At 69.2% G+C, this 56266-nt stretch carries 54 protein-coding genes and 6 pseudogenes (1 of these 60 cut by a window edge); 19 read left to right on the top strand and 41 right to left on the bottom strand.

The features are described 5' to 3' along the window. Positions 1 to 405: the 3' end of a Helicase associated domain protein gene (locus tag ACGFMM_RS34565; RefSeq protein ID WP_393650471.1), read on the top strand. Its footprint begins 1980 nt before the window's first position; 405 of the gene's 2385 nt are visible here — the last part of the coding sequence; its start codon lies off the left edge, out of view; it ends in the stop codon at positions 403 to 405. 39 nt (positions 406 to 444) lie between these two features. On the opposite strand, the gene ACGFMM_RS34560 is transcribed toward ACGFMM_RS34565, so the two are convergent. From ACGFMM_RS34560 to ACGFMM_RS34525, 8 genes are all read right to left on the bottom strand, one after another. Continuing rightward, the gene (locus ACGFMM_RS34560) at positions 445 to 1911 is read right to left on the bottom strand and encodes a serine/threonine-protein kinase (protein WP_393650474.1); all 1467 of its coding nucleotides are present in this window, start codon (positions 1909 to 1911) and stop codon (positions 445 to 447) included. 118 nt (positions 1912 to 2029) lie between these two features. Continuing rightward, a complete protein-coding gene (locus ACGFMM_RS34555; RefSeq protein ID WP_393650470.1) occupies positions 2030 to 2611 on the bottom strand; it encodes a hypothetical protein in 582 nt (193 codons plus the stop codon). 337 nt (positions 2612 to 2948) lie between these two features. After that, the gene (locus ACGFMM_RS34550; RefSeq protein WP_393650469.1) at positions 2949 to 3788 is read right to left on the bottom strand and encodes a hypothetical protein; all 840 of its coding nucleotides are present in this window, start codon (positions 3786 to 3788) and stop codon (positions 2949 to 2951) included. Between the two features lie 95 nt (positions 3789 to 3883). Beyond that, the gene (locus ACGFMM_RS34545; protein ID WP_393650468.1) at positions 3884 to 4267 is read right to left on the bottom strand and encodes a DUF6233 domain-containing protein; all 384 of its coding nucleotides are present in this window, start codon (positions 4265 to 4267) and stop codon (positions 3884 to 3886) included. Between the two features lie 14 nt (positions 4268 to 4281). Beyond that, positions 4282 to 4644 carry a hypothetical protein gene (locus ACGFMM_RS34540; protein WP_393650467.1) on the bottom strand — a complete coding sequence of 121 codons (363 nt, stop codon included), beginning with the start codon at positions 4642 to 4644 and terminating at the stop codon, positions 4282 to 4284. A 61-nt stretch (positions 4645 to 4705) separates the two neighbouring features. Beyond that, positions 4706 to 5041 carry a hypothetical protein gene (locus ACGFMM_RS34535; protein WP_393650466.1) on the bottom strand — a complete coding sequence of 112 codons (336 nt, stop codon included), beginning with the start codon at positions 5039 to 5041 and terminating at the stop codon, positions 4706 to 4708. 97 nt (positions 5042 to 5138) lie between these two features. After that, a complete protein-coding gene (locus ACGFMM_RS34530; RefSeq protein ID WP_393650465.1) occupies positions 5139 to 5390 on the bottom strand; it encodes a C40 family peptidase in 252 nt (83 codons plus the stop codon). Beyond that, positions 5387 to 5722 carry a LysM peptidoglycan-binding domain-containing protein gene (locus ACGFMM_RS34525; protein ID WP_393650464.1) on the bottom strand — a complete coding sequence of 112 codons (336 nt, stop codon included), beginning with the start codon at positions 5720 to 5722 and terminating at the stop codon, positions 5387 to 5389. Before ACGFMM_RS34525 ends, ACGFMM_RS34530 begins: the two co-directional genes overlap by 4 nt. Positions 5723 to 6509: 787 nt before the next feature. On the opposite strand from ACGFMM_RS34525, the gene ACGFMM_RS34520 reads away from it, so the two are divergent. Next, positions 6510 to 7079, top strand: coding sequence for a hypothetical protein (locus tag ACGFMM_RS34520; protein WP_393650463.1), 570 nt, complete (start codon positions 6510 to 6512; stop codon positions 7077 to 7079). 255 nt (positions 7080 to 7334) lie between these two features. On the opposite strand, the gene ACGFMM_RS34515 is transcribed toward ACGFMM_RS34520, so the two are convergent. After that, the gene (locus tag ACGFMM_RS34515; protein WP_393650473.1) at positions 7335 to 7760 is read right to left on the bottom strand and encodes a lamin tail domain-containing protein; all 426 of its coding nucleotides are present in this window, start codon (positions 7758 to 7760) and stop codon (positions 7335 to 7337) included. Positions 7761 to 8428: 668 nt separating this feature from the next. On the opposite strand from ACGFMM_RS34515, the gene ACGFMM_RS34510 reads away from it, so the two are divergent. Continuing rightward, entirely contained in the window at positions 8429 to 9958 is a 1530-nt protein-coding gene (locus ACGFMM_RS34510) for a phospholipase A2 (RefSeq protein ID WP_393650462.1), read from the top strand. A 280-nt stretch (positions 9959 to 10238) separates the two neighbouring features. On the opposite strand, the gene ACGFMM_RS34505 is transcribed toward ACGFMM_RS34510, so the two are convergent. Beyond that, the gene (locus tag ACGFMM_RS34505; RefSeq protein WP_393650461.1) at positions 10239 to 12434 is read right to left on the bottom strand and encodes a hypothetical protein; all 2196 of its coding nucleotides are present in this window, start codon (positions 12432 to 12434) and stop codon (positions 10239 to 10241) included. 248 nt (positions 12435 to 12682) lie between these two features. Between ACGFMM_RS34505 and ACGFMM_RS34500 the strand changes: the two genes are divergently transcribed. Beyond that, positions 12683 to 14233 (top strand): hypothetical protein, encoded by a 1551-nt coding sequence (locus ACGFMM_RS34500; protein WP_393650460.1) that lies wholly within the window; start codon positions 12683 to 12685, stop codon positions 14231 to 14233. A 186-nt stretch (positions 14234 to 14419) separates the two neighbouring features. Here the strand turns inward: ACGFMM_RS34500 and ACGFMM_RS34495 are convergent, their stop codons facing one another. The 3 genes from ACGFMM_RS34495 to ACGFMM_RS34485 all read right to left on the bottom strand — a co-directional run bounded on the left by ACGFMM_RS34495 (position 14420) and on the right by ACGFMM_RS34485 (position 18287). Beyond that, positions 14420 to 14737: a hypothetical protein gene (locus tag ACGFMM_RS34495; RefSeq protein WP_393650459.1), complete on the bottom strand. Its 318-nt coding sequence runs from the start codon at positions 14735 to 14737 to the stop codon at positions 14420 to 14422. 336 nt (positions 14738 to 15073) lie between these two features. Continuing rightward, positions 15074 to 16297, bottom strand: coding sequence for a helix-turn-helix domain-containing protein (locus ACGFMM_RS34490; RefSeq protein WP_393650458.1), 1224 nt, complete (start codon positions 16295 to 16297; stop codon positions 15074 to 15076). Positions 16298 to 16490: 193 nt separating this feature from the next. Beyond that, positions 16491 to 18287, bottom strand: coding sequence for a hypothetical protein (locus tag ACGFMM_RS34485; protein WP_393650457.1), 1797 nt, complete (start codon positions 18285 to 18287; stop codon positions 16491 to 16493). A gap of 545 nt (positions 18288 to 18832) precedes the next feature. Here ACGFMM_RS34485 and ACGFMM_RS34480 point away from each other — a divergent pair. Further along, positions 18833 to 19969 carry a helix-turn-helix domain-containing protein gene (locus ACGFMM_RS34480; protein ID WP_393650456.1) on the top strand — a complete coding sequence of 379 codons (1137 nt, stop codon included), beginning with the start codon at positions 18833 to 18835 and terminating at the stop codon, positions 19967 to 19969. 913 nt (positions 19970 to 20882) lie between these two features. Here ACGFMM_RS34480 and ACGFMM_RS34475 read toward each other — a convergent pair. The 3 genes and pseudogenes from ACGFMM_RS34475 to ACGFMM_RS34465 all read right to left on the bottom strand — a co-directional run bounded on the left by ACGFMM_RS34475 (position 20883) and on the right by ACGFMM_RS34465 (position 22502). After that, positions 20883 to 21410: a hypothetical protein gene (locus tag ACGFMM_RS34475; RefSeq protein ID WP_393650455.1), complete on the bottom strand. Its 528-nt coding sequence runs from the start codon at positions 21408 to 21410 to the stop codon at positions 20883 to 20885. 42 nt (positions 21411 to 21452) lie between these two features. Beyond that, positions 21453 to 21536: pseudogene (locus tag ACGFMM_RS34470) on the bottom strand (peptidoglycan-binding protein); the annotation flags it as partial. A 117-nt stretch (positions 21537 to 21653) separates the two neighbouring features. Beyond that, entirely contained in the window at positions 21654 to 22502 is an 849-nt protein-coding gene (locus ACGFMM_RS34465) for a hypothetical protein (RefSeq protein ID WP_393650454.1), read from the bottom strand. Positions 22503 to 22713: 211 nt separating this feature from the next. Here ACGFMM_RS34465 and ACGFMM_RS34460 point away from each other — a divergent pair, with 211 nt between their 5' ends. Continuing rightward, on the top strand, positions 22714 to 22935 hold the full coding sequence (locus tag ACGFMM_RS34460) for a hypothetical protein (protein ID WP_393650453.1): 222 nt from the start codon (positions 22714 to 22716) through the stop codon (positions 22933 to 22935). Positions 22936 to 22960: 25 nt separating this feature from the next. Here ACGFMM_RS34460 and ACGFMM_RS34455 read toward each other — a convergent pair whose 3' ends face one another. The 3 genes and pseudogenes from ACGFMM_RS34455 to ACGFMM_RS34445 all read right to left on the bottom strand — a co-directional run bounded on the left by ACGFMM_RS34455 (position 22961) and on the right by ACGFMM_RS34445 (position 25258). Further along, on the bottom strand, positions 22961 to 23251 hold the full coding sequence (locus tag ACGFMM_RS34455) for a hypothetical protein (protein ID WP_393650452.1): 291 nt from the start codon (positions 23249 to 23251) through the stop codon (positions 22961 to 22963). A 537-nt stretch (positions 23252 to 23788) separates the two neighbouring features. Continuing rightward, a pseudogene (locus ACGFMM_RS34450) lies at positions 23789 to 24888 on the bottom strand (DUF4037 domain-containing protein). A 145-nt stretch (positions 24889 to 25033) separates the two neighbouring features. Then, a complete protein-coding gene (locus ACGFMM_RS34445) occupies positions 25034 to 25258 on the bottom strand; it encodes a PadR family transcriptional regulator (RefSeq protein ID WP_393650472.1) in 225 nt (74 codons plus the stop codon). Positions 25259 to 25357: 99 nt separating this feature from the next. Here ACGFMM_RS34445 and ACGFMM_RS34440 point away from each other — a divergent pair. After that, a pseudogene (locus tag ACGFMM_RS34440) lies at positions 25358 to 26141 on the top strand (IS3 family transposase); the annotation flags it as partial. Between the two features lie 93 nt (positions 26142 to 26234). Here ACGFMM_RS34440 and ACGFMM_RS34435 read toward each other — a convergent pair. After that, positions 26235 to 27098 (bottom strand): alpha/beta hydrolase, encoded by an 864-nt coding sequence (locus ACGFMM_RS34435; protein WP_393650451.1) that lies wholly within the window; start codon positions 27096 to 27098, stop codon positions 26235 to 26237. A gap of 633 nt (positions 27099 to 27731) precedes the next feature. Continuing rightward, positions 27732 to 28550: a DUF427 domain-containing protein gene (locus ACGFMM_RS34430; protein ID WP_393650450.1), complete on the bottom strand. Its 819-nt coding sequence runs from the start codon at positions 28548 to 28550 to the stop codon at positions 27732 to 27734. A gap of 897 nt (positions 28551 to 29447) precedes the next feature. On the opposite strand from ACGFMM_RS34430, the gene ACGFMM_RS34425 reads away from it, so the two are divergent. Next, complete coding sequence (locus tag ACGFMM_RS34425; protein WP_393650449.1) at positions 29448 to 29786, top strand: thioredoxin family protein; 339 nt, start codon at positions 29448 to 29450, stop codon at positions 29784 to 29786. Between the two features lie 797 nt (positions 29787 to 30583). On the opposite strand, the gene ACGFMM_RS34420 is transcribed toward ACGFMM_RS34425, so the two are convergent. Continuing rightward, the gene (locus tag ACGFMM_RS34420; RefSeq protein WP_393650448.1) at positions 30584 to 31702 is read right to left on the bottom strand and encodes a fatty acid desaturase family protein; all 1119 of its coding nucleotides are present in this window, start codon (positions 31700 to 31702) and stop codon (positions 30584 to 30586) included. Between the two features lie 7 nt (positions 31703 to 31709). Beyond that, complete coding sequence (locus tag ACGFMM_RS34415) at positions 31710 to 32765, bottom strand: ferredoxin reductase (protein ID WP_393650447.1); 1056 nt, start codon at positions 32763 to 32765, stop codon at positions 31710 to 31712. Positions 32766 to 32852: 87 nt separating this feature from the next. Here ACGFMM_RS34415 and ACGFMM_RS34410 point away from each other — a divergent pair, with 87 nt between their 5' ends. The 3 genes and pseudogenes from ACGFMM_RS34410 to ACGFMM_RS34400 all read left to right on the top strand — a co-directional run bounded on the left by ACGFMM_RS34410 (position 32853) and on the right by ACGFMM_RS34400 (position 36213). After that, the gene (locus ACGFMM_RS34410; protein WP_393650446.1) at positions 32853 to 33992 is read left to right on the top strand and encodes a PucR family transcriptional regulator; all 1140 of its coding nucleotides are present in this window, start codon (positions 32853 to 32855) and stop codon (positions 33990 to 33992) included. A 336-nt stretch (positions 33993 to 34328) separates the two neighbouring features. Further along, positions 34329 to 35136: pseudogene (locus ACGFMM_RS34405) on the top strand (IS5 family transposase). 48 nt (positions 35137 to 35184) lie between these two features. Next, complete coding sequence (locus ACGFMM_RS34400) at positions 35185 to 36213, top strand: IS481 family transposase (RefSeq protein ID WP_393650445.1); 1029 nt, start codon at positions 35185 to 35187, stop codon at positions 36211 to 36213. A 209-nt stretch (positions 36214 to 36422) separates the two neighbouring features. Here ACGFMM_RS34400 and ACGFMM_RS34395 read toward each other — a convergent pair whose 3' ends face one another. The 4 genes from ACGFMM_RS34395 to ACGFMM_RS34380 all read right to left on the bottom strand — a co-directional run bounded on the left by ACGFMM_RS34395 (position 36423) and on the right by ACGFMM_RS34380 (position 38942). Next, positions 36423 to 36617, bottom strand: a complete 195-nt coding sequence (locus tag ACGFMM_RS34395; RefSeq protein WP_393650444.1) for a hypothetical protein — start codon at positions 36615 to 36617, stop codon at positions 36423 to 36425. Between the two features lie 493 nt (positions 36618 to 37110). Beyond that, positions 37111 to 37809 carry a Clp protease N-terminal domain-containing protein gene (locus tag ACGFMM_RS34390; protein WP_393650443.1) on the bottom strand — a complete coding sequence of 233 codons (699 nt, stop codon included), beginning with the start codon at positions 37807 to 37809 and terminating at the stop codon, positions 37111 to 37113. 230 nt (positions 37810 to 38039) lie between these two features. Then, complete coding sequence (locus ACGFMM_RS34385; RefSeq protein ID WP_393650442.1) at positions 38040 to 38375, bottom strand: hypothetical protein; 336 nt, start codon at positions 38373 to 38375, stop codon at positions 38040 to 38042. A 51-nt stretch (positions 38376 to 38426) separates the two neighbouring features. Continuing rightward, complete coding sequence (locus ACGFMM_RS34380) at positions 38427 to 38942, bottom strand: hypothetical protein (RefSeq protein ID WP_393650441.1); 516 nt, start codon at positions 38940 to 38942, stop codon at positions 38427 to 38429. Positions 38943 to 39587: 645 nt separating this feature from the next. On the opposite strand from ACGFMM_RS34380, the gene ACGFMM_RS34375 reads away from it, so the two are divergent. After that, a complete protein-coding gene (locus tag ACGFMM_RS34375) occupies positions 39588 to 39968 on the top strand; it encodes a YrdB family protein (RefSeq protein ID WP_393650440.1) in 381 nt (126 codons plus the stop codon). A 32-nt stretch (positions 39969 to 40000) separates the two neighbouring features. Here ACGFMM_RS34375 and ACGFMM_RS34370 read toward each other — a convergent pair whose 3' ends face one another. Together ACGFMM_RS34370 and ACGFMM_RS34365 are read right to left on the bottom strand one after the other, a co-directional pair. Further along, a complete protein-coding gene (locus ACGFMM_RS34370; protein ID WP_393650439.1) occupies positions 40001 to 40984 on the bottom strand; it encodes a hypothetical protein in 984 nt (327 codons plus the stop codon). Between the two features lie 429 nt (positions 40985 to 41413). Further along, entirely contained in the window at positions 41414 to 42268 is an 855-nt protein-coding gene (locus ACGFMM_RS34365; protein ID WP_393650438.1) for a hypothetical protein, read from the bottom strand. Positions 42269 to 42983: 715 nt separating this feature from the next. Here ACGFMM_RS34365 and ACGFMM_RS34360 point away from each other — a divergent pair. From ACGFMM_RS34360 to ACGFMM_RS34350, 3 genes are all read left to right on the top strand, one after another. Next, a complete protein-coding gene (locus ACGFMM_RS34360; protein WP_393650437.1) occupies positions 42984 to 43178 on the top strand; it encodes a hypothetical protein in 195 nt (64 codons plus the stop codon). Further along, positions 43175 to 43738: a hypothetical protein gene (locus ACGFMM_RS34355; protein ID WP_393650436.1), complete on the top strand. Its 564-nt coding sequence runs from the start codon at positions 43175 to 43177 to the stop codon at positions 43736 to 43738. Before ACGFMM_RS34360 ends, ACGFMM_RS34355 begins: the two co-directional genes overlap by 4 nt. Positions 43739 to 44058: 320 nt before the next feature. Continuing rightward, positions 44059 to 44331: a hypothetical protein gene (locus ACGFMM_RS34350; RefSeq protein ID WP_393650435.1), complete on the top strand. Its 273-nt coding sequence runs from the start codon at positions 44059 to 44061 to the stop codon at positions 44329 to 44331. 131 nt (positions 44332 to 44462) lie between these two features. Here the strand turns inward: ACGFMM_RS34350 and ACGFMM_RS34345 are convergent, their stop codons facing one another. From ACGFMM_RS34345 to ACGFMM_RS34310, 8 genes and pseudogenes are all read right to left on the bottom strand, one after another. Next, positions 44463 to 44657 carry a hypothetical protein gene (locus tag ACGFMM_RS34345; RefSeq protein WP_393650434.1) on the bottom strand — a complete coding sequence of 65 codons (195 nt, stop codon included), beginning with the start codon at positions 44655 to 44657 and terminating at the stop codon, positions 44463 to 44465. Beyond that, on the bottom strand, positions 44654 to 45004 hold the full coding sequence (locus ACGFMM_RS34340; RefSeq protein WP_393650433.1) for a DUF397 domain-containing protein: 351 nt from the start codon (positions 45002 to 45004) through the stop codon (positions 44654 to 44656). Before ACGFMM_RS34340 ends, ACGFMM_RS34345 begins: the two co-directional genes overlap by 4 nt. A gap of 706 nt (positions 45005 to 45710) precedes the next feature. After that, positions 45711 to 46571, bottom strand: coding sequence for a DUF5753 domain-containing protein (locus ACGFMM_RS34335; protein WP_393650432.1), 861 nt, complete (start codon positions 46569 to 46571; stop codon positions 45711 to 45713). Continuing rightward, complete coding sequence (locus tag ACGFMM_RS34330) at positions 46568 to 47104, bottom strand: DUF6879 family protein (protein WP_393650431.1); 537 nt, start codon at positions 47102 to 47104, stop codon at positions 46568 to 46570. The genes ACGFMM_RS34335 and ACGFMM_RS34330 overlap by 4 nt, the downstream gene beginning before the upstream one ends. 1 nt (position 47105) lies before the next feature. Further along, the gene (locus ACGFMM_RS34325; protein ID WP_393650430.1) at positions 47106 to 47306 is read right to left on the bottom strand and encodes a hypothetical protein; all 201 of its coding nucleotides are present in this window, start codon (positions 47304 to 47306) and stop codon (positions 47106 to 47108) included. Between the two features lie 128 nt (positions 47307 to 47434). Then, a pseudogene (locus ACGFMM_RS34320) lies at positions 47435 to 47734 on the bottom strand (HNH endonuclease); the annotation flags it as partial. A gap of 6 nt (positions 47735 to 47740) precedes the next feature. Further along, on the bottom strand, positions 47741 to 48160 hold the full coding sequence (locus tag ACGFMM_RS34315; RefSeq protein WP_393650429.1) for a hypothetical protein: 420 nt from the start codon (positions 48158 to 48160) through the stop codon (positions 47741 to 47743). An 11-nt stretch (positions 48161 to 48171) separates the two neighbouring features. Next, positions 48172 to 48633 carry a MarR family winged helix-turn-helix transcriptional regulator gene (locus tag ACGFMM_RS34310; protein ID WP_393650428.1) on the bottom strand — a complete coding sequence of 154 codons (462 nt, stop codon included), beginning with the start codon at positions 48631 to 48633 and terminating at the stop codon, positions 48172 to 48174. A 695-nt stretch (positions 48634 to 49328) separates the two neighbouring features. On the opposite strand from ACGFMM_RS34310, the gene ACGFMM_RS34305 reads away from it, so the two are divergent. Continuing rightward, positions 49329 to 49553 carry a hypothetical protein gene (locus tag ACGFMM_RS34305; RefSeq protein WP_393650427.1) on the top strand — a complete coding sequence of 75 codons (225 nt, stop codon included), beginning with the start codon at positions 49329 to 49331 and terminating at the stop codon, positions 49551 to 49553. A gap of 997 nt (positions 49554 to 50550) precedes the next feature. Continuing rightward, positions 50551 to 51240: an alpha/beta fold hydrolase gene (locus tag ACGFMM_RS34300; RefSeq protein WP_393650426.1), complete on the top strand. Its 690-nt coding sequence runs from the start codon at positions 50551 to 50553 to the stop codon at positions 51238 to 51240. A 118-nt stretch (positions 51241 to 51358) separates the two neighbouring features. On the opposite strand, the gene ACGFMM_RS34295 is transcribed toward ACGFMM_RS34300, so the two are convergent. The 3 genes and pseudogenes from ACGFMM_RS34295 to ACGFMM_RS34285 all read right to left on the bottom strand — a co-directional run. Further along, positions 51359 to 51880, bottom strand: a complete 522-nt coding sequence (locus tag ACGFMM_RS34295; RefSeq protein WP_393650425.1) for a hypothetical protein — start codon at positions 51878 to 51880, stop codon at positions 51359 to 51361. Positions 51881 to 52307: 427 nt separating this feature from the next. Beyond that, positions 52308 to 52775, bottom strand: coding sequence for a hypothetical protein (locus ACGFMM_RS34290; RefSeq protein ID WP_393650424.1), 468 nt, complete (start codon positions 52773 to 52775; stop codon positions 52308 to 52310). Positions 52776 to 53181: 406 nt separating this feature from the next. Further along, positions 53182 to 53670: pseudogene (locus ACGFMM_RS34285) on the bottom strand (transposase); the annotation flags it as partial. Between the two features lie 269 nt (positions 53671 to 53939). Between ACGFMM_RS34285 and ACGFMM_RS34280 the strand changes: the two are divergent. Further along, complete coding sequence (locus ACGFMM_RS34280; RefSeq protein ID WP_393650423.1) at positions 53940 to 54563, top strand: hypothetical protein; 624 nt, start codon at positions 53940 to 53942, stop codon at positions 54561 to 54563. Beyond that, positions 54560 to 55036: a hypothetical protein gene (locus ACGFMM_RS34275; RefSeq protein ID WP_393650422.1), complete on the top strand. Its 477-nt coding sequence runs from the start codon at positions 54560 to 54562 to the stop codon at positions 55034 to 55036. Before ACGFMM_RS34280 ends, ACGFMM_RS34275 begins: the two co-directional genes overlap by 4 nt. Before the next feature lie 227 nt (positions 55037 to 55263). On the opposite strand, the gene ACGFMM_RS34270 is transcribed toward ACGFMM_RS34275, so the two are convergent. Beyond that, entirely contained in the window at positions 55264 to 55461 is a 198-nt protein-coding gene (locus tag ACGFMM_RS34270) for a hypothetical protein (protein ID WP_393650421.1), read from the bottom strand. Between the last annotated feature and the right edge of the window lie 805 nt (positions 55462 to 56266).

The following is a 56266-nucleotide window of genomic DNA, read 5'->3' as shown; positions in this document are numbered from 1 at the left end:
GAAGAGACGATCCTCGCGTACGTCGAACCCGGCGTCACCGTGCACGGCATGGACATCGGCAAGTGGCTCACCCGGCAACGCAAGCCCGAGGTCTGGGCGGCGCTGGCGGAGGGTCAGCGTGGGCGTCTGGAGGCCATCGGCGTCCTCCCCCACGCCCCGGAGCCCGGGGCGCCCGCGGAGCCGTCCACAGCCCCTTCGAGCGCCTTCAAGCGAGGCATTACGGCCCTGGCGCAGTACAAGGCCCGCACGGGCACACTGACCGTCCCCAGGACCCACGTCGAACGGCTCGACGACGGCACCGAGGTCAAACTCGGCGTGTTCCTGAGCAACAGCAAGACCCGGCGGGCCAAGCTCAGCCCCGACAAGCTCGCCACCTTGGCTGGCCTCGGACTCGACTGGGCCTGACCTCGAGAACGACGGAGCCCGCCCCGAGCAGGCGGGAGCTCATGCCTTCCTCCAGGATCCTTGAGGGTCTCGCTCAGGCATGTTGCTGGGGAGTCCCAGCTTCCCGCTGGCTGCCATGGCCAGCCAGTTCGCCCATCGGTCGATGAACTCGTCCAGTTCACCAATCGCAAGGGGCGTGAAGGGCCAGGCCGCCTGGTGCGTGAGCGGGCGAGGGCCGAGCGCGTCGCGGGCTTCATAGTGGGGGTTGAGAGCGAACGGGTCCATCGCTGACATCACTGAGCTCTGCGGCTTAAAGAAAGCGGTCTCGAACCACTGGTACTGCTCGGTCGTCTTGGCGTCGGCGTACCAAAGGGAGTGGCTACGCCCCTCGTAGCCGATCGAGTTCGGCGGGATCTTGAGTCGGATGACCGCGTGAGCGATCACGTCGAACGGTTGCGTCCTCCCGGTGTTCCAGACGCTGGGGTCGGTCTCCTTGACGCCGGTGAAGGTGAGCTGGGCGTTGGCCAGCCGGACGGTCCAGCCTCCCTGGTTGCCCATGCGTACCTGGGCTGTGGAGACGATGTTCGTGATCGTCGTCAGGAGCTGTTCCGAGATGAGGCTGAGCGATGTGCGGGCGGCTTCCAGGAGGTCCCGGCGCCGCTCGGCTTCGGTGGCTTCCGCTGACGCCTGGCGGTCGGCTTCGGCGCGGCGTGCGGCTTCGGCCCGGTTCGCCTCGGCCAATGCGGCCAGCCCACCCGACAAGGACGCGGTAGGGATGCGGCTCAGTCGCTCCAGCACGTTGCCAGCCGCGGGGCGGCCTTGAGGAGCACGGTAGAGGCATTCGGTGATCAGCGCGGCCAGGAGAGCCGGTGCGGTGGTCAGCGGTGGTGGGGTTCCGTGCAGGTGCTGGTCCCGGTAGTCGTGCTCATACGGTCCGGTGAAGGGCGTGGTGGCCTCCAAGAGTTCGTAGGCGAGGACACCCAGGGCGTAAATGTCGCTCGCACTTGTGGCCCGATCGTTCTTCCAGCGCTCCGGTGCCATGTAGGCAAGGGTGCCGGCGAACTTGTAGGTCTGCTGGGCGGTGGCTGCTTCGGCGTAGCGGGCGATGCCGAAGTCGGCCAGGCACCAGCGGCCGTCAAGGAGCAGGACGTTCTCCGGCTTGAGGTCACGGTGCACGACCTGGCCGTCGAGGTCGGTCAGGCTCTCGGCGATGTCCGTCAGGACGCGTACGGCCTCGGCCAGGGGGAGGGTTCCGTGCTGCTGCAGGTGTGCCCGTAGGGACTTCTCCGCGCGTGGCATGACGAGTACCCAGTGGTCCTCGTGCTCGCCGTTGTCGAGGATCGGAACCACGTTGCGCACGCCGTCGAGTTTGGTGAACAGCAGCTCCCGTTCGGCACCGGGCCGCTTCGGAATGAGCTTCACGGCGGCGGGCGAGCCGTCGGCGTCCCGCGCCGCGTAGACGGCACCGAAGCCACCCTCACCGATGGGCTCGCCGACGATCCACTCACGGCCCGATTCCAGTCGCATCAGCACGCACCTCGCCATCTTCAACCGCTATGTCTGGATCATCATGCCGGAGCACTCCGGCACCCAATCCGAGTTCACTCCGTCCTGGAAGCGCCGTCCTGCTCCCAGAGACCGGTGATCAGGCAGCAGCATTCACAGCGGCGTTCTGCTGGTCCGCCTCGGCAGCGATCTCCCCGACGATCGCCTCCAACTGCTGACTCGCTCGAGCCATGCGCAGGGGGTTGCTCTGCCAGCCTCGCGAGCCGAAGACCTCCCATACGGGCGTGGTGAGTTCCGTCAGGCGCTGCGCCTTCCTGTCGTCCGACCGCTCGGAAATCATGACCGCACGGGCGTGGGACACGTACAGGGCGATGAGTCCGCGCAGGTGCTCCGTGGGCCAGGTCGGCGCGTAGGTCTCCAGGTTGTCGACCATCCACGCCGTCCCTTCGTCGAGCTGATTCACCCATCGGGCTCGCTCAGCCGTGATCCGCTCGCGCATCACAGCAGTGCACGCCGGGTCGCTGGCGGCCGGCTCCGCGAACGCCTGCAATCGGGCTGCGGCCGAGACGATCCTGAGCATCGTCGCCAGGAACTTGTCCCGGGCCTGGTGGGCGTCCATGATCCGGCGCTTCCTCGCTTCCAGCCGGGGCATCACCAGCCACCCCGTTCCCACCGTGGTGACCAACGCCGTGGCCAGCGCGATCAGGATCGTCTCCAGCACCCCAGGTCCCGTAGGCACTGATCCTCCGCTCTTCCCGCGCCCCATCAGCGCACCGTGCAGCATGGCAGGGTGCGGGCACCGAGGCGCTACGTATTGCTGGCCCCCGGTTCGGTCGACCGGCCGGCGTCGTCGACCGGTACCGGGACGCCCTGGTCGAGGTGATCGAAGCTAAGTCCGAACACCGCGTCCTGATGCCCGCCGCCGAGGCTCCCAAGGCGGGCGGCCGTGTCGTCGACCCCATGGCGGCGCTGGAACAGTCCGTACAGGCCGCACGCGAGCGCCGCGGCGAGACGGCCGGCGACGCGACACTCCCGGAACGCGATCTGCTGCTCTCGTTCTACTTCAAGGCCATCCAGGCAATGACCGCTGTGAGGGTCGTGGCGATGGTGCCTCCGGCGGTCCAGAGCACGGAAGTTCGGTGCCAGAAGGGCTGCGGCGTCACAGGCTGCGCAGGCGGGACGGGATCATTGATGTTCGCGCTCGCCGTTCCGCCGTTGTCCGCGAGTGCTTTGGGTGCGTTGATGTTCACGGTGGCGTTGTCGCCTGCAGTGATATTGAAAGCTCTCTCGGCAGCATCGCCGATCTGGGAGGGGTTGGGGTCCTGCTGGCCAGGGGGCATAGCGGCTCTCACTTCCGCGACGAATTGGGTGAGTCGTGTTCTGACGTGGTCGAGGACGCCTTCGATGCTGGCAACGGCCACGTTCCAGTGCAGCGCCTTGATCTGCGTACCAGAGTTGCCAGCCTTGAGCTGCTCCGCAGTCATCAGCAAGGCGTACTCGGCTGACCCGGGCGGCGCGAGGTGCACGCGCTTGTCCGAGTGGGCGACGAGGGCCTCCAGTTCCTTGACGCCGTACGTGATCGGGGCACTCTCACCGATCCCACGGTCCCGGGCGTGCTGGGGGAGCATGATGTGGCTGATCCGCTGGACGTCGTTCCTCAAGAGGCCGCCGCCCATGTGGTGGTCGAGGATCACTTCGAGGGCGGCAGGGACCTTTCGGTAGTCCGGCACGTCAGTGTCCGCGTACCCCACTAGTTCTTTAAGGGCCCAGGTCCGCAGCTCCTCGTGGTGAGCGTAGCCGCCGAGCATGAGGCAGCGCCGGAGTGCCGACGCGAGCGAGGCGTTGTCGTCCAGGACTGCGCCTTCGAGCTGCTCCAGCCCGCGAACATCAGGAGTCACGGCGCATAGTGTGCCGGTCGGGAGAGGCGCTCCGTCACCCATTTCACGTGGCAGGCGGCCAAGCACCGCCGCCCAAAGACGCCCAGGCGGTCGGCCTAGGCCGGCTCGTACGGGTCCGCAGCCGCCCGCGTGCCCGGGAGCGGCTTGTCGATGCCGAGGCTCCCCCACGGCCGGCAGACGTCGCACATCTCCAGGTCGGGGCTGTCCTGGAACGCGGCGGCGACGCCCTCGCGGTCCAGGAGGCTGTAGCCGGCGCGGTAGACCTCGCACGCCCCGCGGTGCAGGACCGGGTGCCCCTCCACCGCGCGGGCCGGCTGGATCGTGAAGGACGTCTCCGTGCGGGCCACCTCCCGGCGCCGCTTCTCCTCGGCTTCCTGAGCCTCCAGGTCGCGGATCGTCCGGTCGGCGAGGGCGAGCTGGTAGGCGAGCCACTCGCGCAGCACGCGGTGCCTGGCCAGACGCTCGGATGTCGACAGCACGACAACCGCCCCCGCTACGCGGCCTCGCCGGCCGCGCGTACGGCGTCGGGATGCTGCTTCAGTGCCATCCGGGCCGCCACGAGCGCCTCGCCCTGCCGGGTGCTCCAGAACGGGTGCGTGGACACCTCGATCGACAGCTCCCGCACCAGCGCCCACAGCCGCTGTTCCTGCGCGGCCTGCTCCTCGGTGTAGCCGGTGCTGTCCTCGCGCCCGCCGGTGACGATGCCGGTGTGCGGGTGCTCCTCGCCGGGCCACCCGGGCAGCGGCTCCACCGACCACGGCAGCGTCCGGCACAACGCCGAGTGCTCCGCCCTGGCGATGTGCAGACGGAGCTGCGCGTCGATCAGGTCAGCGGGGAAAGAGGGTGTCTCGCTCACGAACAGAATCATACTTCTGTTCGAATACGGCAGGGAGGGAGGCGCGCCACGCCGCGCCGTCTCAGTCGTCGTGGCAGGCGACGTCCTCGGGGATGCAGGTGCGGACGTCCTCGGCCTCGGTGTGCACCAGGTCGTCCCGGACCCAGCCCGTCTTGCCCTTCGCTCGGCCGCTGGTCACGGTGAGCTTGGTCCAGCCGCGGGCCCAGTCCTTCTCCGCGCACCAGGCGCCGCGGTAGGCGACGCCGAGCGCCGCGGAATCGGCGGCCGGTCCGGACCGGATCGTGGCGGAGGAAACTGTGACGTAGCAGCCTCCGGCGGCCTGCGCCGGGCCGACGAAGACGCCCGACCCGATATCCAGAAGGACGCCGACGACGGCGAGCGAAAGCAATCTGCGCATGAACCGCCCAACCCCGTCGCCCATCCACAGACACGGCCCCCTACCGGCAGATCCCCCGGACGAGCACGCTGAGGCCGCGGGGGCGGCGAGACCGGCCCTATGCGGTGATGTGGCGGTAGCCAACCACGTCGGAGGGAGCGGCGAGCGGTGCGACGGTGATGGTGAGGCCGGTACGCGGGGCGTGGATGACCTTGCCGTCGCCGATGTAGAGCTGGACGTGGCCACCGCCGCGGGTGATCACCAGATCGCCGGGAGCCAGGTCGCCGCGCGTGGTGGCCGTACCCGCCTCGATCTGGCCCCAGGTGGTGCGCGGCAGCAGCACCCCGGCCTTCTGCCACGCGCGCGTCACCAGGCCCGAGCAGTCGAACCCGCGCGGCCCGTGCCGCCCCGGACGTAGGGCTTGCCCAGCTGCGCCCGGGCGAAAGCGACCGCCGCCGCGCCGCCCTTCGCCGGCCGCTTCGTGCCCGACGTGCCGGGCTTCTTGGGCGCGGGCCGGTCCAAGGCAGCGGCCCGGGCGTCGCGGGCTGTGCTTGGCGCTGACGGCACGCGCAGCGTGTCGCCGGCGTAGATGAGGGTCGAGGCGCCCAGGCGGTTCAGCCTCTGGAGGGTTTCGATGGTCGTGCCGTGACGTCCCGCCAGGGCGTAGAGGGTGTCGCCCGGCCGCAGAGGAACCGTCTTCACTCCGGTCGGCCTAGCCGTGTCCCGGCCGGGTCGGGGCGCGGACGGCGTCACCGGTTTCTTCACCGGCTGCCCCGGGGGCGCGGGCCGGACCTGAGACGGCTGGGGGCTCGCGGGACGCCGGGGCACGAGCCGCGCCGGCGACGCAGCGGAAGGCGGGGGCTCGTCCGCTCCCTTCACAGTCAGGCCGGCGCCGAGAAGGACGAACAGCGCGAACAGCACCGTCAGGAACGGAAGAGCCCACCACACCCCCTCACCGCCCGGCCGAAAGGTCCGGGCCCGCGGGCGCCTGTGGGAGACCGAAGCTCCCGACCACCCCGGCACACGGGCCTTCCGGCCGGACCTCGCCAGCGCGTGCTGTGCCATCACAACCTCCTTCGCCGGCCGCGTAGTTCACGGCTCGAGAAGGAAGCTCATCCGGCATGAAGGTGTCTGGCCAGGCCTGCAGAAGTCCGGGACAGTCCGGGGCCGTCCGCCGCTGAAACGCCCCTCGGCGACGGCAGTCGACAATGCGCTGACACCGCCACTGACCAGCACAGACAGCCCCGGACTGTCCCGTCCGCCGCAAAGCGTTGCCCAGTCCCCCACGGCCGGGCGACGCTTCATCCGCCGCCCCGCACCGACCGACGGCGCCCCCGTCGAAGGCGCCGCCACTCGCTGCCGGGCCGGCCCCGCCGCCCGGTGGTGTCGACGACCGCGGGCAAGCGCGCCGAACACCGGACCCCTCGCTCATCCGGTCCGGTTCACAAGGCGCTCCCCGTACATTCCCTCAACAAGCAGGAGCATCGGCATGCACCTCACACGAGCCCGAGCGTCCCGGCCCCTGGTGGTCGCCGCAGCCCTCGCGACCACGCTCGGCGTGGCCACGGGAGTGAGCGTGTTCAACGGCGCGGACAGCGGTCCGGGCCGGAGCACCGCCGTGGCGAACGCCGCCAGCGAGTCCCGCCTCGACACGACGGCACAGAACAAGAGCAGCGAGTCCCGCCCCAGCACGACGGCGCGGAAGAAGAGCGCGGCCACCACCAAGTACGACTGCCCCTTCACGGTGGAACGGCCCTTCGTGCAGAACGGACGCCTCTACGCGCGCACCACCGTCACCTGCAAGAAGCGGCACACCATCGTCCTGACCGTCACACTGCGCCGGCCCACGTGGCTCGGCGGCAGCACCTACATCGCCGACGGCAAGGTGCAGCTGAACAACTGGAAGGGCACCAAGTCCCTCACCACCTCCATCTCCTGCAACGAGGTCAGTCCCCGGACCACCTACACGGCCGGGGCGAGGCTGCTCGACGTGCGCTTCCTCGGGTACCCCATCGAGGTCGACGACAAGAAGAGCCCCGGCGGCTCCAAGGGCTGCTGACCCACGCCACACCCAAGGCGACGTGACGCAGACGGCGGCCAAGGAGCAGCGGTTGCAAGAACCGCGCAGCGCGACCGCCACAGCCGCCGTCTCAGTGGTTCACCTCCGGGCCCTGACCCGCATTCCCTGAGCTGCCGCACCCGGCCCGTCGGCGGACGCCGCCGACGGGCCGGGTGCGCGGGTCACGCGGATCTCAGGAGGTGGCGGCCCGGCCTGCTGTCCGCCGAGGAGTTGATGGCAGGGCCGGCGTTGCGGTCAGTGGTGGTCGCGGTGGTGGCGGTGGCGGTTGCCCCAGGACTCGGTGTCGACGACCCGGCCGCGGTCGTCGCGCAGAGTGGCCTTGTCGCGGTCGTTGTCCCAGACGTAGTTACGCCGGTCCTGGAACAGGTCGTGGCGGGTGTCGCGGCCCTCGCCGGTGTGGATCCGGACGGTGGCACGGCCGGCGAGCCGGTAGTCGTCGAAGCGGTAGCGGTGGCCGTCGTCGTCGCGCAGGGTCCAGCCCCGCAGGTTGACCGCGTGGCGGGAGTTGTTGGTGATCTCGACCCACTCGGCGTTCAGCGACCGGTTCGAACGGGTGTCACGCCCGGGGCTGTCCGCCTGGACGCGGCTGATCTCCACCCGCGGGTGCCGGTGGCGGTCGCCGTCGTGGGCAGAGGCCGGCAGAGCGACGATCGAGACCATGGCGCCGGCCGCGAGGACGGTGGCGGCGAGACGGCGGGCGGTCGAAGAAGCAGACAAGTGATGTCTCCTCAAGAGCAGTGCCCCACCAGCCGGTTCCGGCTGGTGAGAGCGGTGCGGGTCCCGGTCCGGTGCGGGCCGAGGACCCAAACTCTGCAGCCTCGCCCGGCCGCGTCGACACGCCCGCCGAGCCGCGTTACCAGGTGCGGACATTTCCGTAACTGTCGGGTTCATAAGGCACGCATATGCGACAGGCGTGGCCCTGACATCCACTGACAGCTACACCCACCCGTTCAATGATCAACAGCAAGCCCTTACGAGCTCCGGCGCACCACCCGGGGCGCCGCCCGGCGCACTCCGCCAATCGCCTGACCAGGCCACGTAACAGCCGTTCTGCACGTTTCTTCGCACGACCAACTCGATGCCGCACACAGAGACGATGAAACCCATCCAGGAAGGGCCGGCAGCGCGCCGCCTCAAGACACGTGCCTGCTCATTCCTCCTTCGTGTCCGCGGACAAGTGGGCTTGTCCACTCGGTGGCCTGCTGTTTCTGGCTGCCGGACGCCGGACATCTCCGGTTCTGGCAAGTGTGTTCTCCAGTCGGTTCGTCTCGATTGGAGGCACGGAGATGAAGTTGAGGTGGAGGCGCCGTCGTAGCGGTGCGCGTCGTGTGACGGCCCACGTGGTGGGGCTGTCACTCGTCGCTGCGGCTGCTGTCGGCGGCCTGGCGTGGGCGGGGTCCGGGGGAAAGAAGGCGGAGAACCCGCTCAACGTCTCCAAGACCGACACGGTGGCGGCGGCCAGTGCGACAGGCTCGGCCGGCAAGACCGGGCAGCTGGTCGTGACAGGGTCGTCGGCGTACGCACTGTCCGAGGATCGCTCTGCGGTGTACGAGTGGACCCGGGGCGGCTGGCTGAAGATCGGCGGGCCGACGACCGTCCTCTACTCCGGCATCGACTGCTACTCGAGCCTGGGTCAGAACCCGGAAGCGGACCGCAGCCAGATCTTCAAGGACGGCGAGCAGGACAAGGCCGACTCGTCCACCGACAACTGCAACCTGGCGGCCCGGATCGTAAACCGGGACACCGTCATGGCCGTCTCCGCGGCGGACGGCCAGCTCTACCGCTACGAGGGCACGGTCAACCGCGCCGCTCCGGGCAACTGGTCGCCCATGGGCGACCCGGGGGCACAGGTCGTCACGAGCAGGGGCAACGTCTACCGGCTGTCGGCCGACCGCTCCACCGTGAGCGTCTGGACGGGCCGGGGCACGGACTGGACGCCGATCGGCGGGCCCTGGCAGACCCTGTACGCCGGAGGCGCGGGACTGTTCGCGACCTCGCAGAGCGACGGCAGCATCCACCAGTACGACCAGCAGACCGGCCAGTGGAAGCGCGTCGGCGATCCGGGCGCCGAGTTCGCCGTGGGGACGCAGGAGCTGTACGGGCTGGCCCCGGACCGCTCCGCGGTCTGGGCGCTGACCGTCAAGCTGCCCGCCGGCGCCCAGACATGGCCGAAGGCCAAGGTCGGTGAATGGCGGCCTGTCGGCGGTCCCGCTCAGCGCATCCTCGCCGGCCGGGCGGGGCTGTTCCGGATCGACCCCGGCACGGGAGACATCTCCAGGCACAGCGGTCTGTCCTGGACGGTCGTGGGCGGGCCGGGCGCCGACTTCGCGGTCGGGCGACGCCTGTTCGGCGTGTCGCCGGACCGGTCCGCGGTTCACCGCTACATCAGCGACGACAACGCGTGGCGGAACACCGGCGCCGGGTTCATGACGGTGCCGGAGAAGCTGAAGCGGGTGGAGGAGCTCCTGCAGGGAGGCCTGGGAGAGTTCAACCGGGCCCGCGAGGCCGTCCTGGAGAAGGGCGAGCCCGACATCTACGGGTTCAACTGGGGCGCCAACGGCTGCAACGCCATCAAGGACCGCCTGAAGTACGCGGGTATCGACTTCCGGCCCGCGTGCGTCCGTCACGACTTCGGCTACCGCAACTACCGCGAGATCCTCAACGAGGACGGCTTCCGAGGCGGTGTTCCGGGCCTGTTCGACGGCTCCCCCAAGAGCGCGGTCGACAAGCGCTTCCGCGAGGACCTGAACGGCCTGTGCGCGCCCGACACGCCGCAGGGCGTCGCACCGAAGGTGGATCGGCCGGGCTGCTTCGCGGCCGCGCACCTCGTGTACAAGGCGGTCGACTGGTGGGGCTGACGTAGAAGGGGGCCCAGAGACTTCAGGGCGTAGTCCTCGCGGCTCGTTCAGACCGGTGATCATGGTGCGGCGGATCCGAGGATCCGCCGCATCGTCGTGCCCGAGACGGTGCCACGGTCCGAGACGGTCGATGGCTGGACCGCGGAAGGCTGGGGGCTGACGGCCAGGGCGTGCGTCGTGGGCTCAGTGGGATGGCAAAGGTGTCCGTGACCGCATCAGCCTTCGGGCCGTGCTGCGGTCACGGCATGGGTTTGATTGCCGGCGTCACTGCCTGCCTCGATCAGTTCGTGTCGATGTCGCCGGCCGTTCTGCCGAGCGCGGTCCACCTGGTCCCGCCGGTCCACCGTTCGACGGCGCCGGTCTTCTTGGCGATCCGGTAGACCGAGCGGTCGTCGACTTCGTGGGCGGTGCCGGCTTCGCCGACGGGAGTCCAGGAGTGGGGTGTTCCGGTGTACTTCAGGAGTTGTCCGTTGTCCGGGTCGGTGGCGAACAGGCCTGCACCGCCTGCGTAGACGTGTCCGGCGGGGCCGCTGATCTTGTGCCATCCCGATCCGCCTGCGTCGGCCATCCAGATCTGGCTGCGGTCGGGGGCGAGGCCGGCGATGTAGTCGGGGCCGATGGCGAACTCCGATCCGGGACCTCCCGCGACGGTCCAGCCTAGGCCGGGGCCGGCGTAGCGGTAGAGGTCGTTGTTCTTGTCCGGGAAGGTGGCGAACAGGCCGGCTCCGCCCGCGTACAGCTCGTTCGCCGGGCCGCCGATGTTGTCCCAGCGGGCGCCGTCGCCGGTCCAGTGCATCACGGCGTCCTTGCCCGGCTTCAGCGCGTAGAGGTTGCTGCCGTTGACGAGGAACTGGGCTCCCGGGGAGCCGATCCATCTCCAGGCACCGGCCTGGTTGCGGGCGTAGATGTCGCCGCTGTGGGGGTTGGTGGCGAACACGCCCGCGGGTCCGGCGTACACCTTGCCCGCGATGCCTCCGACGACCGTCCACCCCTCCCCCGCGCTCCAGCGCATGACCTTCTGCCGGTCGGGGGTCACCGCGTAGACCGTGCCGACCTGCCGGCGGGAGGTCGAGGCGGTACTTCGGCTGCCCGACGGGGCGGGTGAGATGCGCGGCGTCGGGGGTGCGGAGGTGTCGGCGGTGCTGTCGGCGGGTGGGCTGGACGTTTTGGTGCCGGGCAGATCGGGTCCACGCTCTGGGCGGGGGGACGCCGAGGGGAGCTTGAGCGACTGGTCGGGTCCGCTGTCGTCGCTGACCTGGGCGACGCCGATCACGATTCCGCCGATCAGGGAGGCAGCCACGAGGAGCATGACCGCGGGAGCGGCGAACCGCACGCGCAAGGAACGCTCCTGAGCCCCGGCCCCAGCCCCAGCCTCGGTCTCGGTCTCGGTCTCGGCGTCGGCGTCGGTCTCGGCGTCGGTCCGGAGGTCCGCCTCCTGCGTGTCGCCGCTGTCGGGGAGATCAGCGGGCGAGGGGTCGCCGTCGCCTGCACCGGCCATGTCCGCGGCGGGTGCGGTGGGCGTCGGGTCGGGCTCGGCGCTGTCCGCGGTGATGAAGTGGCCTGCCGCAGCACCCGGTGGAGTCTCCGGCAGGCCGTCGACCGGGGCGCCTTCGGGGTCTGCCTGCGGGGCAGCCGTTTCACCGCGGGGTTGGCGGTCCGCGGGTGCGCCAAGGGGCGCGGGCGGAGGCGAGGAAGGGTCCGTGCCCTGGTGCTCAGTGACGACGTCGGTTTCCTCGTCGTCGCCGGGCCCCATTGCCGGTGAGGAAGGTGAGCCGGCGGCGGCAAGGGGGCTGGTGTCCACGCTGTCGTCCTGCCACTGCGCGAGGGCGTCCTGATGGCGGGTCACGCTGTCGTGGAGTCGGACCAGATCGACGACCAGATGCTCGCCGGTCCCGGACCCGTCGTCTGCGTTGCTGCCGACCCGGGCGGCGGCCCGGGCGTCCTCGTAAGCCCTGCGGGCGGCCTGTTCGATCTGCTGTGCCTCGGACACCCGGCGTCGCAGCTCATCCAGCTGCCGGACGGAGACCGGGTCCGCCGTCTCCTCGCCGGACGCCGACACGGACGTCAGCGCCGCACGCTCCAGCGTGTCGATCTTGGCGAGGAGCAGCGTGACCAGGCGACCCATCTGGTCAACGTCCTTCTCGGCCTGGCGCAGCGCCTCATCCAGACCAGGGGCGGGCCGTCCCTCTGCCTCGGCCGTCAGCGCCTCCTCGTGCAGGCGGCGTGCCCTGGCCAGCATCGCCTCGCGGCCGCGGGCGTCCCGTACCCGGTCCTTGACGACGGCGTTGAGGCGTCCGAGCGGGACGATCCGTGCGCCGGAGCGGTACTCGCCCCACAGCGTCTTGCCTCCCTCGTAGCGGTCGGCCATCTCCCTGACGCCCATGCCGTCGGTCAGCTCCCTCAGGAACTGCGCAAGCGCGTTGGCCGCGTCCGTCGCTCCCTTCGGAGCCCCTTGCGGACGTCCCCCTCCGGCCACGCCCGACCCCCTTCGCGGTTGTCCGCGGACAACCCCCGTTGTCCGTCGTCTGATCGCTGTGTGAGCTGCGCCTTCCTTGTCCGGCCCTCTCGGTCAACTCCCGCCGGGAGCAGCTTGGGCGAACAAACGGCGCCAGACCCCGGCCCGGCCAGTGCGCCGGTGCCTGGCGCCACAGAACACGCCTTGATCTCTCCAGTCCACCGACGGGGGTTCCGTTGTCTCAAATTCGTACGCTCGCTGCCCTGGGAGTGGCCCTGACGCTCGGCGGCGTCGTGGCCGCCGGCGTCACCGCTCCACAGTCCGGGGCCGAGGCCGACAGGCCCGACACCGTCACACCCGCCGCCGCGCAGAACCTCTCGACCGGGACGCTCGGCGGCCATGCCCGGCCCGGCGGCCCGGTCACCCGCGAGCAGATCATCAAGCGCGCCCAGGCCTGGGTGGACCAGGGAGTCCCCTACAGCCAGAGCAGCTGGTGGCCCGACAAGGCGACGGGCGGGCCGTATCGGCAGGACTGCTCCGGTTTCGTCTCCATGGCCTGGCAGCTGCCGGCCAGCGACACCACCCACACCCTGCCGAACCGCGCACGCCGGATCGCCGTCAAAGAACTCGAGCCCGGCGACATCCTCAACTCACCCGCCCACGTGATCCTGTTCGGAGCCTGGACCGACAAGACCAAGGGCACGTTCACGTACTACCAGGAGAGCCGGACCGGCCGCCCCGCCAACAAGGCCACCGGCAGCATCCGTGCGGCCACGCTGTCCGGCCACCCCACCTCCACATACACGGCCCTTCGGTACAAGAACGTCACCGACACCGCACCCCCAGCCGCGAAGGCGCCCAAGCCGGCGAACATGCCCAAACCGGCGAAGGCGCCCAAGACGCCGCAGGCGCGGCCGGCACCCGCCAAGAAGGCACCGCCGGCACCGGCGCGGGGTCCCCTCACCACCACGCCCACGCCGAAGCCGCGGCCGGCGCCGGCCCGCACCACGCAGGGCAAGGCGCTGCGGCTGTCGACCATCGTCGCCGCCCACAACCGGCTCTACGCCCGCTCCGCCGACGGACACGGCGTCTACCAGTGGACCGGCCGCGGCACCACCTGGCGCAAGGTCGGCGGGCCGGCACGACACCTGTACGGCGGCGGCGCCGGCCTCTTCGCGACGAACCCCCACACCGGCAACATCCACCGCTACCACCCCACGCGCCGCACCTGGACCCAGATCGGCGGCCCGGGCAAGACGTTCGTCATGGACGCCCAGCGCCTGTACGGCCTGAGCCCCGACGGCTCCGGCATCCACCGATGGACCGGCACGCCCGGACGCTGGACCAAGATCTGGGACCACACCCGCACCCTCCACGGCGGCCCCGCAGGCCTGTTCGCCACCAACCCGAACAACGGCAACCTCTACCGCTACCACCCCACCAGCAACAGCTGGTCCCTCACCGGCGGCCCCGGCAAGACCTTCGCCACCGACACCAAGCACCTGTACGGCATCAGCCCCGACGGCAAGGGCGTCTACCAGTGGACCGGACACGGCACCCACTGGGTCAAGGTCGGCGGCCCGGCAGGCACCCTGTACGGCGGCGGCGCCGGCCTGTTCGCCACCAACCCCCACACCGGCAACATCTACACCTACAACCCCACCGCCCGCACCTGGTCCCTGACGGGCGGCCCCGGCAAGACCTTCACCGTCGACGCCAAACACCTCTACGGCCTCAGCCCCGACGGCCGCGCCGTCTACCAGTGGACCGGCCACGACACCCACTGGACCAACATCGGCACACCCACCGTCCGGCGGTAACCGCGGCGCGAGCCGGCCCCGCCGAGCCGGGGAGATGACGGCGGGGCCGGGGGTGAGCCGTGACGGAGGACGTCGACACCCTCGGGCCGACCGGTCACCCGCCGACCGCGACCGCGGCCGGAGTAATCGGCGACGCCGCGTTCAGCGCCCGCGGCGGCAATAGCGTGACGGTCAACATCCGCCGGTCTACAGGAGGGGCGAGGGCGAGGGGCCCACGTCATAGGGGTCTGCCCCCGCCCAAGCCGACGACTTCGGGGCCGTGTTCGGGGTAATCGGCGCGCCTGGACGCAGCGCCTCAGGCTTGGCGGTGGTCCACTCGACGCCCGAGCCGTCCGTGGGCCGCACGTGCGCGGTACGGGAGATCTCCCGGCCTGACTGCCGGTCGCGGACGAGGACGACGGCCGCAAGGATGCCCATACGCCCGTCGGGGTCGACCACCAGGCGGCCTTCGAGCCGGTGCTCGACGAACTCGTACTTCGTGCCGGGCAGCGGCGCGGTCGTCATCGGCCCGCCTCCGGCACGCCGTAGAGGCCGGCGCAGGTCGCACAGGCGTGTAACCGGGCGGCTCCCCGGAGCATCGGCACCGGATGGTCGGGGGACGCCCACGCGGAGCACCAGCAGCACGACCGGCCGTCGCGCTGCGCGGGCGTGAGCCGGTGCTCGTGATCACGGAAGCGTCCACCAGGCATCCGCCGCCGGGCGGGGTGGGCGGTGTGCTGCGCGTCATCGAGCAGCCCCTTACGTCGTCGGTCATCGGTCGATTCACCGACGGTAGAGACGACGGAAGGAGGCAGCGGGTACAACCGCTGCCCCCTCCCGGACGGGTACGACCTGTACCTCTCAGGCGGCAACGCCGAGTTGGCGGGCCAAGCCGCGGGCGTCGTCTCGGATGACCGCCCCGCCGCTCTCCGCGAGCTCCAGGGCGGTCGACCGCGCGAAGATGTTGTACCTCGCGGTCTCAGGCGAGGTCTCGTACGCGCGCTGGAGCAGGTGGACCACGGCGACGTTCTCGCCCTGGAGGATGTAGGCGCGGGCCGTCTCGATGATGTGGAAACTGCGCCGCGTGGACGACGGCATCGGCCCGAGGTCGACGCTCGCCGCGACGTCCACGGCCGCGCTAGCGCGGATCAGGTCGGCGTTCATGGTGATGGCGTAGGCGTCCACCATGCCCCGTCCGAAGATCAGCCACGGGTGGCTGTAGCCGTCGCCGAGACGCCGCGCTTCCTCGTCCGCGCGGTCCCAATGCCGCTCCGCGTTCCCGCGCTGCCCCACCTTCGCGTACGACAGCGCCGCCGCCAGGTGCAACAGCCCGATGCGGGCGATGTCCTCCGGGCCGCGCTCGGCGTCCAGCAGCTCGGCCGCGCGCATCGCCAGATCCACCCGGGCCTCGTGCCGCTCGCCAGCGTCGCGAAAGACATGGTTCATGTACCAGGCGGCCCCCGCGATGGCGCGCGGGCTGTCCGCGTCCTGCGCAGCCGTCATGGACCGGTCGCCGGTCAGCATCACCAGCTCCTGCGCGGGCTGGAACGACAAGTACAGCTGGGCCAGGTGGTACGCCTGCGCCAACAGCCCCAGCGCGCAGCGCCGGTCGGCCCCCTCGAGGACACGGGACGCGTACCGCAGATCGTCGAGCAGCGCCGGCAGCACGTCGGCGACGCGGCTGCGGTGGTCGCCGGAGCCGTGCCAGAGCTGCCAGGCGAGGCGTACCCGGGCCGCGAGCGCGTCCGCTGTCGGCGGTTCCTCGTCGCGTCCGGCGAGCCGGTAGTCGGTCAGTGCCTCCTTCACCCGCAGGAGCGAGGGGTGCGCGGCCTTCGTGTACGTCGCGGCCGACAGCCGCTCGTCCCCGGTGAGGTCGGCGAGGTCGTCGACGCCGAGCGCGTCGGCGAGGCGGAGCAGCAGGGGAAGGCGGGGCATGTGGAGCCGGTCGGTCTCGATCGCCTTGACCCACTCCGTCGACCGGCCGACCAGGCCGGCAAGGACAGGTCGGGACTGGCCCTTTCGCTCGCGAGCTTGGCGAACTCTCTGCCCGAACGTTCCGGTGCCGTTGTCAGCGTCGTGGTCCATGATGGTCTCCGTTCTGACGTCGCAATCAGGACGGTACCCGCGCCAGTTGGGCCCGGGACCCGAATCGGCCCGCCCGCCCCAGCCGGGGCTGGCGGGCCGTCGTCGTATGCGAAGGCTTGGACGGCGATGGTCCCGGCAGTGGCGTTGCGGTGAGGTGGCGGTAGCCGACGCGGCGAGCGGCTGCCTCGAGAGTTCAGACTGCGCGGTTCTCGTGCTTGCTCTTCGCGGGGCCTGCCTTGGCGTCCTTGTGCGCTCCGCGGTCGCTCCGGTCACCGCGGCCGCGCGTGGTGACCGCGTTCTTGCCGTCTGACGTCTTGCCGGAGTGCTGCGCCCGGTGGTCGTCGCGGTCCCGCTTGCTCTTGCCGGCGTGGTCCTTCGCCTGCTCGGCCCTCAGCTTGCGGGTGCGCTCGGTCACGCACGTGTCGTAGCCGCCGCACTCGACCCGCGCCCGCCGGTAGGCCGGATCGGCGTTGGACTCGCGGGCCTTGCGGGTGGACTCGGCGATCGCCTTGCGGTTCTCCTCACGCAGCTTGCGGGTGCGTTCGGTGACACACGTGTCGTAGCCGCCGCACTCGACCCGCGCCTGCCGGTACGCCGGGTCCGCGTTGGACTTGCGGGCCTTGCGGGTGGACTCGGCGACGTCCTTGCGGTTCTTCTCGCGGAGCTTGCGGGTGCGTTCGGTGACACAGGTGTCGTAGCCGCCGCACTCGACCCGCGCCTGCCGGTACGCCGGGTCCGCGTTGGAGCGGTCCGCCTTCTTCTTCACCGTGTCGAGGGTCTTCTCGACCTCGACCAGCTTGGGAGCGTTGGCGTGGAGCTCTCCTTCGGTGAACTCCTTGCCGGTGACGGGCCAGGCCATCTGCTCGAACGGGTTCATCCGGTGGTACTCGGTGTGCTCGTCGATCAGACGCTTGCGCAGCGCGGGATCACCGAGGGCCTTGTCGAGCAGTTCGCGGTTCTTGCGTTCGGAGTAGTCGGCGATGGCCAGGCCGACCACGTCGCCCACGGCCTCGGCGGCGACGCCGCGGGCATTGGCCCTGCCCGGCGTGTTCACCAGCCTGGGCAGCTTCACGCCGGTGGCTGCACGTGTCTTCGGCAGGGTCTTCGTGGCGGTGGTGGCCGGCGGGTTCCCCGTGGCGGTCGGCGGGTTCTTCGTCGTGTTGCTGATCAGGGGCGTCGTCGGGGGCGTTGCGTGGGTGCTTCCCGGTCCTTGCGACGGGTTCTTCGGGCCGGGCTTCACCGGCCGCGTCCCGCCCGTGTCGTCCGGACCGTCCGGACCGTCCTCCAGCCGCGCGCGGTGCTCCTCGGCTTCCGTGAGCCGCTTGCGCGCCTCGTCGATGTGCCGCTGCACCCTGTTCTGCTCGCGCTTCCGCCCGGCCCCCGCCTTCTTCTCTTCCAGTTTCGCGATCTTCTCCTCCAGGTTCCGGATCCTGGTGTCGGCCTTCTTGATCTCGGCCTCGGTGTCCCGGGGCTTGATCTTCTTGACCTCGGAGAGATTCGTGGCGGCCTCCTTGTACCAGGCCCGCGCCGATTCGACGTTCTTCTCCGCCTTCATCCGCGCCTTGGGGGTCTTGGCACGGTCGGCCTTCGTCCTCTCTTCGTGGATCTTGTCCGAGGCGGCCGTCACCTCCTTCCTGGCCCCCTTCGGCGTCTTCTTCATACGCATCCTGACCTCGTTGAAGCCTCGGACGGCCTCGGTAGCCGCGCTCCTGACACTGGGGCCTTCCTTGCCCTTCTCCCCGCCCCTCATCAGGTTGACGACGCCTTCGCCAGTGACCTGAACGACGTTCTTCCAGAAGAAGTTCTTGTCGTGAGGGTGGATCGCGTCCTTGCTCAGGGCCTCGTGCATCTTCCAGTTCAGCCAGTCCCAGGGACGCGGCTTGCCGGAAGAGGAACCGCCCGCCACAGGCGGCGGGGCATCGGCCACCGCCACAGCGGAGGGGCCGGCCAGCACGAAGCCCAACGCGGCCACGAAAGCCACGAACGCCACACGCCACGAGCTCGGCCACCGGCGCCGGGCCCGGCACAACCACGGAAGGGCCGCCCGTGGGTGGTTCGTAGGGAACGGAACGCTCATCGGAGATCTCCTCGATCGACTTGAAGGACCCCGCCGGCCGACGGCCGCAGGCAGGCGGCGGCCGCGGCGCTGACACACGACAGGCACGCCGCGTAGGGGGCGGGACGGGAATGAAAGAAGCGTCGCGGGCTCTCCTGCCGCCGGGCAACAGATTCGGCGTCCGGAACGGTCCGGGCATGTCCGGCCTGGTCAGCGGCCATGTCCGGCGGTGCATGACGGCCCGCAGATCGCAGTCCGCTCCCGTCTGCGTCGTTGCGTACCGTCCCTCGGACACTCCGCGAGAAGCGGGCCGAGGCAGCGGCAGAGCGGAACAGTCACCGTGCCGGCGCTGCGCCGAATGAGCCCGCCGGTGCCAAGAGGTGGCGTCCGGTGTGATGTGGAGGCGGTGAATCCGGTGTGCCGGGCGCCCGAAGATCGCGAGACTGAGTCGTTCGCCTCATGAATGAGCAGGAGTGGTCATGGAACCGGCACCTCAGCCGCAGTCGGTCACGACGCAAGCCGAGTTCATCGTCATGCTGCGACGGTTGCGGCGCTGGGCGGGCCTGAGCCTGCGGGACCTGGAACGGCGCGCTGTCGCCGACGGCGGATCACTGCCCCGTGCCACCGTCTCCGGGGTCCTCAACCGCACGGAGTTACCCCGCGAGGAATTCGTCGCCGCCTACGTCCGCGCCTGCGGCGGCGACGCCGACAGCGTCGAGATCTGGCTCGCCGCACGCAGGCGCCTGGCCGTCGCCTGCGAACCCCTGCCCGCCCCACCCACCACCACCGGGCGACCAATCGACCCGGAGAACGCAACCGAGACCTCGGACGACAGCAGTTCGCCGACGTCGCCCGCCGAAGACTCGGCCGACGAGCGTGAGCGTTCCCGCATCCCGAGCCAGGCACAACTTCCCCTCACAGCACGCCCCGCGCGGCGCAGGCGAGTCTTACTGATCGCAGGGGCGGCCACAGCCGCCGCCCTCACGCTCGGCACGCTCGCGCTGTGGGCGAACACCCATGACGACAGCAACAGGCGCTCGCCATCGGCGACCGGGCCCCGGACGACGCCGTCGCCGTCGAAGTCCGCCTCCTCCTCGCCGTCCTCCCAGACTCCCTCTCCCCAGCCCTTGCTCGAGCCGGGCACGTACCGCATGCGCACCGCAGACGGCCGATGCGTAGTAGAACGACGAGAGGAATCGGAGGAAGTCAAAGCCATCGGCCTCTTCCTCACGCCGTGCACCACAAGCCCAAGCGACAGCGTGACCCTGAAAGAAACGGGCAACGGCACCTACCGGATCATCTTTCCTGGCAGACAACACGAAGCGCGGCGATGCCTGGGCGTTCACGGCGCATCCATACAGGACGGAATGGCCGTGGTCATCGGGTACTGCGGCACGCAAGAGCTGACCGAGGCCGAGCAGTTCCGTCTCGAGAAAGTCAACCTCCACGGAGGCGGGTTCCGCCTCAGACCCGACCACCTGCGCTTCCTACCCAAGAACCAAAGGCCAGACCTCTGCCTCGGAGCGCCCGAGGCCGACCACAAGGAGTGGGCGTTCGTCTCGCAGCTGCAATGCTTCTCCGACTCGCCTCGACAGGTCTTCCGCTTCTTCAAGTAACACCGCCGAAGACCTCCACGCCACCGACGAAGTCCCGGAACCCAGCTCTCCCTCGACTCCGGCCGCGAGAACCGGCTGCGCCCGGAGCCCGTGCTGGACCGGATCAACACCCGATGGGGACGAAGGCTCGCCGGGCCCGCCGACGCCTCCCGAAAGGCAGGCCCGACGAACGACTGCGGCGGTCACCACCCAAAGATCCCCTGGCCTGCGCGGACTGGGACCAGGTCCCTACTGAGGGGTGCACATCACCGTCGCCACAAGGGTGGCTTGGGTATCGACGCCGGTGTTCTTGGCTTGGACGACCCAGCCCCTTCCGGTGCTGTCGCGCCTGTTGTCGTGAACGTAGAAGTTGTCTCCGCTGAACTCCCAGCCGCCTCCCGTCGGTACCTCTCCCGTCGGACACATCGCTACACGAAACTGGTAGGTCCCCGGGAGTACGCGCACCGAATCGCTCCTGTACTCGTTGTGGGGGGCCATCTGTGCCGGCTTCTTCACCGCCGGTCCGACAGAGCCCTCCTGGGTAACTGCGAGGGTGGTCCCGCTTGCGGCAAGTGCTGCGGCGGCTACCAGGGTGGGGATGGGAAGGCGTCTCATCTCGACCTCTCACGTCAGGTGGTGTGCTGAACCCCTCCATGCCCCACCGGCCGACGCCGACCTCCCCCTGCCGCACGTTCGGCGCAGGGATGAATCGATCCTCCTCTACGTATGGACTACTCCTGCAGATCCTCCCGGCCCCCACACCGTCCGAGTCTCCGTCGGCGCACGCTGCTGCAGGGACGAGCCCTCCCAGACCGTTCACGGCCTCGAGGATGAGCGAGTCCTCGGGCCGCAGGACACTCGCCGGCAAAGGCAGTGGCCCCGGCGCACAGGCGTCGGGGGCCACGAGACGTTCAGGTCTCCCGGATCGGTGGTGTCAGCCGACGTCGAGGGTGAGGTTCGTCGGCCGGCCGGCCCGGTCGAGGTGGCGGAACAGGTCCTTGATGTGGTCCGGGCGGTCCGGGTGGAGCTTGATGCAACCGGAGGACTTGTCGTCACGCTCATCCTCCCAACGCCGCAGGCTGTCGTCCTCGAAGATGCTGAAGCCCTGTGTGCCGTCGGCCTTCGTCTCGCTGTGGATGAACAGCTCGGTGCGGTTGACCGCCTTCTGGCCGGACACGGGCATGCAGACCTTGTCGGCGAGCTGGATGACGTAGCCCTGCACCGCGGGCTCGTTCCACGGCCTGGCATCGGCACCGCGGTCGGTCATGTGCCCAGCGATCCGATACGGCCCGCCGGGGAGCCACCCCGCGCCGCTGGAGCACTCGTTCCTGTCGAAGTCCTTGCCGGAGCCCGCGCGGTAACTGACGACCTCCTTGCCGTCCCGCAGGAGAGCCAGCTGTGAGTTCTGCGGATCGTTCCAGTTCTTGATGAACTTCAGCATGTACGTGGCGGGACGCGGCACGGTGCGCTTCCCGGACCGGGCGCCGGCGAGGAGGGCGTTCCAGGTCCGGGGGCCGACCCCGTCGGCCTGGAGGCTGTGCCGGGTCTGGAAGGCGCGTACGGCGGCTTCGGTGAGGGGGCCCGAACTCGCCGTCGGCGGTCGGTGTGACCGCGGTCGGTCAGCAGGCGCTGGAGGCGGCGACGGCGTCGCCGCTGCCGGCGCCGGCGGTGTGGCGTGGCCAGGGTCCCTTCCCGCCGACCCGGCTCAGCCGGGCTGCAGCCCGGACGTGTCGTGGAGAATGCCTCGCCTGACGTCCTCGGTTCGAGCGACGAGTTCGCGCCCGCGCCGCTCGATCGCCAGGTACCAGGTGCCGGGGACGAGCTCGGCGAGTGGCTCCGTGCCGCCGTCTTCAGGCATCAAGGGGCGGGCCTGCGGCACCGCGAACCAAAAGGGCGGCGGACAGGCCCAGTCGAGAAGGACGGCGGGTGGAGCTGCGCCGTCCTGCTTCCGCTCAGGGGAGAGATCGGAAGCGTCCACCTGCACGGCATCGATACTGCCGGCGCGCAGGACGGCTGTGCCGATGATCCGGGCCGCTTCGTCGTGCGCCGCTTGAAGGATGTCGCCGGCTTCCGCCCGCGCGTCGGTGCGCACCCGATCGGCTTCCTCATGAACTGCGCGGCGAACGCCCTCGGCCTCGCCGAGAGCCTGCTCCAGCACTCCCTTCGCCGTGTTCCGCAGGCGCTTCCAGGGTGCCTGGGCCTGCCGCTGCAGGAGCTTGACCTCTGCCCACCGCTCACGCCAATGGTCCATGAGCCGACGGCTGGCGCCGTGACCAGCCGGCGCCCCCGTCTTCGGGGCCGCCGGGCTGCTCACGACACGTACGAACTCGAGCAGCGACTCACGGGAAGGCAGGCGTTTGCCGCAGAGCGCCTCGTTCACGCCGGCCTTGGTGAGCTTGGGCCGGACCGAGGCGGCGACGATCTGCGAGTAGGAGGGAGCGCCGAACTGGATGTGCAGCTTGTTCAGGTCGAAAGCGAACGACCGCAGCGCCTCCTCGTACGCAGCCATGGCCTCGGTGTCCCCCGGGTCCACCTCGGCCTCTGCCTGTGTCACGGCCCTCTCCCCTGCCTCATGTCATGGCGTGGCGTTCAACGGTAGAGGAGCCTCTGCCTGAACGGACGCGAATGTCGTCGAACGTTCCCGAACGACTGTGCCCGTTCGACGGCAGCCGCGTTCATACCACTCCCGACCTGCAGCGTCCGGGTGTTTCCGGGGTCATCCAGATCACTGGGAGTCCGGGTGGTGCAGGCAGTCTGCTGAAGGCATGACGAACCTCGAAGCAACCGCCCAAGTCCCCATGAAGCTCAACTCTGCAACCCTCCTGACGCCACGGCAGACGGACGCCGTCGTCTCCTTCTTCGTGCACGACGTCGTCGGCAACATCGTCGCCGTCATCCTCCTGGCCGTGGCCGCCGGCACCTGGCGCCGGTGCGTGAAGCAGTGGAGGAACCGCGCGGCCGACTCGACACCCACACCTCCAGAATGACCACCCCGCCGAGCGGGCCGGCCCCTCAGCCGGCCCGGTCGAGGTGCTTGAACAGGTCCTTGACGTCGGCCGGCGTGAGCTTGATGCACCCCAGGGACTTGTAGTCGCCTGCGTTCTCCCAGCCGTCGCTGTTGTCGCCCGCGGTGTCCCTGCCCTGGCCGCCGGTCCTGGTCATCTTGCTGTGGATGAACAGTTCCGTGTGCTCGACCGCCGTCTGGCCCGGCCTGGGCATGCAGGTCTTGTCGGCGACGTGGATGGCGTAACCCTTGATCACCGAGCCGTTCCAGGTCCGGGAGCCCGCGGTGTTCCGGTCCACGTGGCCGACAAACAGCGGACACTGTACGGGATCGTGCGGCCCTGCCCCGAGGGTGCTGTGGCTGGTGCCCGCCGGCGCCCCCGCTGGAGGAGCCCGATGAGCACGGCCGACGCCGCCCTTTGTGACTGCGTGGGCGGTCAGCCGGCGGTGGCCTGTTGTTCGGCGCGGGCGCGGGTGGTGGCGAGGCGGTGGGAGTCGGTGCCGACGGCCGGCGAGGAGCACGACCAGGCGGCCGACGAGCGTGATCCGTATCTGCCCGCCGGAGGGCGCCCCGTTCCCGGAGGAGACCTGCCGGGACGCCGGAGACCGTCCATGATCCGACATCAGACCGGATGTAGGTTCCGAATTGATCTGTCGTTCGATGCCAAGGTGACCTGGGACTTCGGAGTGCTGTCCAGGCTTCTTGTCGGGGCTTTGTCCGGACGATCTGTCGCATTCTGGCGGCGTGAAGTCTCGGCTCCCACGCCGCGCAGAGATTGACGTCGTCGGTTGTCGGGCCGCTTCGCTCTCTCCCGCCATTGCTTTGAGACGGATGTCTCAGGCGGGAGAGCAGGCTGTTGCGTAGGTGGCCGCGCGCGTCAGTTCCGGGTGGCTGAGGACGTCGGTGCTGTCGATGAATTGGTCGACGGTGCCGATCGTGGGCAGGGAGCGGATGTCCGGGTCGGTGATGCGGGTGGTGAGCGCCGCGCAGAAGCGTTCGGCGTGCAGGACCTGAAAGGGTCTGGTGTGGTAGGCCCGCGTGGCGGGGTCGACAGGGTCGGTGAGTCCGAGCTGGTTGTGTGCGGCCGCGACAGCCTCGTAGGCGCGGGCCAAGTGGTGCTCGCGGGTGTGCCAGTCGGCGGCGGTGAGGGCTGTGGTGAGCATCGGGGTGAGGGTGGCCGCATGGGAAGTGCGGGCGAAGGCGCTGCCGAGCCATTTGCTGTAGGGCGGATAGCGGCGCTCCATGAGCAGGCAGAGCCGCATCAGGTCGCGCACCAGGCGGGCGGCGACGACAGCGGAGCCAAGTTCGTCGCCCACTTCGCCGCAGCGGCCGACGAAGGCTTCCTCTTGGGAGAGACGCTGCCACTGGCAGGCGAGTAGGTAGAGCCAGAGGTCGTGGGGATACCAGTCGAGGTTGGAGCGGGCTGGTGCGAGTTGGTCGAGTCCGTCGTGGAAGACGGCGCCGGCGGTGGCCTCGGCGAGGCGCTGAGTGGGGGTGGCGAGCCAGTCCGCCAGGGTGATGTCCTTGCGCGGGTCGAAGCCCAGGTGCGCGGTGAACCAGGCGCCCGGGTCAGTGACTTCGACTCGGTGGTGGACTGGTCCATCCGTTGTCTGCATGACCCCGATGCCCGCTTCTCCGGTATGGGCGAAGTGCGTGGGGAGCCGAGGAAGGTCTTCGGCAGGTGTTCGGAGAGCAGTGCTGTGACCCTCGCGCCGTGGTCGGTGACGTCCTGCGGGTGCAGGAAGATTTGCAGGCGGGGCCCCCACTCGTGGTCGGCGGAGCGGGCGGTGTCGAATCCGAGGACTTCCGAGCCGCTGCCGAGGCGGGCAGCGGAGTGCGTAACCCCGGGGGCGGCCTCGTCCAGCAAAGGCCGTACGGCTTCGAGGTAGAAGCGGCGGGATAGTTCCAGTCCGGGGATGAAGGACGGCGTGGTCATGGAGGGAGGGTGCCGGATTGGCGCTTGGTCGGGCGAGGGCTTTTCCACGTCCGGCAGGTCGCGGTTGACCGGGCGTACTGCGGTCCGATCGGCCAAGCGCAGCTATGGCCGTCCGCCGCTCGACGTCGGCCAGCTTCACAGTTCTTCAGGTTGGAGTGCGGTTTTGGAACTCGTGGCGGGCAGCGCGGTGGCCCTCGGCGGTGAGCGTGTAGAAGGTGCGGCGCCTGCCAGGGCCGCGGCCTGGGGTGGCTCTGTTCATCCAGGCAGTGTCGTCTTCGAGGCGACTGGTGAGCCACCCCGCGCGTTCGAGCCGCTTGAGCTGGGGATAGAGAGTGCCTGGTTCGAGCCCGGTGCGTGTGGTGACCTCCACTCCGTAGAACTCCTGATGTGGGTGAGTGAGCAGGTCCCGCAGGAGGATGTGAACCGTTCCGGGTTCGGTAGGGACTCGATCATTTGAGAGGATCGAGTCATGGCACGTCCTTCCCAGTACCCGCTTGAGCTGCGCCGTCGTGCGGTGCGGATGGTCGCCGAGGTGCGGCCGGATTACGACACCGAGTGGGCCGCGATGAAAGCGGTCGCCCAGACGGCATCGGCACCACCGAGACCCTCCGGAAGTGGGTGCGGCAGGACCAGGTCGACGCCGGCGTGCGTCCTGGCGTGACCACCGAGGAATCGGCCGAGCTCAAGCGCCTGAAGAAGGAGAACGCCGAGCTCAAGCGGGCGAACGAGATCTTGAAGGCCACGGCGTCTTTCTTCGCGGCCGAGCTCGACCGGCCACACGCACGCTCGTAGCGTTCATCGACGAGCACAAGGGCCGCTTCGGCGGTGTCGAGCCGATCTGCCGCGTGCTGACCGCGCACGCGTGCCCGATTGCCCCCTCCACCTACTACGCCCACCACAAGCGACAGGCCGCGCCGTCCGCCAGGACCGTGCGGGACGGCGAGCTGAAAGACCTGATCCAGCACGTCTACGACTCCAACTACCGCGTCTACGGGGCGAGGAAGATCTGGAGAGAGCTGAACCGGCAGGGCCAGACCGTGGCCCGCTGCACCGTCGAGCGCCTGATGCGCGAGCTCGGCATCACCGGGGCGGTCCGCGGCAGACGTGTGATCACCACACTTCCCGGCGGACAGGCCGAGCGGGCCCCGGACCTGCTGGAGCGGGACTTCGTCGCCGGCGCCCCGAACCGCTGCCGGGTCGCGGACTTCACCCACGTGAAGACCTGGGCCGGCGTCGTCTATGTCGCCTTCGTAGGCCGATCCCGGGGCTGCCTGCGGCGATGTCTGGCCGACGGCTTACCAGGGTGTGTGCCCCGCACCCCGGGTCGCCCGGGGTGCGGGGGCGCCTCAGACAATACTGGTCAGGAGCTCCGCGAAGACCTGCGGCCGGCTGAAGTAGCCGACGTGCGAGGCTTCGAGGGTGTGCACGTCGAAGGGATGATGCGGGGTCAGCGCGTCCGCCGTGCGGATCATGTGGTCCTGGACCGCCGGGGGAAGGCTTCGGTCGGCGGAGAGCCGGACGTACGTGTGCGGCACTCGCCCCCACGCGTCGGCCCGGACCAACGCACCCGGCTCCATCGCCGCGTAGGTCTCGTCCGGGTCAAGAGAGTCGAGCAGCAGCCGGAACTGGTGGTCCGTCGAGTCGGCCATGACGGCGGCCTTCAACGCGGCGAAGGTGTCCGGGTCGGCGTGGGCGGCCCGCCAGTTCAGCCGAACCACGCCCGGATCGCGTACGCCCGGCACAGCGATCCGGGCCACTGCGGTGTCCAGCAGGTTGTCGTCGACCACGTCCCACGCCTCGGTGAGCATGGCCGGATCGCTGAGGCAGAGCGCGGAGAGGTAGACCACCCGGTCGAGCAGCTCCGGTGCGGCGTTGGCGACGGCGCTGATCGTCAGACCGCCGAGGCTGTTGCCGACCAGGACGATCGGCCCCGACGCGGCGAGCCGCCGCAGAGTGTCCAGCACGTGGTCCACGTTGTCGTTCAACGTGACACCGCGCATCGCGGAAGGCGCGGCGGCGAGTGCCGTGACGTCCTGGGGTTGCTGGTAGTAGGCGGCTGGGGTGTCGGCGAGGTCGCCGTGACCGGGCAGGTCGATGGCGTGTGAACGGTACCCGAGCAAGGCCAGCTCGTTCTGCAACGGGCCCCAGGCCCGGGCGTTGCTGGAGCCGCCGTGAACGAGTACGAAAGTGGGGCGCGAGTCTGCGCGCATGGTGAAGATCCTCGTCATCCTGAGGTGAACGGTGGACGTGTGGCCCGGTGTCGGCGACGGCCGACACCGCGGTCAGCGCGTCGACCGGGTGCGCAGGGCCTGCCAGTTGTGGATGACGGAACACATGCGGACGACCGTAGCAGTCGCCACAGGCACCACGGAACCGGAACCCGAACACCGAACAACACTCCCTGCCCCGGCAACCTCGCCGAACCGTGCAGCGGACGCAGCAGCGCCCCGAACCCATCGGGTCCGGGGTGCTCTACGTTTGTCGTTCAGGCTTCGATGTAGGCCAAGTGATGCTGCGCAGATTCGCTGACCGGCAACACTTTTCACGGTTCCTCCGCGAGCTCGCAGCAGTCCCCCACGAGGCAGGGAGTCAGCCGACCCGCATCCGTCCGGTCCTTGTTCTTGTGGCTCCCCTACGTGGGGACTTCTCGTTTTTCGCCGCTCGAGACCAGATGGCACCCCGGGGTGAGGCAGACAGGTACGTCGAGCGCAGCTCACGCTGATCAGCGTGAGCTGGCCACCGCATGCCTGGCAAACGGCGAGGGGGAGGGAACCGGTAGGGCACTCGCCGAGGCCTCGGGCACAGGGCGCCCGCCGGATGTCACCGTGCGGTGGGGCGAGGCCCTACCGCGGCGGCCGGCTGAAGAATGTGACCGGCCGCTCCCGCCGCACTCCGTCTACTACGACGTCGACGGACTCGTCGTAGAAGGCCACCCGGTCCTTGATGATCCCTACCGAAGGCAGGGGATCGGGGTAGCTCCAGGCGATGTCGGGCCGCACGTCGGCGTCGCCGGCCCAGGACCAGTACTCGCTCGCCACACCCTTGTACGGACAGCGGGTGCGCCCGTCGGTACGGATGAAGAGGTCGAGGCGGACGTCCTCCCGCGGAAAGTAGAAGCGCACCGGCAGACCCGTCTCGAACAGCAGAACCGGCGTGTGCGTGTCCGCGACGACCGTACCCTCGATCTCGACCTGGACATGTCGACTGCTGGGCAGGGCGTCCACCCGCTTGTGCGGGTCGCGGGGGTGCACGAAGATCTCTTCGTCTTCCTCGTACCAGTGGTCGAGAGCCTCGCGCCCGAACCATTCGAAGCTGATGTGGCCGGCCAGATCCTCTCCGGGGTAGGTCCAGGCCGCTGCCCCGACGGTCCGGTCGGGGAGCACGAGGTCGTAGAAGACCGTCGCTCCCGCGTGACGCCGCCGGCTGGCGGGCCGCTCCGTTCGCCGCAGCAGGTCCGTCCGGACGTCCCCGGTCGGGAAGGCGTAGAGGGGGACGGGGCGGCCGGGCTCCCACACGAGAACCGGCCTACGACTGTCCACGACCGTGACGTCCCCCGCCGTCGCGCGCACCCAGCGCTCACTCGGCTCCCAGAACACACTGTCGGACTCGCCCTGGCGGCGTACGACGGGCACGGCTTCCGGGCCGGACTTCGGTGCGGTCATCGGTCTCTCCTCCTCGCTCCGCCTCCGGCTGCCGGGACCGGGTGTCGCGGTACCGGCAGCAGCCGGTGTGTCCACCCTGCTCCCGATCCCGACCGGGGGCAAACGACCCGCCATCGCTCCTTCCGGCGCTTTCAGCAACCGTGGCCGTCGCCGTTGATGAGGATCCATACACGCGTTCCACTCAGCGTTGCCCAGTGACCTAACGCCACGTATCCGCACCGTCGCGCTCACTCGGGTCGATCGTCAGGAGGCCTGTGTGAAGACTTGAGAGGGGTTCGCCGGTGGGGGTCCTGACCGAACGCGAGGAGAAGAATGGCGTCGCCATCGCCTCCAACGAGTCCTTCGGTGGCTGGACCCGTCCTCGCCCTCGGGGTCGCCAGCGTCCCACTCCGGGAAGCCCCACGGGCCGGCGGCAGCAGCGTCGAGGCGTCCCAGACGATCTGCTCGGCGTACTCGGGCAGCGTGGTGAGCACCTTCGCGGCCTGCGCTGAGAGGTTCCCCCTTGGGTTTCTGCGGCCTCCAGGCCGGGGTCCGGACCGCCCGGGTAGGGGACGGCCTCGGCGGGCTCCGGCACCGGCGCCGGTGACCGGCACCTCATACGCGGTCGTCCGCTCCCACTTCTTGAACATCGCCACCGCCGCGTCCATCAGCGCGTCCTCGGCGTCGCGGCGGTCACGCAGCCGCAGGAACGCGGTTCGCAGGAACGCGGCCTTGTGCTGGGCGAAGAGCCCCTCGAAGTCGGCGGGCAGCGCCGCCGGCCCGGGCTTGGTCTCTCGCGGTCCTGGAGGTACCAGCCCCCAACGGGGGCAGGGCCACCCAAGCAGCCACAGGCCCGGGTCGCGGCCGCGCCGGGGATGATGGGGTTGGAAAGACGGAGCAATGAGGTCAGGAGCTTCCATGGCGAAGTGGGTTCACCAACCCCGTGAGGATGCGGAGTTCGATTTCATCCTGGGGAAGAGCGAAGTTCCGGTCCTCGCTTACTTCACTGGGACGTGGCCCAAGGCCATCGAGCCCTGCCGGGCGATGGACCTCGTCGTGGGTAGCATCGCCGACGAGTACATGGGCCGCCTGACGGTCGTCCGCACCGACATTACGCGCTGCCCGGCCGCTACCGCGCGATACCGGGTCACCGGAGCCCCGTCATACGTCCTGCTGAAGGATGGCGAGGCGGTGGCGCACGGCACGGGACCCATGACCACCGCCGAGGTCCGGGAATTCCTGGACGGCCACCTCTGAGACCGCACACGTTATCGGCGGTCTGCTCGACATCCGCGACCCCACTGTGCGCCGCCCGCAGCCAGCCGGGACGGCCGCGCGAGAGCGGTTCCGCCACATGCCTGGTCCGGTCACCCGCGCCGCACGAACAGCGCCTTGCCGCAGGCCTCTCCGGCCCACCCCGCGTACGGTCGGAACACGGCATCCGACAGGACGGAGCCAGAAGGACCGGCCGCCCGTGGCCCCGCCCCGAGCGCGGGCGGCCGACCACCGCTCGCCCACGACTGCGTCCAGGCGATCCCTAATCTTCTTCTCCTGATCGGCCGCCGAGCGGGGCGGGCTGCCGTCGGCGAGGCGCAGGCGGGGCACCACCGCCGTGCGTCATCGGCACTGCAGCCCGATCGCTGTGAAGTAGGCGAGGCCGCCGAGGATCACCACTGCGCAGCTGACGAACATGATCCGCATCCACCGATGCGAAGCGGGGGCGGGGATCGCCGCTCGGGAGCCACCACGGGGTGCACCCCCAACGAGCGACGAACCCGCGCTGATGGGTGCGATCGTTGGCCATGGGTCAGTCCGTATGAGCCAGGGCGAGCGCGGCAGGGAGCAGCTGGGTGACGATGGTGCGGCTGTCGGCCAGTCGCCGGGGGCTGTTTACCGAGTTCCTGGCGCACGTCCAGGCAGCGCAGCCGGACACCGGGCTGACCGGATCCCGTGTCGTATGGTCTGATGTCGCGGCCGCCCACGGTCCGCAACGGATCTCACCGAACCCGGCGGTGCCGCCGGTACGGCCGAAAGATCTGAACCAAGACCGGGAATCAGGCCGCGACGAGCTCCTGCTCGCGGTCCGGCGTCTTGGCCTTGGGCTTCTTGTTCGGCAGCGAGAGCCGGAAGACCTTGCGCCAAGCGGAGAACACCTGCTTGGGCAGCGGCCCGGTGACGTACTCCAGCTCGTACTTTTCGAACAGCGCGCGCACCTTCACCGCGACCTCGGCGTACCGGTTGCTCGGCAGGTCCGGGAACAGGTGGTGCTCGATCTGGTGCGACAGGTTGCCGGTCATGAAGTGCATGGCCCTGCTGCCGCTGATGTTCGCCGAGCCCATCATCTGGCGTAGGTACCACTGGCCGCGCGTCTCGCCCTTGATCGACCGGCGCTCGAAGACCTGCACGCCCTCGGGAAAGTGTCCGCACATGATCACCGAGTGGGACCAGATGTTGCGGACCAGGTTCGCGGTGAACGTGGCGGCGAGCGTGGTGAGGAACGAAGGGCCCGACAGCAGCGGGTGGATCACGTAGTCCTTGAGCACCTGCCTGCGGATCTTGCGGCCCACGGCCCTGGCCTGCGCGCGGAACTCCGGGTTCTTGCGGCGGCGCTTGTGCAGGTTCTTGCCGAGCTCCAGGTCGTACGCTGCGATGCCGTACTCGAAGAAGCAGGCGTTGATGAAGTTCCACAGCGGCTGGCCGAGGTGGAACGGGTGCCACTTCTGGTCCTCGTCGACGCGCATGATGCCGTAGCCGAGGTCGTTGTCCTTGCCGATCACGTTCGTGTACGTATGGTGCAGCTCGTTGTGCGAGTGCTTCCACTGCTCGGACGGTGAGGCGTGGTCCCACTCCCAGGTGGTGGAGTGAATCTTCGGGTCTCGCATCCAGTCCCACTGGCCGTGCAGGACGTTGTGGCCGATCTCCATGTTGTCCATGATCTTCGCCACGGACAGGCCCGCGGTGCCGAGCAGCCAGGCGGGCGGGAAGATCGAGAACAGCAGCACGCCCCTGCTGACCAGTTCGAGCTTGCGCTGCGCCGAGATGACCTTACGGATGTAGGCGGCGTCCTTCTCGCCGCGGCTGGCGATCACCTCGTCGCGGATCGCGTCCAGCTCGCGGCCGAGCTCCTCGATCTGCTCCGCGGTCAGGTGGGCGGTGGGGTCGATGGCGGTCAAGGTGCTCCTACCGTTCGATGTCGCAGGGGCCCGCCGCGGCGGACACGCAGGTCTGGATGAGGACGCCCGGTTCGGCCTCGGTGATCTCGCCGGTGCGCAGGTCGCGGACGGCGCCCGCCTTGAGCGGCGTGATGCAGCCGAAGCAGATGCCCATGCGGCACCCGGAGGGCATGAGTACGCCGGCCTCCTCGCCGATGTCCAGCAACGGCGTGGCGCCGTCCGCGTCGACGGTCTTGCCGGTGGCGCTGAACGTGACCTCGCCCCCGTCGCCGGCGACGACGATGCTGGGGCGGAAGCGTTCGGTGTGCAGGCGCTCTTGTACGCCGTGTCCGCGCCAGTGCTCTTCGGCGGCGTCGAGCAGGCCCGCGGGCCCACAGGCCCAGGTCTCGCGCTCGGCCCAGTCGGGCACGAGTTCGTCGAGACGGGCGATGTCGAGCATGCCGTCTGTGTCGGTGTGCACCTCGGTGAGCCGCAGCTTCTTGTCCGCGACCAGGTCGTGCAGTTCGTTGCGGAAGATCACGTCTTGCGGCTGTGGCGCGCAGTGGACCATGACGACGTCGTCGAACTCGATGTCGCGCAGCATGCCCATCACGGGCGTGATGCCGCTGCCGGCCGTCAGGTAGAGCACCTTGGCGGGCTTGGCCTGCGGCAACACGAAGTCACCGGTCGGCTGGTCGAGCTGGATCAGCGTGCCCGGTTTAGCCCTGCGGACCAGGTGGTTGCTGACCTTGCCGTCCGGGATCGCCTTCACGGTGATCGTGACGCGGCCGTCCTGGCGGTTTGTCGGCGAGGTGATGGAGTAGGCACGCCACAGGCGAACCCCGTCGACGTCGACCCCGATCCGCACGTACTGACCGGCTGTGTGGCCGCGCCAGCCCCGTCCCGGCCTGATCACGATAGTCGCGGCGTCACCCGTCTCGGGGTGCACGGCCTCGATGCGCCCACGCAGGTCAGCGCCTGCACGCAGCGGGCTGACCAGGTCGAGGTAGTCCGACGGCAGCAGCGGCGTCGTGACCATCTCCAGCAGTTTCCACGCCCTGCTGCGGAGGGCTGCGCTCGTCATGACTCCAGCTTGCTGCGCCTCAAGGCGTAAAGTCCTGACCGCAGGACGTAAATCCGGTCGGCTGAATTGTTCGCAGGGAACAAAAACGTGAGCCATGCAATCCGGAGGGCCAGCGAACTGGCCCTCGATGAGACGACGGTCACCGCACTTCGGGCCGCGCTGAAGACCACCGCCGACGAGGTCGTCCAGGCGATCATCGACGAGGTCCCTCCCTACGCCAACGCACTTTCGGGCCGCATGGGCGGCACCATCCGCCGAGCCGTCCGCACCGCCCTGGGGCACTACCTGGACCTCGCGAGCGGGAACGCCACAGGCGGCGACGCCGGTGACGCCGCCTACGAGCTGGGCCGCGGCGAGGTGCGGAGCGGTCGTTCGATGGACGCCCTGCTCAGCGCCTACCGCGTCGGCGCCCGCGTGGCCTGGCGATGCCTGGCAGCGGGTGCCGTACCCGCAGGTCTGCCCGCCGCCGAGGTCGCCAAGTTCGCCGAGCTGACCTTCGCCTACATCGACGAGCTCTCCGCCGCGAGCGCCGCGGGCCACGCCGACGAACTGGCCGCCCGGGGCAGGGCCCAGGAGCGCCACCTGGAACACCTGGCCCGCGACCTCCTCGCCGGCGCGAGCCCGGACGTGCTGCTGGCCTCTGTTCAACGGGCCGGGTGGCAGCCTCCGGTTTCGCTGACGGCGGTTCTGCTGCCCGCCGCCCAGGCCCGGCCTGCCTACCGCACGCTCGACCCGAGCACCCTCGTCCTCGACGATCTACCGGACGCCACCGGTGTGCTGCTCGTCCCCGATGCCGACCGATCACATCTCTTGCGGCAGCTAACCGACCGCACCGCCGTGGTCGGCCCGGCCCGGCCATGGACTCGTGCGTCCGCCTCGTACGCACGAGCCCTACGCGCGCGCTCCCTCTCCTCTGATATCAGCGACACCGAGGACCACCTGCCCGAGCTGGTACTGAGCGCCGACGTGGACGCGTTCGCAGACCTGCGCGCCCGAGCCCTCGCACCGTTGCGGACCTTGCCTGTCGCGACCGCACGGCGGCTGGAGGAGACGTTGCGGGCGTGGCTGCTGCACCAGGGCAGGCGGGACGAGGTGGCGGCGGCGTTGTTCGTCCATCCCCAGACAGTCCGGTACCGGATGTCGCAGCTGCGGGAGCTGTTTCCGGATCTCGCGTTGCCACACCGGGTCCTTGAACTGACGCTGGCGGTCGGACTTCGGGTCAGTTGACGCATGCTTCGACCGCCCACGCCCGCGTCCCCGAGCGGTCCAGGAACCGTGCCTCGTTCTCGGCGCCATCAGCGTCGGCCATGGCACTGCCGCAGCGGATGCTGTCGTGCAAGTGCCGATCATGGACGACCTGGCTCTTCGGCGGCGACTGCGCCCTCGCTGCCGATCCCGCGTGGGCCCTCGTGCGCAACGTCATCCAGGCGGGCAGACCTGTCGAGTGGCGTGAGTTGTAATCGCAGCCCGATCGCCAATCGAGACACCGTCTTACTGATCATTTCAGAATGAATTTCACTCAGGGACTTGGCAGTTGAGATTGTGGGCGGCAGAGTTCTGCAGGTGCCGGATGATCTTGTGCCGGATGATCTGTGGGATCGTGCCGCCCCGTTGCTCCCACCTCGTCCGCCGCGGCGTCGGCGGTATCCGGGCCGGCTGCCGGCGGATGACCGTGCGGCTCCGCGCGGAATCGTCTACGTCCTGCGCACGGGCGTGACCTGGGCGGACGTGCCAACAGAGACGATCGGCTGCAGTGGGGTGACGTGTTGGCGGCGCCTGCGGGACTGGACCGAGGCCGGCGTCTGGCCCCGCCTGCACGAGATCCTCCTCGCGGAACTCCGCAGAGCCGGCCTGCTGGACATGGACGACGCCGCGATCGACAGCTCGCACGTCCGGGCCCTCAAAGGGAGGCTCACACCGGACCTTCGCCGGTCGACCGCGCCCGACCTGGCAGCAAGCACCACCTGATCACCGACCGTCACGGAACACCTCTCGCAGTGTCGCTGACCAGCGGAAACCGTCACGACGTCACCCAGCTCATGCCGCTGCTGGACACGATCCCCCGCATCCGCGGCCTGGTCGGCCGGCCCCGTCACCGACCACGGCGGCTGTTCGCCGACCGCGGCTACGACTACGACAAGTACCGGCGTCTGCTCCACGCGCGTGGCATCACGCCGAAGATCGCCCCCAAGGGCACCGCCCACGGATCCGGCCTGGGCAAGACCAGATGGGTCGTCGAGCGAACCTTCGCTTGGCTCCACCAGTTCAAACGTCTACGGATCCGCTACGAGATACGAGCCGACCTCCACTCGGACTGCTCCAACTCGCATGCAGCATCATCTGCTTGCGACGCCTCCGAACCTCATTCTGAAATGATCAGTTAGTACTCCAGCAGCGGATCGTATAAAACTGCCGGACGTTGTTGACACTCAGGGTCTCCGACCATTACGGAGATCTGCCATGCCCCCTGTCGCTGCAACAGCAGCAGGACCGCCAAGCACAGCATCGCCTGGCGGTCCTGCGCCACGCCGAGGAAGTCACCGGTAACGTCGCGCTGACCTGCCGCTACTACGACATCGGCCGGACCTGCTTCTACAAGTGGCTGCGTCGGTACCGGGACGAAGGCCTCGAGGGCCTGCGGGACCGCTCCAGCAAGCCCCACCACTGCCCCCACGCCACCCAGGCAGACGTCGTCAACAAGATCGTCTACCTGCGGCAGCACTACCACTTCGGCCCGATGAAGATCCAGATGTATCTCAAGCGGTATCACGACATCGACATCGCCTACTCCGCCGTCTACCGCATCCTCAAGAAGCTCGGCATGAACCGCCTGCCGGCCTCCCAACGCTACAAGCGGCACGACAAGCGCTACACCCGCTACGAGAAGCAGTTGCCCGGCAACCGAGTCCAGATCGACGTCAAATTCATCGAACCGATCGGCCTACCGGAGCAGGCCCCGGCCGCGGCGCCCGTGACCGGAACTCCGCCGAAACAACGACGCCGGGCGAAGTACTACCAGTTCACCGCCATCGACGACTGCACCCGGCTGCGAGTACTCCGCATCTACCCGCGCTGCGACCAGAAGACCGCCGTCCAGTTCCTCGACTACGTCCTGGAGCGCCTGCCGTTCCGCGTCGAGGTGATCCAGACCGACAACGGAGCCGAATTCCAGTCGGCCTTCCATTGGAACATCCTCGACAAAAGCATCGCCCACACCTACATCAAACCCGCATCACCGCACCTCAACGGCAAGGTCGAACGCTCCCACCGGATCGACGCCGAGGAGTTCTACCGCATGCTCGACGGAGTCGTCATCGATGACACCGGCGTCTTCAACGACAAGCTCCGCGAGTGGGAGGACTACTACAACTACCATCGCCCCCACGGTGCCCTCGGCGGCCAGACGCCCTACGAACGCCTCAAGCAGAAGACCCAGACCCAGGTGTAAGCGAGCTCCGGCAGATGCACAACTAGGTGGTCGATGTGGCGAGCCCAGCCAGGCCCCCTGGGGCACTCATGGTAGCTGCTTGATCACCAACCGTAATGACACGCCGAGCGCAAGCACATATCCCGGTGCGCTTGCGCCGGGGCGGACCGGGGAAACGGCGTGAAGTGCCACCTCGGTCCCGAACGCTCGTTGGTTCAGCGTCGCAGCGGTCATGGAACGTCGGCGTAGTGCTCGAGGTCGGCCTGTTGGCGCTCTGCGAGGTCATCCCGGCCGGCCTGCGTGACGTGGAGCAGCAGCCACGTCAGTTCATGCCAGCCGAAGGCGTCGAAGCGGGCCGGATCGGTGTACTCGTCGACGCGCTCCGAATCGCGGGTTCCACGGCGTTCCCCGCAGGGCAGAGTCACGCGCGACAGCTCGCTTCGGCCTGGCCCTCGGAGGTGAAACGAGGAGCGGGCTGCAGCATGGCCGGCAGCGGCTCCCCGCCGGAGAGCGCGTCTCGGGCTCCGCGGAAGCCCCCGGGCGACCACGGCCGCCGAGAGCGGACCCGAGCGCTGCGCGGTCGCTACGGCAAGGGGGTGTAGTGGACGAGCGTGGTCTCACAGGTCTCGGCGTACACCGTCGGCGCGTCGGCCTCGGCCTGGTTTCGCGGACAGGCCCCAGCGGAGCTTCGTGGACACCCATTCGCCTACGTACCGGCAGTGGACCTCCGGCAGCGGCGGCATCCACTCGGCCGGGTCCCGGTCGCTCCTGGACCGGTTGGAAGCGCGTGAGTTCGCAGAATCCTGGAGCCGGGCCGCCAAGAACCCGCGCGTTGGCTCCGTTTCCGGGGAGGGATGGCGTCCGGGTTCCGGCCTGCACCGCGGCAGTACGACTTGCTTCTCCCGGGCTCCGCCCGGCTCAGGTATCGACAGGCGCGGGGTCGAGGATTGCCGGGTCGAAGCCGACCTCGGTCAGGACGGCGGCGGCCACTCCGCGGCCGACCCGGGCAAGGCCGATCAGCAGGTCCTCGCAGTCGATGCGGTCAGATCCGTGCTGCTCCGACCGTGCCTCCGCGATGTCGATGGCCTTACGGGAGTAGGGGGTCCAGGCGATCCGTTCGGCCGCCTGGGAAGCTCCCATGCTCAACCGGCTTCCGACGGATTGATGGACCGCCTCCGGCGACACGCCGACGGTCTGCAGGAGTCGGGTGGCGCTGTTGTCCTCTGCGGTCAGTCCCCAGAGCAGGTGCTCGGTGCCGATGTAGTTGTTGCGGTGGTGCACGGCTGCCCGCTTGACGTGGACCATCGCCTGGCGGAGGTCGTCGGTCATCATCTCGGGGCTGTAGCGCTTGTGAGGTGCATGGAAGCGTTGCTGGACCGCCTGCCGGGTCACTCCCAGGGCGGTGCCGATGTCCGTCCAAGAGTTGCCGTGCATCCGGCAGTGCTCGACGTAGTCCTCCACCAGGTCGTCTGCCAGTGCCTGCAGTTGGCCGGAGAGTCGGGCGGCGGCCGCCAGCAGGGCGATCCAGTCGGGCTGTTCCTGTCCGCCGGGGCGGTGCGCGGTATCGCATCTCCGGTCGACTTCCGCAATGAGATCGTCCAGATCCGGAAGAGTCATGAGGCAAGTACGCCTTGACAATTCAAGATTGTCAAGGCGTACTTGCCTCATTCTTGAGGTGGGCAACCGGTGGTCAACCCACCCCATCGATTGCCGAGTGGTGCACGGATGTGTGGACTGGGCGGAGCACTCAGAGCAGTAAGCCCCCGATCGATCCCTGGCCCGGACGCAGGCAGGGACGGCGGTAGCCGGCGTGCGGTACCCCCAGCACGAGGGCACGCGCGCCGTTGTCAGGCTGCCCCTCGGCGCCTGAGGGCGTAGAAGGTGACGCTGCCGAGGAGAAGGATCCCGGCGCCGATACCGGCCGGCAGTACGACCTTGCCCATGGGCGAGTCGTCGTCCTTCGCGGCAGCCGTTGTGCCGCCGGTACCGCCCTGGTCGCCGGTCGCGTTCGCACCGGACTGCGAAGGGCCCTGGGCCCCGTCGTCTCCGAAGGAGAACACCGGGCCCTTTCCGTCGCGCGGTGTGCCGGAGATGTCCACAGTCAGCGAGAACGGTACGACGATGCCCTTCGCCTCGTCGTCCCGCTCGGCGACCTGCGCCTGGATGCAGTACGTGCCGGGCACGTCGTATCCCTTGCAGTCGGGACTCTTCGCACCGTCCTGCTCGGTGATCTCCTAGGGCCAGGGCCCGCAGAGCCGCTCGATGTGCCCCGTCCGGCCCGCGAAGAGCTCGGTGGAGTCATGGTCGTCGTTGCACTGTGTCGACTCACGCTGGGCGTTGTAGAGGTCGACGCTCCATCCGGTGGTGGCGGACTTGGGGAAGTCGGCCGGGATGTCCACGCCTGCCTTGACCGTCAGCTTCTGGCCGGGCTTCAGCTCCACCCGCCAGAAGGGGGCCTCGCCGACGGCGATGGACTGGCGGTGGGTGCCCGGTCCGATCGGGGTGGCGCTGTTGAAGGAGAACCCGCCCTCGGCGTCGGCCCCGGTGCGGGGCTTCTCAGTCCGCGCCCCGGCCGTCTGGGTCGTCTTGTCGGCGATGCCGACGAGCAGCTCGACGGGCATGGGCTTGTCGCCGGGCTCGGTCACGTCGTTCTCGACCATGATGCAGCCGATGTCGCCCGGCGCGGGCTCCTCGTTGCCTGCTCCGGGCTTGCTGCGGCCTCCGGCGGTGATGATGTTCGCCCACCCCATCGACTGAGTGAACTCCCTCAGCCACGCGCGGGGTTCACCATCGCCCGCAGGACCGGCCGTCACGGTCGAGTCCGTCCCGGTCAAACCCGGCGAGTAGCAACCCCGGCCCCCTGGAGCTCACCCGCGCAGCAGCCCGATCGCCGTGGCGTAAGCAAGGCCGGGGAGCACCACCAGGCGGCCGACGAGCGTGATGCGCATCCGTCCACCAAGGGGGCAGGTCAGCACCCTCGCTCGGGGGCCGTGCAGCAGCTACCACCAACGGGCGGGCAGCCGCCCGCAGGCAGGTGCGATCCCGGGGCGGGGTGCCTAGGCTGGGAGGCTGTAGGATCTCGCGCTTCGTGACCGGGCCCTGCCCGCTGACCAGGAGCTCAGTCGCTGTCGCAGGTCGGTGGCACACCGGCCAGTCTCACGGCGGTGGCATTTCCTGAGGACGCGGTGGTCTGGCCGGGTACAGTGACGCCTTGGTCGAGGGTGGCCCGCTTGGTGGGGGCGAGGTCGGCGGCGCGAAGGAAGTCAGCGGCCCTGCCCGGCATATCGAGGGACCGGTAGCCCCGGAGCCGGGGTGCCCGTGGTCTGCTCTCTTGTCCGCTCTCGGCCGCCGGCGGCTCACATCCGCGGAGGGCTATAGGGGAGGGGATCTCGCGCATGTCGTCAGGATTCGGGTTTCACGCGTCCACGCTCGCTGTACGGTTCGTTCTGGAACTGGTGTCGCTCGCATGCTTCGCGGTCTGGGCTTGGACGACCACGCCAGGACCTCTGCGGTACGTCCTTGTAGTCGTGGCCCCGGTCCTTGTGGCGGTGCTGTGGGGCGTGTTCGCCACCCCCGGCGACAAGTCCCGGTCCGGCGGGACGGTGGTGGCGACCCCCGGCGCGCTGCGGTTCCTCCTGGAGTTGGCTGTCTTCTTCGGCGGCGCCGTGGCGCTTTACGCGGCGGGATCCCATGTTCTGGCCATCACGCTCGCCGGCGTGCTGATCGTCTACCACGCCCTGTCGTGGGACCGCGTGGTCTGGCTGTTCCGACACTGACCCCGAACGCGATCACACGCCGTCAAGACTTCTCAAGGCAATGCCGGTTCTCTGGTGTCCTGTCGCAGCGCAGGTGGCAGTTGACGTGACGCTGACTTGCTTAGGTGCCAGATGTTCTGAGACTGCAGGCCGGTGGTGATCTCAAACGATCTGGCTTTCGCGGAAGTGGTGATGGCGCCGGGCGTGGTGCGGGCGCCGGCTGCGGCCACGGCGTCGGGAACCGGGGCGGCCGTGTAGTGCCAGGCGATGGCTCGGGCGTCGGAAACCGAGAGGGCGCCGGAGTCGATCGCTTCCACGAGCAGCTCGAGCAGCTCGAGACAGGCGCTGGCCGCCTCGACCTCGTTGGCCGGCACGCCCGGTGTGAGGCCTGCGGCCGCGGCGGCGGCGTGGACGGCGGCGGCCTCCGCCGTCAGGGCCAGGCCCGGAACGGGGTCGGGCAGGTTCTCGGCGGCGGCCAGTTCACCGGCGTACGTCTCGCGGTCGGAGGCCAGTGCGGCGCAGAGGTGACGCAGCGTGTCCAGGGCGAGGTTCGCTGCGGGCCGGCCAGGCCGGTGGTGGATCCGGCCGGAGCGGGCGACTTCGAAGAGCGCGGCCACCGTCATGTGGCCGATGTCGTCGAAGGATCGGCCACCGAAGGAGCGGACCTGACCGCGGGTCATGCGGACGGCGGCCGGCAGCATCGCCTGGACGATGACGCGGGCGGCCAGGATGGCCGATCGGTCACAGCCGGCCGCGCGCCGCAGCAGCGCCCGCAGCACGGCGTCGGTCAGCTCGTCGGTCAGGCGACCGTGGCCGGGTCGGAGCGCGGCGATGAGGTGGGTGGGTCCGAGGGTGCGCACCCAGGGATCGGTCACGCTGTCGGTCACCATGGCGATGCCGTCGGCCAGCCGATCGGCCACCAGCCAGTCGGCCACGGCGGCCTGGACTTCGGCGTCGGCGCACAGCGCCGCCCACTCCGCATCCAGGCGGTGGAAGATCCCGCCGGCGGGGTGGGCGGGGCGTGGTACGTCGAGCACGGCACGTCTCCTCTCGGATCTCATGCCGTGAACTCTCCTCAGACCGGCTTGCCCGAAAGCTTGCCCTGATCCCCAAAAGAGCAGGTGAATGGCTTGCCCTGTGTCGGGGCAAGCCGCCGGTGGCCGATTGGGCAAGCCTGCCGAGGGGTTGGGCAAGCCGTGGTGACCGTGCCGTGCCACTGTGGGCAAGCCTCCGATAGAGGCGGGCAAGCCTGCCCGGAGGACCAGGAACAGTGGGCGGGAAGTCGCATCGGCCACGACCGTCCCGGGTGGGCAATGAGCGGCGGATCGGTCATGGCCGATGACCGACAGGCGCGGAACCGGTCATCGGCCACAGGCAGACCGGATCGGTCACGGCCAGCTAGCCGGACACGGCGTTGGCCGATGACCGGTCACCCGGTCATCGGCCAACGCTGGGAGCTCGTTCGGTCAGGTCCGCACAGACCGGAGGTGCGCTCGCCCTTGCTGGCGGCGTTGCTCGGCCAGGTGCTCCGTGGCCTTGTCCAGCCGGCGCTGACCGGTTCGCGCAGAGACACCAAGACGGCGGGCGACTTCGGCGCCGGACAGCTTCTCCCCCGCTTCCTCGGCGTCGGCCAGCCACGCCGCGACGGTCACAATCTGTTGCTGCACGGGGTCCAGTTCCGGCTCGCTCGTCTGCTGCTCCGGAAGCTGCGCGGTGGCCGCTCCCGTGTCCGTGACGCCGGCTTCCCACAGCGCCGGCTGCCCGTCTACAGGAGGCGCCGACCGCGGCATCGGAAGACGAACCGCGTCCTGCTCCCGAGCTCCCCCGCCGGCCTGCCACTCGTCAGACACTTCTGCCGATGGCACCACAACCGGGTCGAGGTCACGGGGCTCACCGGCCGTCGGCATCGCCAGTGGCTGTGGATCGGGTCGCTCGAAGAAGGGGTGCGGCTCCGCGTCGGGCCGGGTTACGACAGGCTCGTCGAAGGTCGGCACCGTGTCCCAGTCGTTCGTGGGCACCGCAGTGTCGTCGGCCACGGTTGCGTCCGCGGCCGACTCTTCGACTGCGGTCTCCTGCCATGCCACGTTGTCGGCGGGCTCGCTGGTCTCGGTGCGGGTCGCGGCGGTGTCCTGCTCCTCGTCGAGCGGCGCCGGCTCGAGCGCGATCTCTTTGTCGCGGGCCGCGGCTGCGACCGGGTCGGCAGCTCGCTGATGCTCGCCCTGAGAGGAGACATCATCGGAGCGCGTACGACTCCTGGGCGTCGCCGTACTGCTTCGGGGGCGCGGGCAGTTCCGGGTCGGCGCGATGCCAGGCGAAGACACATTGGGTCAGGTGATCGACTACGCCCCGGAGGATCCACTTCCGGCTGGTGTGATGCGTGGCGCTGGAGGAGATCGCCGCGGTTGGGTTGGACTGGGCGGAGCTGGGGTGGACCGCGGTGGCGAGGGCCGGCCCTGAAGAGAAGCAGACCTCTTCCTCCGGCTATCGCGGAGAAAAGAGGTGTCGTGGTGGCGATCGGGCTTGCCCACCGGGCCTGACCAGGGGCGATGATCAAGATCGCGAAAGGGAGGGTCCCACTCCCGGCCCTACCTCTGGTGCAACCCCTAGTACACCTCTACGTGCAACCCTCCAGCCCCCTTACGGTGCAACTGTCGTGAGGCAGCGTCCACATGGGGCTTGCCCACCTCCGCAACGCGCCGAGCGGGCGGCTCTTGAGTACGTCTGCCGGTCGTACCGATGATCGTGGCGGCAGGGCTCGCCGCACATCACGTGCCAGAAGTCGGGGCAGACACCCGATCGAGGCGGTCTTCCAGCCGCCGACCGCGACTGCCGTCAGCGCCCGCAGCGACGGGGGCGTGGCCGGGAGCATCGGCTCCACGAGGCTCTGACCGCCAACCCGTCCGCAGCCCTGGCTGTCCTGCTCGTCGGCGCCCACTACTCCAAGGTCCAGGCTCTACGAGCAGTGGAGGTACTGGCCGAAACGGAACCCGCCAACAGCTGGTCGGCGGTGTCCCCCCGAGTGGCTACGTTGTCCCGGTGCCGGCCGCCGTACTGGGCAAGGCGCCCCCTCTCGGCGTCTACTACACCGGGGGCGACAACAAGTCGGAGTGGGGCAATGCGTTCACCAACGACGTCGGCAGGCTCTTCGAGCGTCACGTCGGACGCCCGCTCGACCTGCTGCCCGACGCCAAGGTCCACCCGAGATCCCGGTCAGGATCTCCAAGAACTTGAAGAGGAAGACGATCGACTTCTTCGTCGTCTTCCCCGATCTGGTCCTGCTGGTCGAGGTGAAGTCGACCCGCCCGGGCGAGCAGCTGCGGCTCGGCGGGCCGGACTTCACCACTCTCCTCGTCGCCACGCCGATCAAGAAAGCGTTCGAGCAGATCAACGGGTCAGTCGACCTTCTTCGCTCCGGCAAGCACCCGGAGCTTTCCGGCATCCCGGCCGACTGCCGGATGATCGGGATGGTGGTGACCGCAGAGCCGTTCCACCAGATCAACACCCCCGCGCACCGCGTGGACCTGCCCGCCACCGACATCCCCGTGATGGCCACCTCGATCGCCGAACTGGAGGAAGCGGTCACCACCACCGGCACCAGCCTGGCGAAGCTCCTCTGCGCGGCCGATGACGCTGGTGTCGTGAACCTGCGCCAGCTGTTCCCTCAGTACGACTGCCTGAAGCACATCGCCGTCCTGGAACAGGGCTGGCACGCAATCCCGTTCGCCCGGCCCCGCCGGCCACGAGCCCACGGCGCCGCTGCCGCCGACTTGAGCCCGACGCGCCGGAGTTGAGCGTCACCCGTTCGGGGGCGGTCCTATCGAACCACTGGGGCCGCCCCCACCGCTGCTCCAGGTCAGGACGGCGACGGCCCGCTTCGCCGTCCAGGAGCAACACGTCGCCGGCGGCGCGGGCTCGGGCAACCCAAGAGCTCTTCGAAACGCCTCTACGGGGTGATCACTTTCCAGAGCTCTACGGACTGAACTGGCAAGGCTCTGACCTGCTCGTTTATGTACGGGCCGGACCTCTCCCGACCGCTTCCGGCCTAAACCTTGGAATCGAGGTTGGCACGAATGGCCCCGCGCCCGCGTGGCCTGCTGCCAGGCTCCATGGCATGACGGTTGACAACGCGGGACACGTATCCCACCCAGTCGTGATCAAAGAGGCCTTCACGGGCGACCTTGCGGAGGCCGTTGCCATGGCAGAGTCAGCTACTCACCTCGGCCTCGGGGTCCACATCAGCAACTCCATGCACCACATGGGTGGCGAGCTCAAGGAGATGTGGGACGTCGTGATTGTGGAGGACATCCCCCTGCACGATCGGGAGGCCAGCGGAGCCGCCGCTCTGGCGCGCGTCGCCGTCCGGCAGCAGCGCTCACAGACCTAAGCGCAATAGGCCCGGCCAGCTGCGGCGGGGACGCAGGCCGGCCAAGGCCGTAGGGGCGTGGTGTAGCTACACGGGTCCAGACGCGGCGCGCACGATGAGCGTGCCGACCGTCCGATTCCCGGCCGGGTCGGTCAGTGGTCGGTCAGGCCATCCCGGGCGGCGAGCCGGCCCTTCCGGGTGGCCCCGCCGCAGTCCTCGCACGACACGATCACCGCGCCCTCGATGATGTATCCAACCGTGTTCGTGCCACGGCACTCCCGGCACGGCGTCCGGCTGAGCATCTGCTGCACGTGCCCAAAGGCCCGGCCGACTTCGGCCGTGTTCACGCGGAGGCGGTGATGCCGGCCTGTTCCATCTCCGCGTCGGTGGCGCGGAGGTAGTCGAACTCGCCGGCGGCGGCGCCGTCGAGGAACTTCGTGAATTCGGCCCGGCTGTAGTACAGGACCGGCGCCGCCGGGTCCTTGTCGTCGGACAGGGCCACCATGCGGGTGCCGTCCGGGACGCTCGCGTGCGGGTGTCCCTCGGCCGCGGGGGCCTCGGCCACGATCACGCAGTCCTTCAGGATCGGGTCGAGGTCCGTCCGGCTGGACTTGCGCCAGTCCAGGCCGGGCGCGTTGACGTTCTGGTACGCCTTGGTGCTGCGCCCGTTGCTGATGGTTCCGACAGCGCTCATGCTGCTCCCTTGGTGTGTGCTCGGCGCGGGGCCCTGCCCCGGGCCGGTCGTGCACGTGCCGGGCCGCGTGGCCCGTCCCGTCTCGGCCGTCGACCTGTCCAGGGGCGTGGCGGCCGAGACGGGAGATCAGGTGGTGACGCCGTACACGATCGCGGCGAGGGCGGCCAGGACGACGAGGACGTACACCGCCTGCTTCTGCCGTTCGCTCACCGGCCGACCCTCGTGCGGTGGCAGGGGCAGTCACAGAGGTTCACGAGCGCCTGGCCGCCGAAGCCGTCGGTCTTGCTCGCGAGGCAGCCGACGCACTGATGGCCGCACTCATCAGGGCGCGCCAGCGGCTTGGTCGCAGCTCGTGTAGGGGTGGTCATCGGGTGCTCGCCTCCTCGTGGCGTTGGCGCTCGGAGAGTCGGCCGATAGGCGGGATCGGCTCGGCTTCGATGGGCATCAGGCCGCCTTCCCCGAGAAACCCGTGACCTGCCGAGTGGGCAGGAGGGTCTCCAGTTCTTCCACCCTGCGGGCCTCCGCGCACGAGGCGTGTGCGCGTCGTGTCCAGCCGGGTCCGCTGTTCGCCGGGGTCAGTCCCACGACTCGGTCAGCACCAGGCTGGTTGCAGTAGATGCAGATCACCGGAAGCGCCCCTTAGGTCGGTTGCCGTCCTGTCCTCGACCGTAGGGACGTTGCTCGGAAACCCCGAGAGAATTGCTTGCTATTTCTCGAAGTCGTCCGAGGGTTGCTCTCCAAGGGCGTCGAGCGCGGCCGTAAGGATGTGGCGCGCATCGGCACCGTAGCGGGCCATCGTCGCCAGCCGATCGAAAACGCCCCGGTACAGGCGCAGTTCCTCGGGCTGGGTCAACCTCATCTCGGCAGCGAAGGTCTCGACCATGATGATCCGGTCGTCGAACATCCAGAAGCCGTGCAGCGGGCTCACGGGGAGGCGGATACCGAACGGGACGACGCCTAGCCGCACAGACGCGAGAGACGAGGCGCTCACCAGGCGGTCGATTTGGCCGGCCATGACGTCTCGCGGGGCCGTGCCGTACCGTAGTACGGCCTCGGTGATGACGAAGTGGAAGTGGCGCCCCGGCTGGTACAGGGCGTTCTGCCGCTCCATGCGCGCCTGCACGCCTGCATCGATGTCGTTGGTGATGCCGTACAGGTCGACGACTTCAGCGAGGCGGCAGCGCGCGTACTCCGGTGTCTGCAGCAGGCCGGGTACCCATGTGCTCTCGAAGGCTCGGATCACCTTCGTGGTGGCGTCAACCTCGGTGAGTGCCTGCTGGCGGAGCTTCGTTCCGTCGCGCAGCTGACGACGCCAGTCCGCGTACTGGGTCTCAAGGTTTCGTAGTGCAGCCACGAGCCCGGGCGTGGCCTCGACTGCGTCGCAGGCGGCTGCCCAGGCGGTTATGTCGTGCTCGGACGGGCTCTGTCGCCCGAGCTCGATCTTGCTGACCTTGCTTGCCGGCCAGCCCAACGTCTCCGCGAGCCCCTTGCCGTTGAGCGCGGCTTCACGGCGGAGCTCACGAAGGCGTCGGCCGAGCGCCTCACGCGCTTCGTGGATCTTGGTCACCGCGCGTCGGCCCGCCCGGCAACGTAGTCGGCATACGGGACGGCGTGGTGCCAGGCCGTGTCACGCAGGTAGCTGTGCCGGACGACCTCGGCCGGGTCCTCGATGATCTCGGTGCCGAGCGGTACTCCCTCGTCAGTGAAGTGCATGCGGCCGAGGCGGCGAGAGTCGAAGAGCCAGTAGTCGTAGTCGGGCAGGGCCAGCTTGTCCGCTTGGTCCTGCGGCAGGTACCGGATGTCCTCGCCGACCTGCACGTTGAACTGGCACAACCACAGCTCGAACTCGAGGTAGTCGGTGAGAACTTCGGGTACGACCCGCACCCGCTCGATCCGCTTGCCCAGCTCGATGCCGCGCCGCATGGTGTCGAGCCACGGCTGGAACCAGTCCGTGCCGGGGTCCTCGCCGTGACGATGGCGAGCGAACGGTTCCTGCTCCTCGTCGACGGTGTAGAGCGTCCGGGTTTCCAGCCGCCAGGCCGTGTGCTCGAAGTCCTCGAAGAGGCTTCCGAATGCCTCGCCTGTAATCAGGTCGGGCACGTCACTCCTTGGGTGCGAATCGGGTGAGGAGCTCGCGGGGGACCTCGACGAATGTCTCGCCGTCGAGGACGTCCCGCAGCTGGCCGAGCGCCTCTTCGTCGGTGACGACGTAGCCCTGAACGACGATGGTTCCGCGGTCGGTCTCGTACAGCGTCGGGCAGTTGCCGCCGCCCGAGGTGGTGCCGATAAAGCGTAGCTTCATGTCGCTTCCCCTCTCGCAGACATTTCTCGAAATTGCAGCAGTCTGTGCAGAGTTGGGCAAGGGCGCGTTCCAGACACGACGAAGCCGCCCCCTTCCACCCGAAGGCGAAAGGGGGCGTCGGGGCCCGGCTACGGGGCGGGCGTGTAGTGGACGACGGTGGTCTCGCAGGCCTCGGCGTACACGGTGAGCGCGTCGACTTCGGCCTGGTCCGCGGACAGGCCCCAGCGGACCTTCGTCGCGATCCACTCGCCGACGTACCGGCAGTGCGCGTCCGGGACGGGCGGCATCCACGCGGCCGGGTCGCGGTCGGCCTTGGCCCGGTTGCTCCGCGCGGTGACCTCCACCAGGGAGGTCGAGGCGTTCTGGTCGTTGGCGTACGCCTCCCGCAGGGTGTGGGTCCAGGCGGAAGCACCGGAGTCCCAGGCCTCACAGGCTCAGGCGCCGGTTTCGAGGATGCGCTTGAGGGTGGCGAGTTCGGTGTCGACCAGGGCGACCTGCTCGTCGAAGAAGGCGTCGGTGAAGGCCGGGGGCTGGAAGAAGGTGATCATGAATTCGGAGCCGGGCCCGTTGGCGACGACGCGGGCGGGGACCTGCCAGGATGCCTGTTCCTCGACGTAGTCGTGGTCGAGGATGCCGAGTTCGGCGTTTCCGCGGATGCGGAGCCTGGCGGGGCCGTGCGGGGTGGTCATCAGCCACCAGTCCGGCTCGTCGGTGGGCTCGATCGCCTTGACGTTGACGATCGCCCAGGCGGGCCAGTTGGCCGCGTCAGCGAGGAAGGCGAAGACGTCGGCGACGCGACGCTCGATAGTGACGGTCTTGGTGACCGAGCGGGCGGTGGTGGTGGGGGTGCTCATGGTGGCGCCTTTCAGGAGGTTGGCGGTCGGGTGGGCTGCGGGTGGGCTTCGCCCAGCACGCGGCGTGTCCATTCCTCCAACTGGTGGCGCTGGGCCGGGTCGAGGCCGGCGAAGAAATGGGCGTCGTTGCGGTCGGCAATCTCGGCCAGCCGCGGGGCCAGGTCGCGGCCGGTGTCGGTCAGTGCCAGCCGCAGGGTGCGGCGGGATGCGGGGTCCGGTTCGCGAGTCATCAGGCCCTTGGCGGCCAGGCGGTCGACCAGGCGGGAGACCGCGCCGGCGTCAATGTCCATGTATCGGGCCACTTCCCGGGTGGTGGTGGCGTCGCCGCGGTGGACGGTGATCAGGACCGCCCACTGGGAGACGGTCACGTCGTGCTGGGCGAGTTCTCGTTCGAACCGGCCGTGGACTTCGTCGGAGAGCCGGCGGAGCCAGTAGCCGAGATGATCACGCAGGCCGCTGCTGGAAGCTGTCACTCTTCCAGAGTGAATGTCGCGACAACTGTTGTCAAGACAACAGTAGGGCTCCTCCTATGGGTGACCGCCTACGCGTGAGGCCACCATGACAAGTAGTGCACGGGACCTTACGGACGGTGCGCGTACGCCTGCGACAATAACGTTGTCGACCACCAGGCGGCCCTCGACCCGGTGGCCGACAAACTCGTACTTCGTGCCCCGCAGCGGCACGGTCGTCATCGGCCCGCCCCGGGCACGCCGTACAGGCCGGCACAGATCGCGCAGGCGTGGCCTCGCGGCGCGGAGGTCAGCCCTGGAGGGCGTGTGCCGCCCTCAGCTTCCGCGGGGTTCGAGGGAGCCGTAGGGCCGTGGGCGACGCGTAGGGCGTAACGCCCTGGTGGTCCGCTTCACGGGTCAACCTCTGAGAGGTGTAGCCGGGTTGTTGTGAAGCGACCGAACCACGTGTTGCACAAGTCCCGGGCGTCTGATGCGCTTTCGCAGGTCGGTCGCGGACAACTACCGGTTGCGAGCCAAGGAGGGACCTACATGACGGGCAACGAGGGCCACCCCGCAGGCAAGCCGGGGCGGCCCAGAGTGGGCAAGGCTGGCAAGGCCCTCACACGGGAAGCAGAGGATCTGGCCCACTGGCTGTGTGAGCTAACGGAGTCCCAGGGCGTCCGCGGGATGGCCAAGCGCGTTGAGTTCGAAAAGACCAGGTGGGGCCCGAATATCTCAACGGCGGTGTGCTGATCCCCAGCTGGCTGCTGGAGATGGTGGTTCATGACCTGGTACCCGAGCACCGACGGCAGTTGACGCTGAAAGAGGGCAAGCAACTGCTGGAGCAGGCGGAACGCGGCGGCCTCGGCCTGGAGCCGCCGGCCCGATTCGCCAGTGTCGTAGCCGGGTGGGGTGAAGCGCAGCAGCTTCGGCTGGGACAGTAAAGCCGTCGTGGTGGCCGGCACCCAGCGGTGCACAGCACCGAACCGCAGGAACTCCCCCACCACGGTCATGACCGCGTTCGCCGTCCCCCACGACCGGTAACGGACTGGCCCGGGGCGGAACAGGCGTCTCAACCAGCCACCGCTGCAGGTCGGCCAGGTCCAGAAACCCGGGGATCCGCCAGTCCAGCCGCCGTATCCGGCAGTAGTTCAAGTACAGAGCGACCCGCCCCGCGTACGCGCGCTCGGTGTTCGGCGAACACCCCCGCGCCCGCAACGACGCCGGGAACGCCACCGCCTCGGTCTGCAGGTCGAATGAACGGGCGTCGACCACCATCAGTTCCTCCGCTCGGAGGCCGTCTCCTGTCCCTCCTGCCGAGCCTTCTGTCGGTAAGCTGCGTCGCTCAGTGTCAGACCTGCCAGTCCGATGAGCAGGCTGAACGCAGCAACGAGATCCTTCACCATGCGCGGATTCTGGTGTGCGGGCCCCGCCGCGTCATTGCGCAACCCCGGCTGCACGTCCAAAGAGCCTCGCAAGTCACCCTGGGCGCCCTCCTTGAGGTAGTCAGGCCACAGAGCGGGGGAGGCGAAGTCGCGCCCACCCCCCGAACTGCTACTTCCGGCCCAGCGGTGGAGGGACAACGACGGTCGGCCGGTCACGGTGGGGGCAGAGCGGGATCTCCTGCGTCACCTGGCCCCCCTTGTGGTTGCTGGAAGGTTCCCATCCACGCCGTCCGGGCGTGGGCTGTCGGGTCGGATCGTCATGGGCTGCGCTGATGGCGCTCTTTGAAATCGGCCACCCCCTGCTCGGAGGCGGCCCCACACCTGCTCAGTGGATCTCCCCACGGACGAGGAGGCCGGGGCGTGGTTCCGGTGCCCAGCCCAGCGGCTCCCCTGCCTGGGCCACCCCGGAGGTGCGCGGCCGATTCCCGGTGTCGACTTGAATGCGTTCGGTCAGGCGCGCGGACGAGCGGTCCGCGCCGAGCAGAGGAACGTGCCCATGGCATCGAAGAAGCCCAGCATCGTCTTCGCCCACGGCCTGTGGGCCGACGGCTCCTGCTTCAGCAAGCTGATCCCCACCCTGCAGCGGGAAGGCCACGAGGTGATCTCCGCCCAGAACACCCTGGACTCCCTGGAGGGCGAAGTCGACGCCGTCCATCGCGCCCTGGATCGAGTCAGCGCCCCCGCGATCCTCGTCGGCCATTCCTGGGGCGGGTTCGTCATCAGCGCTGCCGGAAACCACGAGAAGGTCGCAGGGCTCGTCTACCTGGCCGCGCTCAGCCCCGAGGCCGGCGAGAGCGCCCAGGAACAGATCGGCAGGTTCCCCCAGCCCGAACTGTTCTCCCACCTGGACGAGGAGAACGGGCGCATCTGGATCGCCCGCGACGGCATCTCGTACTTCTGCGGCGACCTGCCCCCAGAGGACCAGCAGCTCGTCTGGGCTACCCAGGGAGCCCCGCGCGCAGAGATGCTCACGTCCACGACCGACAACCCGGCCTGGAAGTCCAAGCCCAGCTGGTACCTCCTCACCACGGGCGACCAGGCCGTCCATCCCGATCTTCAGCGCTTCGTCTCCCAGCGAATGGGCTCCACCACGGTCGAGGTCGACAGCAGCCACGTCCCCATGCTCTCCCGGCCCGAGACCGTCCTGAACGTCATCCGCACCGCAGCCGACGCCGTGACCACATAGCCTCACCGGCAGCCGCGATCGCGCCGTTGCCGACCGTCGGCAGGTGCCTCCCGTAGAACGGGGAGGCACCACGTCGTCCGGCCTCTTTGGGGTCGCCGCTTTCCGTCCAAGCCTCCGGTCAGGGCCCTTCCGTCAACCGTTGGATCGTCCTCCAGCGCGGGGCGTCGTCATCAGGGACGTCCGGAGACGCGAAGTGGAAGGGCACGCCAAGGTGGCCCGCCAGCGCCCGGCCGGCCTCGGCGGCGGCAACACCAGGAGGAGGACCATCGGATCGGTGGTAGACAGTCGCCAGGCAGCCCTCCCCATCCGGGGCGTCCAGAACCGCGACCAGGAGCACGAACCAGTCGTGCACGGTATCGCCGTCCCAGAGCGCCTCGACCGCCGCCACACGGCCCGGGAGAGCAGCGGCGCGGGCCGCGAGCGAGGGGAGGTCCAGCGGATCAGGCGGCGTGCGCTTCACACGGTCGCCCAGAGCCTGGTATCGCGCGTGGACCACCCGCTCGGCTTCGTGCAGGCCAACCCCCAGCGGGCGCAGTGCCTCCCAGACGGACCTGACCGCCGACAGCCGCCGGTCGCGCAGCACGTCGGCATCGACCTCACGGCAGGTCCGCTCCTCCAGGTAGGCCCACCAGCCGCTCACTGGGCCACCAGCCGGGATCTCAGGGTGCGCGTCATAGGTTCGAACCTACGCCAGGACTCGGTGCTCGCCCTGGCCGCCCTCTTGGTGGTGCTGTCGAATCCCGTGACCATTCCGCCCTGGTCTCCTGGGCGCAGGAGAACACAGTGACGATCCGGCCGGGTGACGGGCAGTTCACGACCCAGTCGTACGGCCTGTGGTCGAACGCGAAGTAGCGGGTATGGGTCGGCCCCGCCAGCGGGGGGGATGGCTGGCGGGGCCGGGGTGAGCCGTGACGGGGGACGTCGGGGGCCCGGGGCCACTGTGGCACGGCCGGGTCCGGAAGGGGCGCGGGAACACCGGGGCTCCCGGACCGGCCGCGCGGGAATCATCCTGGCGGACGAACAGCATCCTGGTCTCGAGCGCTTCCCCTCGGCCAGTGGCACTGGAGTCAGGGGCGGGGCTTGGCGGTGATGGGCTTGTCGATGTGGGGATGCTCGATTTCACAGCCGACGCCGGCGGCGCGGAGGTGGTCGCCGATCTCTTCGGCGATGGCCACTGAGCGGTGCCGGCCTCCCCCGCACATCACGTGGACGTCGACCCGCTTCAGCTGGTGGGAGCCAGTCCGCTGCTGCCGCGCTTCGGCGTCCAGCAGGGCGAGAACCATGCGGGCGTTGCGGCGTACGAGCTGGTCGGCGCCGGGGGTTGCCATGACGTAGCGGCGGACCTCGGGGTCGAGGCCGTTGGAGTGGAGCATGCGTTCGGGGACGGCCGGGTCGTCCGGGGGGTTGCGCAGGATGCGGGTGTCGACGAGGACGGCGTCGCCGGAGGGGGTGTCGACGTGGTTCTCACCGTAGCTGGTGATCACGCACTGGACGAGGTCGCCGAAGTGTAAGTGCGTGGTGCTGTTGCTGGTCATGCCGGTCCTTCGGTTGGGTCGCCGTCGGCGGATTCAACGATCGCAGCCGACGCGGCGGGGCGAGGGTGGTTTCCTGCTGACTCATACGTGGCGGGCGGAGACCGGACTCGGAGGCCCGGTCGCTTCGCTCGCCTGGTGAGCTTCAGTGGCCGATGTGGGCGGCGCGGCGGATGGTGACGTCACCCGGCTCGGCCAGGCGGGCGGCGTGCTCCGCAGCAGCGGCGACGTCCGGGGCCTCCTCCACGCGGACCCCACGCCTGGTCTTCTCTGCCGCGACCGTGCTGGTCTCCTCGCCTCGCTGCACGGTGGCGATCGCCGAGTGGACCGGCATCAGGATCACGCTGACGGCGAGTGCGAGAGCCTGACCGAACTGGGAGCCGACCGCGAGCGTGCGGGCCCAGCCGGCCGGCTCGAAGACGACCAGGACCCGGCCCTCGGCGAGGGGCCGGGCGACCGTGATGTCGGCGCGGACCGCCGCCGGGCACTCACGCAGCAGCGAGCGGAGCTGGTCGGCGATCTGCTGCCGGTTCCAGGCTGCGCCTTGGTGGGTACGGGCGAGGACGCCGATGGCCTGGGCCAGGTCGCTGTCCGCGGGCAACGGCCGGTGCGTGTGCGTGTCGGTGCGGATGATGCCGGCCAGAACCGAGCGCGTCGCCGGGGTCGGACTTCTTGCTGCTCACGCCGTGCCGTCGCGGTAGCGGTAGCGGTAGACGGTCATCGGATCGACCGCGAACACCTGCCAGGTGCCGGTCAGCAGGGTGGCGACCAGCAGGCCACGGCTGGTCTCGATCGCGACCAGGATCGGTGTCTCGACGCTGTCACCGTGCTCGGTCAGGAGGTCGAGCACGATCTGGTATCCGTCCAGGTCGTCGTCGATGCGCCACTTGGCCAGCAGCAACGCGCCCACGCGGCCCGAGCAGAGCCAGTTACCGAATGAGGACCTGCTGCCTGGCTGCCCGAACCACAGGGTGCGAACAGTCAAGTGACTGGCTCGCCGCGGGACCTCAAGTCCTCCTCAGAAATGATCCACTTACGAGCCTCGTCTCGGCTCATGCCTCTAGGGTCACAGGCGACCCGCCTCGACCAGGAGGCGCAATGCAGGGGGAATTCATGCACAACGAGATGGGGCGAAGGCTCATCGCCCTACCTTTCGCCCCTTTGGCCATGGCGACGATAGCGACCTCCACGACGACGGCCTCCCCGGAACGCGTCCGCGAGTCCGCGACCACTGAGTCCGCTGTCGGCTACGTGTCCGATCCGAACGCGGCGTACGACCCGATCGACGACACGATGGCGAAGCTGCCGGAAGTCGACGCGAAGAAGGAGCCGCTGACGAGCGGTCCGGTACCGATGCGCTGCGACAACCCGGTCAGGACCTGGTACGAGATCGCCTCGGCCCCCGTGCACCACATCAAGTGGCCGGGCACGTCCTTCAAGGACGGCCCCGGCGGCACGATGGTGGTCAAGGTCGAAACCGCAGGCAAGCCGAAGATCGAGGGCACGGCAGGCTTTGAGACCGAGGTCAGCGGCGTCGTCGCAGCGGCCAAGGCCAAGGTGGACGTGACGCTCGGAGTCGAGGTGGGCATCACCGTCGGACACGAATACCGGCGCAACATCGGCAACGCCAAGTACGGGCACACCGCGTACGGCTCCTGGGGCCGCAAGGTGACCTGGAAGAAGTACTGGACCAGCGCCGACAGGTGCGGCAAGACTCTGGCGCGTTCTGGCACGTTCAACATTCCGGACAGGGACGAGCTCGGATGGCGCTACTGGGAGACGAGCTCATGATCCGCCAACCCGCCCCCGTAGTCCTGGCGCTCGCGCTCGCCGCCTTCGCTTCCGGCTGTACGGGCGAAGGCCCGGCTCCGGCGGCCAAGTCGCCCACGGCGGTGCCGTCCGCGACAAGAGGCACCCCGCCGGCGAGCCCGGACCTCCTTGCCGAGCGTGCAAGCAGCGCCGTTTCGGGGATCTCGGACGAGGAGGCAGCCTTCGTGGAGCGAGGGCAGAGCACGGTCCAGGAGGGGACCCGTAACCTCTCCCCTTTGACGAAGGGGATGAGGTACGAGGTCGTCGTCGCGTGTGCTGGCGCGGGGGCCGTCGAGGTGACCATCGGTGCTGCGCCCTCCCAGGTGCAGAACTGCGACGGCAAAGCCGGCACCTACCGGATCGAATCAGCGCCTGCCGAACTGGCCATTGCCGTCAAGGGACGGCCGGGCGCTTCGGGCGCGATCGCCTGGCAGGTCAACTCGGAGCCCCGGTAAAGCTTCGTCCAGGAGGCGACGCAGGCATCTCGCTGATACCTGTGCTGATCAACCTCCACATCCGTCGCCATCACGATGAGAAGCAGCTCAGGCACTGAAGTGGGGGTCAGCAAATGCCGGGGTGCGACGACACCGGATCCACCCCCGCGTTTGGCTCGGCGACGAAGGCCCGGGTCGTCGTCCTCAACCGCAGTTGAGAGACGACGGCCGCGCCCTTACCCTCTCGGTCAACGCCGGTAGTCGTCCCCGTCCTCCAAGGCTGGGGGCGCCAGCCAGGTCAGGGTCTCCAGAGGCGACTTCAGGCGCAGGGCCGGACCGGGTACGGGCCTCATCACGGCAGAGGCCTCATCGCTGAAGTAGACGACAGGCTCGTCCGGGGCGCCCGACGGGCCCGGGCTCTGCCGTGCGGTCTTCGTAGTGGTCATCTGGTCCCCCTGGTTCGTCACGGGCCATGCCTGGTTGAAGGCACACAGGCCGGCTGCAAAAGCGTATCCGGTTTCCGAACCGCGGCCCGAGGAGACTTCTTCGGGCCGCTTCCGCAGGTGAGGCCTCTCTCGCTCCTGATCGCCAGCTCGATGCTCCCCGAGCAGCCCCGGGTGCGAGCGTCTGCCGCCGCGGCGCGCCCCGTACACCGCTCCCGGTATCGAGTCTCAGCGCTCGTCCGCCAGCACCTCACGATCACCGCTCGAAAGCCCCCGGACCGGTCGCAGCGGCCGACACAGCTCATACACCAAGCGGGGCGCGCCCGCCGGCATCCGACCGGAGGCAGGCGCGGCGCTCTTGCTGACAACGTGGGTCATCTCGTCCATGAGCAGCATGGAGGGCTTGAGCGGCACGAGGGCGACGTCGAAGGCCGAGCCTCGCTCAGGGATCTCGCGCGCCAGTCAGTGGAGCTCTTCGTTGCCGCAATGGTGCGCTTGGAACTGGGCCTTGTCCATGAACACGGTCCCACAGTCTCCCGTCGTGTCCTCGAACGGTCCGATCTGATTCAGCGGGGTCTCGGTGTGTGCCGACCAGCTCGAGGACCCTGCTCGCTTCAGCGCTCCACCTCGAAATCACGAGTGGTGATCGCGGGGTGACGGCTTGTCAGTGGCGGGTGCTTGGATGGGGCGGTTGCGCAGGGAGGCGCAGCACAAACCAGGGAGGGGTCTGCGACGTGCCGTTCATCAGGGAGTACACGAAGAGCGACGGGACAGTGGTCCGAGGACATTGGCGGGCGCCGGCGGGGAC

The organism is Streptomyces sp. NPDC048604, from assembly GCF_043199435.1.
Lineage (GTDB): Bacteria > Actinomycetota > Actinomycetes > Streptomycetales > Streptomycetaceae > Streptomyces.
This window is presented reverse-complemented; position numbering and strand designations above follow the sequence as displayed.

Bases quoted from the DNA above. Each gene is read 5' to 3' on its own strand.
- ACGFMM_RS34300 (WP_393650426.1), top strand. From the start codon at position 50,551: ATGGCATCGAAGAAGCCCAGCATCGTCTTCGCCCACGGCCTGTGGGCC.
- ACGFMM_RS34560 (WP_393650474.1), bottom strand. From the start codon at position 1,911: ATGCGACTGGAATCGGGCCGTGAGTGGATCGTCGGCGAGCCCATCGGT.
- ACGFMM_RS34460 (WP_393650453.1), top strand. From the start codon at position 22,714: ATGACGAACCTCGAAGCAACCGCCCAAGTCCCCATGAAGCTCAACTCT.
- ACGFMM_RS34490 (WP_393650458.1), bottom strand. From the start codon at position 16,297: ATGGACCACGACGCTGACAACGGCACCGGAACGTTCGGGCAGAGAGTT.
- ACGFMM_RS34425 (WP_393650449.1), top strand. From the start codon at position 29,448: ATGGCGAAGTGGGTTCACCAACCCCGTGAGGATGCGGAGTTCGATTTC.
- ACGFMM_RS34520 (WP_393650463.1), top strand. From the start codon at position 6,510: ATGCACCTCACACGAGCCCGAGCGTCCCGGCCCCTGGTGGTCGCCGCA.
- ACGFMM_RS34375 (WP_393650440.1), top strand. From the start codon at position 39,588: ATGTCGTCAGGATTCGGGTTTCACGCGTCCACGCTCGCTGTACGGTTC.
- ACGFMM_RS34480 (WP_393650456.1), top strand. From the start codon at position 18,833: ATGGAACCGGCACCTCAGCCGCAGTCGGTCACGACGCAAGCCGAGTTC.
- ACGFMM_RS34275 (WP_393650422.1), top strand. From the start codon at position 54,560: ATGATCCGCCAACCCGCCCCCGTAGTCCTGGCGCTCGCGCTCGCCGCC.
- ACGFMM_RS34415 (WP_393650447.1), bottom strand. From the start codon at position 32,765: ATGACGAGCGCAGCCCTCCGCAGCAGGGCGTGGAAACTGCTGGAGATG.
- ACGFMM_RS34390 (WP_393650443.1), bottom strand. From the start codon at position 37,809: ATGACTCTTCCGGATCTGGACGATCTCATTGCGGAAGTCGACCGGAGA.
- ACGFMM_RS34315 (WP_393650429.1), bottom strand. From the start codon at position 48,160: ATGAGCACCCCCACCACCACCGCCCGCTCGGTCACCAAGACCGTCACT.
- ACGFMM_RS34495 (WP_393650459.1), bottom strand. From the start codon at position 14,737: ATGACGACCGCGCCGCTGCCCGGCACGAAGTACGAGTTCGTCGAGCAC.
- ACGFMM_RS34325 (WP_393650430.1), bottom strand. From the start codon at position 47,306: ATGAAGCTACGCTTTATCGGCACCACCTCGGGCGGCGGCAACTGCCCG.
- ACGFMM_RS34340 (WP_393650433.1), bottom strand. From the start codon at position 45,004: ATGAGCGCTGTCGGAACCATCAGCAACGGGCGCAGCACCAAGGCGTAC.
- ACGFMM_RS34350 (WP_393650435.1), top strand. From the start codon at position 44,059: ATGACGGTTGACAACGCGGGACACGTATCCCACCCAGTCGTGATCAAA.
- ACGFMM_RS34515 (WP_393650473.1), bottom strand. From the start codon at position 7,760: ATGGTCTCGATCGTCGCTCTGCCGGCCTCTGCCCACGACGGCGACCGC.
- ACGFMM_RS34380 (WP_393650441.1), bottom strand. From the start codon at position 38,942: ATGGGGTGGGCGAACATCATCACCGCCGGAGGCCGCAGCAAGCCCGGA.
- ACGFMM_RS34270 (WP_393650421.1), bottom strand. From the start codon at position 55,461: ATGACCACTACGAAGACCGCACGGCAGAGCCCGGGCCCGTCGGGCGCC.
- ACGFMM_RS34280 (WP_393650423.1), top strand. From the start codon at position 53,940: ATGGCGACGATAGCGACCTCCACGACGACGGCCTCCCCGGAACGCGTC.
- ACGFMM_RS34290 (WP_393650424.1), bottom strand. From the start codon at position 52,775: ATGACCAGCAACAGCACCACGCACTTACACTTCGGCGACCTCGTCCAG.
- ACGFMM_RS34430 (WP_393650450.1), bottom strand. From the start codon at position 28,550: ATGACCGCACCGAAGTCCGGCCCGGAAGCCGTGCCCGTCGTACGCCGC.
- ACGFMM_RS34535 (WP_393650466.1), bottom strand. From the start codon at position 5,041: ATGCGCAGATTGCTTTCGCTCGCCGTCGTCGGCGTCCTTCTGGATATC.
- ACGFMM_RS34435 (WP_393650451.1), bottom strand. From the start codon at position 27,098: ATGCGCGCAGACTCGCGCCCCACTTTCGTACTCGTTCACGGCGGCTCC.